Below are 54,950 nucleotides of genomic sequence, written 5' to 3'. Positions count from 1 at the left end.
GCGGCCAGCGCGGCATAGCCGGTGATGCCTTTGCCCAGCCCGTGCGCGCCGCCGTTGTTGGCGGGCCGGTCCCCCGTGCCCAGCCAGACCAGCAGCACCACGAATGCGACAAACCCGGCGGCGATCAGCACAAACGTGCCGCGCGCGCCAAACGCGTCGGGATTGCGGCGCCCGTTCACGCTGTTGCCCAGTTCATGCCAGTGCCCCCGCCACACCACGCGCCGGCACCGCAAACGCGGCATAGGCCGCGCGCGCGCGCTGCCAGTCGTCGTGGCGCAAGGGGTGGAGCGCATAGCGGCTGCGCTCCACCTCACCCGCGATCACGCCGAACGCGCTGCGCGCGGGCGCGGGCAGGGTGGGTCCTTGCGCGATTTCGCGCGCGGTGCTGGCCGGGGTCAGCAAATCGGGGCGGTTGGCGGCAATATCGTCGAACGACCGCCGCAACAGCAGGTGCACCGCTTCGTCAAACCGGCCCTCGGCGGCCAGCCTGTCCGCATCGGCCAGCAGGATCGCCGCCATCGCCGCATCGGGCGCCCATGCCGGGGCATCGTCGTTCGCACGGGGCGTTCGCTGCCGCCCCTGCCACATGGTCCAGCCGAACCATGCCAGCGCGACCACCAGCAATATTGCCCCGCCGATCTCGAACGCGCGCCAGTGCTGTGCCAGCCAGGTCCCCAGCGGTGCAATTCGCGCTGCCAGCCAGTCCAGCACCGCGCGCAACCATGCCGGCGGCTGGCTGCGCGGGACGACCACCGGCTGCAGCGGGGCAAACTGGATGTCGCCCATCGCGTGCACCCGTTCCCACGCATCCGCACCGGGGGCGTGGGCGGCAGGCAGTAATGCGGGATGAAGCGTGGGCGATGTCACCGTCTTATGCTGGCACGACGCCGCACGTCGGACAAGCGATTGCCCTTTTTATATGAGGTCGCGCGACGCGCGACACAAACCTCCCGCCCCGCCTCCCGTGACGAAGAGCACGAAAACGTCCGGGGGACGTTTTTGCCGAGGAGCCGACCACCACAGCATGACGGTATCATTGGTGGTCGGGCCCCGACGAAAACATCGTTTTCGTCGCACAAGGAACGCGAGGCGGGGCGGGAGGTTTGTCTGCACGGCAGTGCAGCGCAAAAACTACCCCCTTGGGCGTTCCAGAGGGTACGTGCCGAGAATGCGCAAGTTGTTGGCAAAGAACGCCAGCTCTTCCAACGCGAGATCGAGCGCGCGGTCACCCGGTTTGCCGACCACATCGCAAAAGAACGTGGTCGCGGCAAAGCTGGCACCCTTTTGATAGCTTTCCAGCTTGGTCATGTTGATGCCGTTGGTGGCGAACCCGCCCAGCGCCTTGTACAGCGCGGCGGGGATGTTGCGGACCTCGAAAATAAAGGTGGTGATCGCCGGACCGGTGATCACCGCCGGATCAAGCGGTTTGCGCGCCAGCCGCACGAAGCGCGTGGTGTTGTCATGCGCATCTTCGACATTTTCTTCTACGATATCAAGACCATAGAGTTCGGCGGCGATTTTCGGTGCCAGCGCGGCCACGGTCGGATCGCCCAGTTCGGCGACAAAGGCGGCGGCGCCGGCGGTATCGGCATAACTCATCGGCACGATCCCGCGCGCGCGCAAATAGTGGCGCGACTGGCCCAGCGCCTGCGGATGGCTATAGGCGCTGGTGAACGGCCCGTGGCCCAGCCCCATCAGGCAGGCATGAATATCGACAAAATGTTCCCCGACGATCGACAGCCCGGATTCGGGCAACAGGAAATGGATATCGGCAACGCGGCCATGTTGCGAATTTTCGATGGGGATGATCGCACAGCCGGCCTGGCCATCGCGCACGGCATCCAGCGCATCTTCAAAACTGAAACAGGGCAGGGGCAGGCCACCGGGCACCGCCTCGGTCGCGGCGCGGTGCGAATTGGCGCCGGGCGCGCCCTGAAACGCGACCGCGCGGGCCGGATCTGCCGCAGCAGCGGCAGTCATCGATGCGACAAGCGCAAGCGCGGGGGCGGGAAAACTGGCCATAGGCCATGCCGCTTAAAGTGCCATGACCGCGATCACAAGCCCGTGGGTGCAACGGCGCCAAAAGCCGTTGCAGATCAGCAATGGTCATTGCAGGGCAATCCGGCGCCGCAGCGCAAACGGACTTGCGCCACAGCAGGGTGATGACTAGAGCGACCGGCAAACAGCGATTGCTGACACAGGCTTGCGGTTGTTGCGTCGCAACATGACTCGCGCTTGCGTCGGGATTGTTGACAAGCGATTTCGACCAACGACTTTTGCAATCTGGGCATTTCGGGAAACAAGGCATGGACGACCGTTTCAATACCATCGCGGGTTGGGCTCTGTTCAGCGGCATCGTGGCGCTGGGCATGTCGAGCCTTTCCAGCCATTTTTTCCTGGCCGACAAACACGAACGGCCCGAAACCATGGGCTATGCGATCACCGGTGTTGAAGCGGCCGGTGGCGGCGCGGCCGCAGTGGTCGAACCGATTGCCAACCGGCTGGCCAAGGCCGATGCGGCCAAAGGCGAAGCGGTGTTTGCCAAGTGCAAGGCCTGCCATTCGATCGACCAGGGCGGGGCCAATGGCATTGGCCCCAATCTGTGGGCGGTTAACGGCGATGGTATCGGTCTGGGCCGTGGCGGCTATGCCTTTTCCGACGCGTTGAAGGGCAAAGGCGGGAAGTGGGACTTTGCCGCGCTTGATCAGTGGCTGACCTCGCCCGCCGCCTATGCCACCGGCACCAAGATGTCGTTTGCCGGGCTGGCCAGCCCCGAAGACCGCGCAAACGTGATTTTGTATCTCAATTCAAAGGGTTCGAACCTGCCTTTGCCGGCGCCAGTTGCGGCTGCAGCCGCTGGCGCTGCTGCGCCTGCCGGTGGTGCGGCGCTGACCCCGGCGGTCGCCATGGTCGGTGATGCGGCTGCGGGCGAAAAAGTGTTTGCCAAGTGCAAGGCCTGCCATTCGATCGACCAGGGCGGCGCCAATGGCATTGGCCCGAACCTGTATGCCATTGCCGGCGACGCCATTGGCGAAGGCCGCGGCGGATATGCCTTTTCCGATGGGCTGAAGGCGCACAAGGGCAACTGGGACGCCGCCACGCTTGACCAGTGGCTGGCCGGTCCGGCCAAGTTTGCGGCCGGCACCAAGATGACCTTTGCCGGGCTCGAAGATGCCAAGCAGCGCGCCGACGTGATCGCCTATCTCAATTCCAAGGGTGGTAAGCTGGCGCTGGGCGCTGCTCCGGCCCCGGCGGGTGCGGCCAAGTAAGCCTGCCGACCGTCACAAGGACGACACAACGAAAAAGGGGGCGCCTGGGCGCCCCCTTTTTTGTGAGTCCCGTTCCGCTTTGCATCAGGCGCTTTTTGCAGTGCCGATTCGGACCGCCACCACATTCCGTCACCACCACAGACAGCTGCCTGCGGGCATCGGCCAGCATTGATTGCCGGTGCAGCGTGCGGGAGTTTATTCGCCGTCAGCGTTCAGGCGGAAACGCATTTCCTTGCCCGGCTTGAAATAGGGCACGCGCTTGCCGGGTACATCCACGGTTTCGCCGGTGCGCGGGTTGCGGCCCTTGCGCGGATCGCGCGAACGTGTTGAAAACGCGCCAAAACCACGCAGTTCCACACGGCCGCCCTCGGCCAGACGCCGCCCAATTTCATCGAAGAACACTTCGACCACGCGTTCGATTTCTTCGCCGCGCATGTCCGGGCTTTCCTTCGCCAGCGCCTGCAGCAATTCGGATCTGATCATCCGCCAATCCCCTCCACCGGATGTCTGTGACATCCCCCAAAACCACCCGGCGCCCGATTAACCCTGCCAGGTTGGTCGGATCCCGATTCACGGCGCCCCATTTCGCCATGAACCAGCATACTTGCCAGACCGGCAGGTTGGAAACAATCTTATCCTAAGATATCAAAGGCGTCTTTTTTCGCCGGATTGCCGCTTGTCTGGTCCGTAATGCAACAGATCTGCGCGCATCCGCCGTAGCGGTGCGGCGGACGGCCATCCCGGTGGCAGCGCCGCGCACCAATCGGCACTTGCCTTGCCCGGCTTACCCGGTCAGGAATCGACGTTAACCGATCACACCGCACCAGTTTTTGTGATCGGGCAGGAGAGCGCCGTTTTGACCACGTCCAATGCCGGTTCGCAGGTACCAGGTCCGTTCGCGTCAGACACCGACTGGTTCGGCCATCCGCGACAACTGGCGCGGCTGTTCACCACCGAAATGTGGGAACGCTTCGGCTTTTACGGCATGCGCGCGCTGCTGACGCTGTATCTGACCAAACATTTCCTGTTCAGCGATCGCACCGCCAACGGTCTTTATGGCGGGACGGCGGCGATGGTCTATCTGACCCCGCTGATCGGCGGGCTGATCGCGGATCGCTATCTCGGATCGAAACGATCGGTCAAATTTGGCGCGCTGGTGATGGCGGCGGGCTATTTCACGATGTGCTTTGGCGGTGAACCGGCAAAACCGTGGGTGGCCATCGATGGTGTGCGCCACGACGTGGTGCAGGAAAACGTCGCCGATCATCCCAGCCCCGGCGCGCACGAAAAACGCTATGTGATGATCGACCGGCAACCGCTGGTCATCCATGGTGAGGCCGACGGGACGGTGTCGCTGATCGCCGCTGATGGCCAGGTCGCGCGCCATGTCGCGGGCGACCATTTTCAATCGGGCGGTGACCGGTCAGCGGTGACCACCGCGCTAATCCTGCTGGGGCTGTCGCTGATCGTCATCGGCAACGGATTTTTCAAACCCAATATCGCGACCATGGTCGGGGAACTGTACCGGCCGGGCGACACGCGCAAGGATGGCGGGTTCACGATCTTTTACATGGGTATCAATCTGGGCGCGCTGCTGTCGCAGACGCTGTGCCCGCTGCTGGCCGATGTGATCGGATGGTGGGCCGGGTTTTTGCTGGCGGCGGTGGGCATGCTGGTGTCGTGGGCGCTGATCCAGTTCGATGGCGGCCGGCTGCACGCATTTGGCAATCCGCCAGCCGACCTGGCGAAGGACCGGGGCACGCTGATTTTTCTGGGCGCGGTGGTCGCGGTGCCGCTGGTCATGCTGTTGTTCGTCAATCTGATGAATGCCACGCCGGCCGCAGCGGGCGGCGGGATTGCCGGTTATATCCTGGCGCTGCCGCTGATGGGCAAATTGCTGTTCGGCACTTTCATCATCAGCGTGCCGGCAATTCTGGCCTATGCGTTCGTCACCGGCAACCGCGCCGAATTTCACATGATGTGTGCGGCGATGGTGATGATTACGTTCAACACGGTGTTCTGGACGCTGTTTGAACAGGCGGGCAGTTCGCTGACGCTGTTTGCCGATCGCAACACCGATCTGCACCTGATCGGCTCGTTCCAGATCTCGGCGGCGCAGACGCAAGTGTTCAACGCGCTGTTCATCGTGCTGCTGGCGCCGTTCCTGTCGATGCTGTGGGTCGCGCTGGGCCGGCGCGGGTGGGAACCGTCGACCCCGGTCAAATTCGGCCTGGCGCTGGCGGGTGTGGGCGCGGGGTTCCTGTTTCTGGTATGGGGCACGGGCTTTGCCAGCGGTGCTTTCAAGGTTTCGGTGTGGTGGCTGGCCGGGCTGTACCTGATCCACACCGTGGCCGAGCTGTGCATTTCGCCCGTCGGCCTCAGCATGATCACCAAACTGTCGCTGGCGCGGATTGTCGGGCTGATGATGGGGGTATGGTACCTGTCGATCGCGGTCGCGCAATATGTGGGCGGGATCGTCGCCCAGGTCGCCAGTGTCGATACCGTGGGGGGGGAGGTCACCAACCCGCGGCTAAGCCTGGAAACCTATGTCCATGTCTTTACGACGATCGGCTGGACTTCGGTGGTAATTGGCGGGTTGCTGCTGCTGCTGGCGGTTCCGCTGCGCCGGCTGATGCACGGGGTGAATTAGCAACCGACGGGCGCGCGCGCCCGCCCGGCGGCTATCCGCTCAGGCGCGCGCTTCCTGCACACCTGCGCTGTTGTGACGCAGCGCCTTCAGCACGGTTTCGACGATGTGCGGCGCGTTCAGGCCGGCGGTATCGTATTGTTTTTCGGGGCCATCGTGTTCCTGAAACACATCGGGCAGTCGCATCGTGCGGATTTTCAGGCCGGCATCGGTCAGCCCTTCGTCGCTGGCCATGGTCAGCACATGCGCGCCCAGCCCGCCGATCGCGCCTTCCTCGATGGTCACCACCACGTCGTGAGTGACCATCAGCCGGCGGATCAGATCCTGATCGAGCGGTTTGACAAAGCGCAGGTCGGCCACCGTGGTCGGCAGCCCGCGCGCATCCAGCTGGTCGGCGGCCTTGATCGCCTCTGCCAGGCGGGTGCCAAGCGACAGGATGGCAATCTTGCCGCCTTCGCGCACAATGCGCCCTTTGCCGATTTCCAGCCGTTCGGGCACCGCCGGCAGCGGCACGCCGGTGCCATTGCCGCGCGGGTAACGAAACGCGATCGGCCCGCTGTCGTGCATCGCCGCAGTATGCGTCATGTGCACCAGTTCCGCCTCATCAGCGGCGGCCATGACCACCATGTTGGGCAGGCTGGCCAGATAGGTCACATCGAATGACCCGGCGTGAGTCGCACCATCGGCACCGACCAGCCCGGCGCGATCGATGGCAAACCGGACCGGCAGGTTTTGGATCGCGACATCGTGCACCACCTGGTCATAGGCGCGCTGCAGAAAGGTGGAATAGATTGCGCAGAACGGCCGCATACCCTGCGCCGCCAGCCCGGCGGCAAAGGTCACCCCGTGCTGTTCGGCAATGCCGACATCGAACATGCGATCGGGATACGCGCGGGTAAAGCGGTCCAGCCCGGTGCCCGATGGCATTGCCGCGGTGATCGCACAGATCCTGGGATCGCGGTTCGCCTCCGCAATCAGGGCATCGGCAAACACCGTGGTATAGCTGGGCGCGCCAGGGCTGCTTTTGACCTGTTCGCCGGTGACGACGTTGAATTTCTGCACGCCGTGGTATTTGTCGGCGGCGGCCTCGGCCGGGGCATAGCCCTTGCCCTTTTGCGTGACGACATGGATCAGGCACGGGCCTTCGGCAGCGTCGCGCACGTTTTCCAGCACCGGGATCAGCTGATCCAGGTTGTGACCATCGATCGGCCCGACGTAATAAAACCCCAGCTCTTCAAACAGGGTGCCGCCCATCGCCATGCCGCGCGCAAATTCATCGGTCTTTTTGGCGGCCTGCGCCAGCGGGCGGGGCAACCGCCGCGACAGCCGCCGCGCCAGATCGCGCAGTTCCAGAAACGGGCGCGACGATACCAGCCGCGCCAGATAGGCTGACAGACCGCCCACCGGCGGCGCAATTGACATGTCGTTGTCGTTCAGAATGACGATCAGGCGGTTGCCCGCCGCGCCGGCGTTGTTCATCGCCTCATAGGCCATGCCCGCGCTCATCGCGCCATCGCCGATCACCGCGATCGATTTGCCCGGCCGGTCGGTCAGTTTGTTGGCGATGGCAAACCCCAGCGCGGCCGAAATCGAGGTGGATGAATGCGCCGCCCCGAATGGGTCATAGCGGCTTTCGCTGCGGCGGGTAAAACCCGACAGCCCGCCACCCTGGCGCAAAGTGCGCATGCGCGCACGCCGCCCGGTCAGGATCTTGTGCGGATAGGCCTGGTGGCCAACATCCCAGATCAGCTGATCATCGGGGGTGTTGAAAACGTAATGCGCGGCCACGGTCAATTCGACCACGCCCAGCCCTGACCCGAGATGGCCACCGGTCGCGCCGACCGAGGCGATCATTTCTTCACGCAATTCATCGGCCAGCTGGCGCAATTGCGTGGGGGCGAGCTTGCGCAGGTCAGACGGTGTATCGACCGTATCAAGGAGCGGCGTGGCCGGGTTTGCGGGCATCAACTTTCCTTACACAGTCTTTTTTCATCTGTCGAACAGGACGTCAGGGTAATCGACCTTGCCGCTGCGGGTGGCTGCGGTCAAGCAGATCGCATGCGGCACGCGCTATGCCGTTGCGCAGCGATGGCACAATCCGCGTATTTCAACCACCGGGCGGACATCGGCAAAGCCGGCGTGCTGTGCCGCATCGCGCAGCGCGCCAGTCATGCGGTCATCATCCAGATGGATGGCGGTGCCGCACGAATCGCAGATCAGGAAAATGCAATCGTGGCGGCAGCCGGGGTGCGGATTGGCAACATAGGCGTTGGCGCTTTCCACCCGCCGCGCCAGATTGGTGCGCACAAACAGGTCCAGGATGCGATAGACGGTGTTGGCGGCCACCCGCTTGCCACGTTGGAGCCCGACGCCTTCGGCAATGTCATAGGCGGACGCCGGGGTGGCGCGGGCGACCAGCGCGGTAAACACATCGCCGCGCATATCGGTCCACTGTTCGCCCGCATCGACCAGCGCATCACGCGCAGCGTCAATCAGATGTTCGCCGTCAAGATCGTGATGCTGATGCCTGGCCATGGGGGGATGATAGGCCCGCGCAACCCGGTTGCAAACCCCCGCAACGGCGGGGCGGCTTGCGGGGTGTCAGCGCGTCTATCGCGCTGCCGGACCAGCCGCGACATGCCCGGGCACCACTGCCGCCACCGATTGGGCGACGATGCCGGTGGTGCTGATGGCCATGGCGGCACATCCCAGCAGAAAACCGACCGCCAGTGCGCGGTAAAACTGTTTGTCAAAGGGGGCCATTGCGGGTCGTTTCAACTTTCTGCCGGTTTTTGCCGGGTGCGCGTTTGTGGACAGGCGACGCGCGATATTACGCCGTGCACAAGTGGCCGGATGCATCCCCGGTCGTTGTGCAGGTGCGAAATGGTGTGTGCCATGCGCAATTGCAATGCTGTTCTAAATCCAGACGCGCAGGTCTGTCCATCCGCCGCCACGGCGGCTGGTCGCGTGGCCAGCGCGGATCATCGTGCGGATCAGGCGGAGACGCGCACCCACACCGGGGCGTGGTCGCTGGCACGCTCGCGCCCGCGAAAGGTCTTGTCGACTCCGGCGGCCTGCAACCGGTCGGCCAGTTCGGGCGACAGCAGCGCATGATCGATGCGAAAACCATGGTCGCGCGGCCAGGCACCGGCCTGATAATCCCAATAGGTCCAAACCCCGCCGCGCGGATTGTGCAGCCCCAGCGCATCGGTCCACCCGGCATTGACCAGGCGGCGCCAGGCATCGCGCGATTCGGGCTGCATCAGCGCATCACCGGCCATCGCGCGCGGGTCCCAGATGTCGTGGTCGGCGGGGATGACGTTGTAATCGCCGATGACCACTGCCGGCACTTCTTCGGCCGCGATAACGGCCATGCGCTGCGCCAGCCGGTCCATCCAGCGCAGCTTGTAATCAAATTTCGGCCCCGGCTGCGGGTTGCCATTGGGCAGATAGATGCCGGCAATGCGCAGGCCGAACAACTCCGCCTCAAGATAGCGGGCCTGTTCGTCTTCGGCATCGCCGGGCAGGCCGCGCTGTATTTCGACGGGCTGGGTGCCGCGCGCCAGAATGGCCACGCCGTTGAAACCCTTTTGCCCGTGCCAGATCGCCTGATAGCCGGCCTTGGCGAGCTCGGCGGCGGGAAACCCGTCATCCTGGGTCTTGATTTCCTGCAGACAGGCGACGTCCGGCCGGGTTTCGTCCAGCCATTCGATCAGGCGGGGCAGTCGCGCCTTGATACCGTTGACGTTGAACGAGGCGACCGTGATCGGCTGTCCCGAACGCGCATCGCCCGCCGCACTGGCGCTCATACGCTGAAGCTGGCGCCACACCCGCAGCCGGAAGCGGCATTGGGGTTTTCGACGCGGAACGCCGCCCCACCCAGCGATTCGACATAATCGACCAGCGCGCCGCCCACCAGGTCCAGACTGACCGGGTCAACCACCAGCTGCACCCCGTCGGTCTGCGCCACCACATCGTCGGCTTCGGCCGCATCGGCCAGGCCAAAGCGGTACTGGAACCCCGAACATCCGCCGCCTTCAACCGACAGGCGCAGGATCGCCGGCTTTGCCTGGCGCACGGCAATGGCGGCAACGCGCGCTGCGGCGCTGGGGGACAGTGCAATGGATGGTGTGGTCATCTGTGCAAGATAGGGCGCGCGGGCCCCATGCTCAAGGGTATTCGCGAAAGGGCGTGTCGGGGCGGTGGGTGGCACTTTCAACAGAGACTCTAGGCCGATTGGATATAACTGCGCAGTGCCTCCGCCTCCGCCTCGATGCGTTCGACCCGGTATTTGACCAGGTCGCCGATCGAAATGAACGCCACCATCGCGCCATTGTCCATCACCGGCAGATGGCGGATGCGCCGCCGGGTCATCAGTGTCAGCGCCTCGATCGCGGATTGGTCGGGGCTGACCGAGATCACCGGCGCGGTCATCACTTCACGCACCGTGCGGGTCAGCATCGCGGCGCCCAGCCGGCGCAGCGAATAGAGCACGTCGCGTTCGGAAAAGATTCCCGCCACGGCCGCGTCCTGATCGGCGACCGGCAGTGCGCCGATGCGGCGTTCGGCCAGCAGTTCGACCGCTTCGGCAACGCTGGCATCGGCCTGGATGGTCCAGACCGGTCCTGACCGCCCGGCAATCAGCCTTGCTATCGTCATCGCATCCTCCCTCTAACTCAAAATATAGCGTTCCCGAAAAGACAGCTGGTCTGCGCCAACATGATAACAGCATGACACAGTTGCATGTCGGCGCAAGGCGATTGCCGCGCCAATTTTGCTGGCGCATGGAAGGTACCCATGCCGAACGGATTCAATCTTCGCCCATCCCCGCTGGATGATCCCGCCCACGCCGCGCGCTCTTGGGCACACTACCGCCGCATGTTGCGCTTTACGGCGGATCTGGCGCTGGCGGTGGTCGGAGTGGTGTGGGTGTGGCTGTACCACGAATTCGGGCTGGTCTCGATCCACCTGTACATCGCCACCGCGCTGGGGTTCGGGCTGACGGTCATGCTGGTGGGCGCGCTGATGGGGCTGGTGTTCCTGTCGCACACATCAGGGCACGATGATGTGATCGAAGACCCGCTGGACGACGAAACCTGGCGGTGAGATGTTTTGTTTGCAACGCGCCTTTGGCGCGTTGAAGTGCCACCCACCACCCCGCACCCCCGGCCCATCCGCCCACAGGATACCTTAATGGGTGGATGGGCCGGAGGTACGGGGTGGTGGGTGGCACTTCCGAACCAGGCGAAACATCGTCAATTGATCGGTACGAACTGCGCCAGATCGGCGATGTGCAGCCAGCGCACGCGCGAATTGGGGACCGAATTGGTCAGCGCATAGAACGCCGCCGCGGTGCCGGGGGCCATGCCCATCGCCTGGTAATAGGTGACATAGGCGCGGTTAACGGGGGCGTTGGCGTCATAATCGTCGGGGCCGCGCCCGGTGTCATCCACCCAGGCATGCACGCCAAAATCGGCATCCGGCGCAGCGTGGCGCGTGGTACCGGCCAGGAACAGTTCCACCGCGCCCGACCGCACCGATCCGCCGGGCGGTACGCTGGTGGCGATGGCATGCGCGCGGATCATCCGCCCCAGCCGCAGATTGGCGGTATCGTCCAGCGTGCCCGGGCAATCGACCAGTTCCAGCACGTTGATCGCCGGATATGCGCGCAGCATCGCGGCAAACCGCGCCGGGCTGGCGCTGTCGGTGGCATCGACCAGCGCGGCATGATTGCGATCGATCACCACAAACGGGCCGAACCGGGCCACCCCGCGCTGCGCAGTTTCGGCCGCGACGCCAACCAGCCGGTCAGCGCCTTCACTGCGTGGTTGGCGGTCGTCGACGATTTCGGTTTCGACCGTGGTGGTTTCGGTCCACTGCACCCCGGCGGCATCGGTCCAGCTGCGCGTGGTCGCCTCTGCCCGCGCCAGTGCGGGCAGGAACAGCGCAGCCAACGCGCAGGCCAGGGTCAGGATCGGGCGGAACACCATGACGGTGAGAGTGCCGGGCGCCGCCTTGCCAAGGCGCCAACGCTTGCGGTGAATCCGCAGTTTACGATGATTTCACCGCGGTTATCACCACATTGGGGGAATTGAGGGCCTTGGCGGGCAGGGTTTGCGCGCTAAGGTCGCGCCCACACAGGGGTTTGGGGGGCGAATACCAATGGTCGCAGTCGTGGCGACGGTCGCCTATCTCGGGCTGGAGGCGCGCAGCGTCGAAGTGCAGTGCCAGGTGTCATCCGGCCTGCCCAGTTTCCGCGTGGTCGGCCTGCCCGACAAGGCGGTGGGGGAAAGCCGCGAACGCGTGCATTCGGCGCTGGCCGCCATGGGCCTGTCGCTGCCGCCCAAACGTATCACGGTCAATCTGTCGCCGGCCGATCTGCCCAAGGAAGGGTCGCATTACGACCTGCCGATCGCGCTGGCGCTGCTCGCCGCGATGGGCGTGGTCGATCGCGAAGGATTGGCCGATCAGGTTGCGGTGGGCGAACTGGCGCTCGATGGCCGGATCATCGCCAGCCCGGGCGTGCTGCTGGCCGCGCTGCATGCCGGTGGCAGCGAACGCGGGCTGATCTGCCCGGCGGCGCAGGGGACCGAGGCGAGCTGGGCGGGGACCGCGGTGATCGCCGCGCCCGATCTGATATCGCTGCTCAACCATCTGAAGGGCACGCAGGCGCTGCCACCGCCAAAACTGGCGGAGCCGGAACCGCCGCCGCGCGGCCCCGATCTGAAACAGGTGAAGGGGCAAGAGGTTGCCCGCCGCGCGCTGGAAATCGCCGCCGCCGGGGGTCACAACCTGCTGATGATCGGGCCGCCAGGCGCGGGAAAATCGCTGATGGCCGCCTGTCTGCCGGGCATTCTGCCGCCGCTGACGCCGAGCGAAGCGCTGGAGGTGTCGATGGTTGCATCGGTGGCGGGCACACTGGTCGAAGGGCGGATCAGCCGCGCGCGCCCGTTTCGCAGCCCGCACCATTCGGCATCGATCGCCGCGCTGACCGGCGGCGGGATGAAGGCGCGCCCGGGTGAGGTCAGCCTGGCGCATCTGGGCGTGCTGTTCCTGGACGAATTGCCCGAATTTCAGCGCGCTGCGCTCGATTCGCTGCGCCAGCCGCTGGAAACCGGCGAAGTGACCGTGGCACGCGCCAATGCCCATGTGACCTTTCCGGCGCGGGTGCAGCTGATCGCGGCGATGAACCCGTGCCGCTGTGGCCATCTGGCCGATCCCGCGCTGGCGTGCAGCCGTGCGCCGCGCTGCGCCGCCGATTACCAGACCAGGATTTCGGGGCCGATGCTGGATCGCATCGACCTGCATGTGGAGGTTGATCCGGTCGCCGCCAGCGACATGGCGCTGCCCCCGCCGACCGAAGGATCGGCCGAGGTTGCCCGCCGCGTGGCCGTGGCGCGCGACCGGCAGACCGCGCGGCTGGCCGGCACCGGGCGGCGCAGCAATGCCGAACTGGATGGCGACCTGCTGGACATGCATGCGCAGCCGGATGCCGCGGGGGCAGACCTGCTGACCCGCGCGGCCACCGCGATGCGGCTGTCGGCGCGCGGCTATACCCGCATCCTGCGCGTGGCGCGCACGATTGCCGATCTGGCCGGGGCAGACCAGGTGACCCGCGTGCATGTGGCCGAGGCGCTGAGTTACCGCCGTATGCCCCCACGCGCCTGACCGGATCATCTACCCCCAGATGACAGCATACGCCGCCGCCATTTCGCGCTAATACGATGCGGCACTGGCGTGCAGTCATACCTCCCGCCCCGCCTCCCCACCCGACCACCAATGATACCATCATACTGTGGTGGTCGGGTGGGGAGGCGGGGCGGGAGGTATGAGTCGCGCTTGGCGCGACTTGGTACAAGATTCAATATTCTGACCCGACAGGAGAAGCCCGACATGGATACCAGCAATCGTCGCGACGTGCTGCGCGCTGCCGCCACCGCCGTTTCTGCGGTTTCCTTTGTGACGACGGCGCCCGCCCGTGCCGCCGCCCCGGCCATGCCGGCATCGCCGCAAAGCCAGCCGCCGCTGGCCTATGCGCCCGATGCGCTGGCACCGGCGATTTCGGCGCGGACGGTCGATTTCCATTACAACAAGCATCACAAGGGCTATTTCACCAACCTGGCCAAACTGGTGGCGGGCACGCCGCTGGCGACCGCATCGCTGGAATCGGTCATCATGGCGACCGCGGGCAAGGCCGATATGCGCGGGATGTTCAACAACGCGGCGCAGGCGCTCAACCACAACCTGTACTGGCAAAGCCTGACGCCTGGTGGCAGCATGCCATCCGATACGCTGATGGCGGCGCTGGCCAGCGATTTTGGCGGCCGTGCGGCGGTTGAGGCCGAATTGACCAAGGCGGCGCTGGGCCAGTTCGGCAGCGGCTGGGCCTGGCTGGTGCGCGACGGGGCCAAGTTGAAAGTGCTGGCGACATCCAACGCCGATACGCCGCTGACCATGGGCATGACCCCGCTGCTGGTGATCGACGTGTGGGAACACGCCTATTACCTGGATGAACAGAACCGCCGCGCCGATTATGTCAGCGCGGTGCTGCCACTGCTGGATTGGGCGGGGGCGTCAAAGCGATTCTCCGCTTAACAGGCTTGCACCGCACGGACGGTTGACGCGCGAGCATCACCCCGGCAAAACCCGTAAGTGTTGCTTACAAATTGGCCGACGTTCAAGCCGGCCACAGGGGGAGAAGGCCGATGCGGCAATGGATTGTGACCCAAGGTTCCACCACGCTGGGCGGGATGCACATGCGCGATGTGCCCGAACCGGTGCCCGGTGCGGGTGAAGTGCTGGTGCGGGTGCGCGCCTGTTCGCTCAACTATCGCGACCAGATCATTCCGCTGGGGCTATACATGGGCGGCCCGGTCACCAGTGACACGGTGCCGCTGTCCGACGGCGCGGGAGAGATCGTGGCGCTGGGCGAAGGAGTGACCGATTGGGCCGTGGGCGACCGCGTGGCCGGGCTGTTTTTCCAAAGCTGGCAGGATGGCCCGCCATCGCCCGGTGTTGGCCCGGCGCTGGGCGCAGCGGGCGCGCCGGGGATGTTGCAGGATCTGGTGGTGCTGCCGGCCACCGGGATTGTGCGGATTGCCGATACCTTGACCTTTGAACAGGCGGCCTGCCTGCCCTGTGCCGGGGTAACCGCGTGGAACGCGCTGATGGCGGGGCCGCGGGCGCTGCAGGCGGGGGAAAGCGTGCTGGTGCTGGGCACTGGCGGGGTGTCGCTGCTGGCGCTGCAGATTGCCAAGGCGGCGGGCGCGATCGTGGTGGCGACGTCGTCCAGCGATGCCAAGCTGGAACGCGTCAGGGCGCTGGGCGCCGACCATGTGATCAATTACCGCACCACCCCCGATTGGGGGGCAGAGGCCAGCCGGCTGACCGGCGGGATCGACCATGTGGTCGAGGTTGGCGGCGCGGGCACGCTGGCGCAGTCTATCGCGGCAGTGGGCTTTTGCGGGGAAATCGCGCTGATTGGCGTGTTGACTCGCGAAGGCAACACCAACCCGCACGGGCTGATGTTCAAGGGCGCATCGATTCGCGGCATTTTCGTGGGATCGCGCGCGATGGCCAGCGGGCTGAACGCGATGGTCGATGCGCACCACATCCAGCCTGTCATCGACCGCCGCTTTGGCATGGCCGATGCGCTGGACGCCTGGCAGTATGTGTCATCGCCCGACCTGTTCGGCAAAGTCGTGATCACGCTGTGACCGGGGTGGGCAGGGTCGGCCCCTGCCCGCCACCCGTCAGATCAATGCCAGCAGCGCCTGCAAATGGTCGATCACCGCGTGCGGTTGCTCTTCGCGTTTCAGCGCGGCCACGGCATCGGGCCGCATGATCCCGGTGGTCATGCCGATCCCGGTGGCGCCGGCATTGTGCGCCATGCGCATTTCCAGCGCGGGATCATCGCCAACGATCACGATCGCGGCGCGGTCGGTGCGGGCAATGCCCATCGCGTCGGCGGCGGCATCGAACGCGATCTTTGATGGTTTGCCCAGCACTTTGGCGCGTTTGCCGGTCATCGCGGTGATCATCGCGTTGATGGCATAGCTGGCGCCGATGCCGCGGCCATTGGCCGTGGCAAAGAACGGCACATGGCTGGCGGTGGTCAGCCGCGCGCCAGCCCACACCGACTGGCATGCCGCCTCAAGATCGGGAAAGGTGAATTCGCGGAACCAGCCGGTATAGACTGCCTCCACGCCCTCGGCCGGTTCGGCCGCGCCGATGCAGGTGATGCCGGCATCGATCAGCGGCGCGGCCACCCCGGCATTGCCCAGCACGCGCACACGGGTGATCCGCTGTTTCACGAACCACGCCGCCGCCGATGTCGATGGCGTCATCATTTCGTGATCGTGCAGATCAAACCCGGCGTCGCGCAGCGATGCGGCGTATGTCGCGGGCGGCTTGGCGGTGCCGTTGGTAAACACCCGCAGCGGCACGCCCTTGGCACGGATCGCGGCAAGCAATTCGATCGCACCGGGCAGCGCGCGGTGCCCGCCGCTGGCCGCATCGCCCAGCGCGATGGTGCCATCCATGTCGAAAATAAACCCGCTGGCATGGCGCACGCGGGTGGCGATATCTGGTGTCACAGCGATGCTCCGGCATGCAGCGCCAGGCGCAAACCCGGCCGTTCGATCACGATGTCACGCGCCGCCGGGCGCGCGGCAAGCTCGCGCAGCAGTTTCAACAGCGGTGCCGCCTCTGGCGTATAGGTCGCGCGCGACCGGCCGGCCGACAGCATGGCGTCAACCTGGTCGCCAGGCATCACCGCGCGCAGCAGGAACTCCTCATCCGGCATGGCTGCGCCAAACGTGCGGCGCAGATCGCCCAAGGCGGGAAAATCGCCCTCGGCAGCGAGTTCTGTCGCGCGCGGGCGGCTGAGGATCGCGGCCTCTACGTCTTTGTCCACCGCCCGTGTCGGCTTGCCGAACTTGCCCATCACATAGCGGATCACCTGGTCGCTGACCTGGGCATAGCGGCGATCGCCGATCACGTTGAACAGCGCCTGGCTCATCACCATTTGCGGGAACGGCGTGACCATGATCGGATAGCCCAGTTCGGCGCGCACTTGTTCGGTTTCCGCGATTACCGCGCCCAGCCGGTCACCCATCCCCAGCTCTTCCAGCTGGCGTTTGGTGGTGGTCATCACTCCGCCGGCGATCTGGTGGCGCAGAAAACTGGCATCGAATGCCTGCGGCTGGCCCGGTGGCAGCCCCTCTGCACGCGCCACCCGCGCCCAGTAATCCGACAATTGGCGCAAGCTGGCGCGGTCGATGTCGACATCGTGCCCGGCCTCAATCAGGTTGGCGACCATCCGCTCCGCTTCTGGCAGCGATGATCCGTCACCGCCCGGGCCGATGCCGACATGGATCGCCGAAATCCCCAGCTTTGCCGCTTCCAGCGAGGACAATTCGCCCAGGCCCAGCGTGTTGTGCGCGTGGATTTCCAGCGGGCGATCACCGATCACCGCCTTGATCGCCGGGGCCAGCGTGCGCACGCGATCGACCGACAGCAGTCCGCTGGGGTCCTTGATATAGAACAGGTCGATATCCGGGCTGGCCATCAGCGCTTTGGCAAACGTGGCATAAAACGCATCGTCGTGCACATCGGACAGCGTAAAGGTCAGCGCCGCCATGACTTCGGCCGGGCCTTCCTGCTTGATAATCCGCGCCGCCGCGATCACCGCGGGCACTTCGTGCATCGGATCAAGCACGACAATCCGGCGGATGCCGCAATCCTGCAGGCACCGGTACACCAGCCGCATGAAATCCGGGTCGGCCTGCTGCCAGGCGATAAAGCGCAGGCCGGTGGTGATCAGCTGCATCGGCGTGGTCGGCATCGCCGCGCGCATGCGGCGGATGCGTTCCCACGGGTTGTTGCGGAAATAGCGGACCGCCACCGCCATATGGCTGGATGACGTAAAATCGATGGCGCGAAAACCGGCGCGCTCGGTCAGCGCGGCCGCCTGCAACATATGCGCGGTGTTCAGCCCGGTGGCCCCCCACAGCGACTGGTTGCCATCGCGCATGGTCACATCGACCAGCCGGATGCTCATGCCTCAAGTCCTTCAAAAAAGCGGGTATCGACGCCGCCGGCGGCAAACCGCGCATCGGCCACGATCGCCCGGTGCAGATCGCGCGTGGTATCCACGCCATCGATGTGCAGCCGGTCCAGGCTGGTGCGCAGCAGTGCCACCGCCTCTGCGCGCGACGGGGCATGCACGATCAGCTTGCCGATCAGCGAATCGTAATAGGGCGGCACTTCGCTGCCGCTGGCGATATGGGTATCGACGCGGATGCCAGGGCCGGCCGGCCACTGCGCCTGCGCCACGGTGCCGGGCGAGGGGCGGAAATCGGCACGCCAGTCTTCGGCATTGATGCGCACTTCGATCGCATGGCCCAGCGGTTGCACATCGGCCTGGCGCAGCGCCATGCGCGCCCCGCCGGCGATCAGCAATTGTTGTTCGATCAGATCGACGCCGGTGATCGCCTCGGTCACCGGGTGTTCAACCTGGATGCGCGCGTTCATTTCCAGGAAATAGAAATCGAACGTTTCGGCATCGACCAGAAATTCTACCGTGCCTGCGCCGCGATAGTGCAGGTGCCGCGCCAGATTGACCGCGGCGGTTTCGATCGCGGCGCGTTTGTCGGCGGGCATATTGGGGGCGGGTGCCTCCTCCACCAGTTTCTGAAACCGGCGCTGGATCGAACAGTCGCGCGTGCCCAGGTGGATGGCGTCGTGGCCATCGCCCAGCACCTGCACCTCTACATGGCGGCCGCGCCCGATAAACCGTTCGACATAGACGCGGGCATCGCCAAATGCGGCCTGTGCCTCGGCCATCGCCATGTCGATCTGCGCGTCCAGCTGCTCTGGCGCATCAACGCGCTTCATCCCGCGCCCGCCGCCGCCCGATACGGCCTTCAGCAGCAGCGGGTATCCGGTGCGTTCTGCCTGCACGCGTGCGGCGGCCTTGTCCGCCGCCTCGCCGCCCGGCACCACTGGCAATCCGGCCTCGATCCCGACTTTGCGCGCCATCAGCTTGTCGCCCATCGCCTTCAGGCTGGACAGTTCCGGACCGACGAACACGATGCCCGCCGCCGCGACGGCGCCGGCAAAAGCGGCATTTTCCGACAGAAAACCGTAACCCGGATGCACCGCATCGGCGCGCGCGGCCTGTGCGCCGGCGACCACCGCGGCAATGTTGAGGTAGGATTGCGATGATGGCGCGGGGCCGATGATCACCACTTCGTCGGCCATGCGCGCGGGCAGGCTGTCGGCATCGGCCTGCGATGCGCCCAGGATGGTGACCATGCCCATCCTTTGCGCGGTGCGAATGATCCGCAGCGCGATTTCGCCGCGGTTGGCAATGAACAATCGTTTGATCATGCCGCCGGCTCGGCCAGCCGGATCAGCGCGGCGCCTTTGGCGATCATCGTCGCGTCGTTGGTCAGGATCGCTTCGACCACGCCGGCCACCCCGGCGTGGACCGGGTTCATCAGTTTCATGGTTTCGATAATACCGACCACGGTGTCGGGGGTCACATGGGCCCCGACCTCGACAAACGGCGGCGCGCCGGGGGCGGGTGCGCGGTAGAACGTGCCGGGCAGCGGCGCGCGAATGCAGATGCCGGGCTCGATTTCGGCAACAGCGGCGACCACTGTTGCGCCGGGCGCGGCAGTGTCGGTGTACGACCAGTCCTGCGTAAAGCCGTCACCGGCATCATCGCGCGCCACGCGCAGGCGGAACCGCGCGGTGGTGACATCCAGCCGGTCATAGGGCGTGCCGGCCAGGATGGCGGCGATTTCGGCGACGTCCTCGGGCGTCAGCGGCAGATCGGTCTTGCTCATGATGCCATCATTTCGCGGGCGGCGGCGATGATCGCATTGGAAAATTCCTCATCGTTGAAATGCGCATCCACCACCGTGACCGGCACGTTCGCGGGCATTGCCGCCTGCAGCATGGCGGCAAACGGGCCGGGCAACGTGGTATCCTGAATGTGGCCCTGCGGGCTGTCGTGGTTGGAAAACCCGTGCAGCGGGGTGAACACCCGCACCGGGCCCTTGGCGTCCTTGATGATCGCGCCCAGATGATCGGCCAGCCCCTGCAATTCGGGCAGACGCGTGCGCACCGCGGTCAATTGCGGGTTGTGTTCATGATAGCGCGTGTCAGGGAACTGCGCGCGCGCCACGTCGATCGGCCCGGCGATGATGAAATCGGCATTGCCCGGCGCCCAGATCGTCGGCACGCCGCGTGCCATGCCGGCTTTGCCTCGGTTCGGCCCGGAATCCGCCAGCCCGCCGTTCAGATGGTCCAGAATTTCGGTCACCGACAGATCCAGCACCAGCGCGACATCGCGTTCGGCGGCAATGCTGTCCAGCGTCGGTCCGCCGGCGCCCGATGAATGAAACACCATGACTTCGGCGCCATCGGCCTCCAGCGCTTCACGAATGCGGCGGGTGCCGGTTTCGGTGGTGCCCAGCGTGGTCATCAGCACCAGCGGTTTTTCGCTGGCATGTTTGGGGTCATAGCCTTTGGCCATGCCCGCCACCGCCAGCGCGCCGTTGCGGAACACGTCGCGGCTGATGCTGTTGATGCCGGCGATGTCGGTCACCGCGTTCAGCATCGCGATGTCCTTCACCCCCATGTAGGGCGCGGTAAAGCCCGATGCCATCGTCGAAACGATCAGTTTCGGCATGCCATAGGGCATCGATTGCATCAGCGCCCCGGCCAGCGCCGATCCCATCGATCCGCCCACCGCCAGAATGCCCGACAGGGGATGCGCGGCGTGCCAGGCATGCGCGGCCTTGATCGATCCTTCGATCATCACCGCCTGGCATTTGCCTTCGTGGCCCAATGCGCGCACCGCTTCGATGGTGTGGCCGGCGGCCCCGGCCACCGCTTCGGGCGAGATTTCGGCGCCGCCGACGCTGCGCCGCACGCTGGGATCAAGATGCACCACCGTGACGCCCGCGGATTCCAGCGTCTGGCGCACAAACTGCGCCTCTTCCTGTTTGGTGTCCTGGGTGATCACCAGCAGCACGCTGGGTTTTTCAGTCATCATCGCTCTCCAGCATATTCTATGATTGTATTTGTTGCATACAAAATGCAGACCATCGCTGGCGAGCGCAAGCAAAATAACCGGGCCAACCGAAATGCCTGCGCACGTCACGACGCGCGACGTTGCGCGCAACAATTCGTGTACCTAGGGGGAGAGATGCCTGATGACCGCAATCCATACAAGCACCACGCTCGGTTTCGGGCAGAAGCTGGGCCAGATCATGCAGATGGCCTATGTGGTCGAAGATATCCGCGCCAGCATGGCCTGGTGGATGGCCGATGCGCGCACCGGTCCGTGGTTTCTGCTCGATCATTTCCTGGGCCCTGATCAAACCTATCGCGGCGCGCCGTCGCGGGCCGATGTCACCATCGCGATGGCCTTTGCCGGGCATATGCAGATCGAACTGATCCAGCCGCTTGATGATCACCCGTCGGTCTATCGCGATGTGATCGCCCAGCGCGGCTATGGGTTTCACCACGTCGGCATCGCCTGCGCCGATGTCGATGCGGAAATCCCCGGATACCAGGCGCGTGGCTACACCGTGGCCTATCGCGCGGCGGTGCCCACCGGCGGCGCGGTGGCCTATCTCGACAACGGGCGCAACCAGCCCGGCATGGTCGAACTGATCCCGGTCACGCCGGGGATGGATGAAACCTTCACGCGGTTCTGGCGCGCTTCGGTCGATTGGGATGGCAGCGACCCGGTTCGCCCGTTTGCCTGATGGTGCTTGCGCGCTGCGCAAAAATCTGTTTGTCTAGCATACAAATATAACCAAGCGGGGGAGAGCGCTATGGAAACGACCGGTCGGTCCGGCGGGTACCGCATCGCGCTGGTACTGCTGCTCAGCCTGAATTTCGGCATCCTGTTTTTTGATCGCAACGCGCTCAATTTCCTGATGCCGTACGTGCGCCCCGATCTGGGGTTGAACGATACGCAGGTTGGCATGCTGTCGTCGGGGCTGTCGCTGACCTGGGCGATCGCCGGTTTTTCGGTCGGGCGCTTTTCGGATTGGCTGGGGTCGCGCAAACCGATCATCATTATCGCCACGCTGGCCTTTTGCGTGTGTTCGGTGGTGTCGGGGCTGGCGCAATCGTTTCTGATGCTGATGGGCGCGCGCATTCTGATGGGCGCGGCCGAAGGTGGGGTGATGCCGGTCAGCCATTCGCTGATCGCCGCGCAAGTGCCCGAAAACGAACGTGGACTGGCGATGGGCGTGGCGCAGAACCTGGGGTCCAACGTGCTGGGGTCATCGGTCGCGCCGCTGGTGCTGGTGCCGGTGGCAATCGCGTTCGGCTGGCGCCACGCGTTTTTCATCGCCGCCGTGCCCGGGCTGATCAGCGCCGCGCTGCTGTGGTTTTTTCTGCAGGAACCGGCGGCCACCGCGCATCATGCCGATGCGGCGCCGCGCACCACGCTGCGAGAGGCTTTCGCCGATCGCAATGTGCAATTGTGTGCGCTGATATCGATCCTGCTGGTGTCGTATCTGGTGTGCACCTGGGCGTTCATGCCGCTGTACCTGACCGCAACCCGCCATGTGTCGGCCGATGCGACCAAATGGCTGATGGCGACGCTGGGGATTTCGGCGGGCATCGGCAGCTTTGCGGTGACGGCGCTGTCGGACCGCATCGGGCGGCGGCCGGCGATCATCGGCTTTTCGTTTCTGGGCGCGATCCTGCCGCTGGGTGCGCTGTACCTGACCGGCAATGCCTGGTTGCTGGCGGGGATATTTTTCATCGGCTGGGGGCTGAACGGGGTGTTCCCGCTGTTCATGGCGACCATCCCGTCCGAATCGGTCGATCCGCGGTTGACCGCGTCGCTGACCGGGGTGGTGATGGGCATTGGCGAAGTGATCGGCGGGGTGTTGAGCCCTGCCCTTGCGGGCAATCTGTCCGACCATTTTGGCCGCGATGCGGTGATGTGGCTGATGCTGGGGCTGTGCATTACGGCCGGTTTGGTCGGTCTGGGCTTGCGCGAAACTGCACCACGGGTGCTGGCGCGCCACACTGCGCGGAGAACTGTACCGGTTTAACATTTCGCGGGTTGACTTCGTTTGCATCACCTACAATTATGTGTGTGTTGCATACAAACAGCATGAAAGCGCTGACCGGTTCCTGAAAACCGGCGGCCACGAACAGGGGAGAGTCTGGATATGAAACGGCCAATCGGTATTCTTGCGGGCGTCGCGCTCAGCGTCATGGTCACCTCCGCCGTGCATGCGCAGGCCAAGCCGGCCGACGCCGCGCCGGCCACCGGCGGCATCCAGGAAATCGTCGTCACCGCGCAAAAGCGTTCGGAAAACGTGCAGAACGTGCCGATCGCGATTTCGGCATTCACCGCATCGGCGCTGAAGGAGCGCGGGGTCGGTGATGTTTCCGCGCTGACGTCGGTTTCACCCAACGTCACGTTTGACGCCTCGACGCCGTTTTCGGGATCGAGCGCTGTGCTCGGGGCGTCAATCCGCGGCGTCGGGTCGGCCGACTTTGCCTTCAACATCGATCAGACCGTCGGGGTCTATGTCGACGGTGTCTATCTCGGTCGCTCGGTCGGGGCCAACCAGGACCTGCTCGACGTCGAACGCATCGAAGTGCTGAAGGGTCCGCAGGGAACCTTGTTCGGGCGCAACACCATCGGTGGCGCGGTGTCGATCGTCACGCACGATCCGGGCAACCAGTTCCGCTTCATCGGCGATGTGACCGGCGGCAGCTATCGCCGCTTTCAGGTGCGCGGGTCGGTCGACGTGCCGATCGCTGAAAACCTCAGCTCGTCGCTGACGTTTGGCGTGATGCGCCGCGATGGCTATCAATATCGCCTGCCCTATCCCGGCACGGGCTATTCGGTTGACAACTTTACCCAGTTCAACGCGGCCGGCTATAACAGCGGCGGCAACCGCCAGGGCGGCGACAACAGCTACAGCCTGCGCGGCAAGCTGAAATACACCAGCGGTTCGTTCAAGGCGACTTTGGCGCTCGATTATACCAACGTCGATCAGGAATCGACTGCCAACACCCTGCTGGGCACGACCGAACACGTTCCAGGTCCGTTCGGCGGGCTGACTGCCAACAATCTTGGGCCAAACGAAGGGTTTCCGGTGCAGACCGGGCTTGACGTAGTCACCGGCTCGTCGGGCTTCCTGTTTGCCGGGCTGTACAATTTCTGCATCGGCGCTGATTCTGCGGCGATTGCCGCGCACAGTGCGCAGGGTGTTTGCGGACCGCGCACCGGCGTGCAGGGGTACAATACATTGCCCGCGCTGGCCGGCGCCGGGATCGCCGGGCCGAACAACCCGAACCCGCTGTTGCCGTTTGACAGCCGCTTCATCACCGGCAACCCCGACACCAGCTATGCCACCGGCAACAACTATTCCAAGGTTCGCCAGTACGGCATCACGCTGACACTGGAAGACCAGCTGACCGACAACCTGCAGATCAAATCAATCTCGGCCTTCCGCAATGTCGATTTCAACGCGGGCGTCGATCTCGATGGATCGCCGCTGAACTTCCTGCAGACCAGCTTCACCGTGAAGCAGCACCAGTGGAGCCAGGAATTCCAGATCAACGGGTCAAGCGCAGACAAGAAGCTGAAGTACACCGTCGGGGCCTATGTCTTCAACGAAGCCGGTGATCTGCACGACTATGTGACCTTTGCCGATGGCCTGCTGCAGGTTGACGGCCCGGGCCGCATCAACACCACCGCGCTCGCCACGTTCGGTCAGTTCGATTACAAGTTCAGCGATCTGATCAGCATTACCGTTGGCGGCCGTTATACCCACGAACACAAGAACTATTACGGTGGCCAGGCTGATGACAACGGCTTCAGCTACAAACTGTTCAACTGCGCGCCCAGCCCGCTGTGCGCGGCTCTGACCGGGTTCCCGACCAGCAACAACAACTTCGCTTATTTCAACGGTGGCAGCAATGGCTACGGTTCGAACCTGGGCCAGCTGGCGAACTATTTCGACTATTATGCGCAAGGTCCGAATTCGCGGATCTTCAACAACTTCTCGCCCAAGGCCGGGATCCAGCTGCATCCGAAAAAGGACGTGATGGCCTATCTGTCGTGGTCGCGCGGCTATCGTTCGGGCGGCTGGACCACGCGTTTGTCAAACCCGCTGCCCTATGCGCCGCAATTCGGGCCGGAAAAGGCAGAAACGTTTGAAATCGGCCTGAAGTCGCAGCTGTTTGACCGCCACCTGCAGCTGAACCTGTCGGCGTTCAACACCAGCTACAACGGGATCCAGCTGAATCAGCAGATCGGCGTGTCGCCCACCGTTGCCAACCTGGGCAAGGCGCGCGTGCGCGGGTTTGAAGCCGAAGCGGTCCTTGCGCCGGCCGATGGCCTGACGATTACGGGTTCGGTCGGCTACCTCGATGCCCACTTCACCTATATCTGCGGTGAAAATGGCAACGCGGCGGCGTTCTGCGGTGGCAATTCGGCCTATGTTGCGCCGAACCCGCTGCAGGCCGGAATCTACGCCGGTGCGCCGCTGCCAAAGGCGCCGCATTGGAAGATGAACATTTCGCCGCGTTACGAAGTGCAGCTTGGCGAAAAGGGCAGCATGATCTTTCTGGCTGACTTTACCCACACGACGAGCATGCGCAACGACACCGAAGGCACGTTCCTGCTGGAACGTGTTGCCACCAACCAGCTCAACGCCAGCGTGACTTACAAGGCGCCGGGCAAGCAGTGGGATATCACCGCGGGTGGCACCAACCTGACCAACCAGCGCTATCTGATCACCGGTCAGGCGCAGGTGGCCGGTGGTGAAATCTATGGCACCTACAACCGCCCGGCCGAATGGTACGCCAGACTCAGCGTCAAATTCTGATACGATCAGGGGGTGCCCAGGCCGGCACCCCCTTTTTTTGCGTGATTCGGGAGAGAGTCCATGCGTGAAGCGCCACATGCGGAATTCTGGAAAGACATCAAGCCGATCGACAAGGTGTTCAAGGAAGGCAGCCTGCCAGAGGTCTATGCCTCGAAAATTGCCGAGGGCGATCCGCGTTACTGGGTTCCCATCTCTGAAACCGTCTCGTCCAAACCGGTGTGGATCAGCCCGGCCAAGAACATGTGGGCCGATGTGCTGATGTCGAGCGGGCCGGGGCTGGTCAGCCGTCATTACCACCCGCACCCGATCTGGGCCTATACCATCAGCGGCAAATGGGCCTATCTGGAACACGAATGGACCGCGACTGCGGGCGATTTCGTTTACGAAACCCCGGGCGAATCGCACACGCTGGTCTGTTATGACAGCCCGGAACCGATGAAGGTGTTCTTCGTCGTGTCGGGTCCGCTGATGTGGCTGGATGATCAGGGCAACACCGTCGGGCACTATGATGTGTTTGACTACATCGCCGCCGCGCGCGCGCACTATGCCAGCAATGGCATCGGCGCCGACTATGTCGATACTTTGATCCGATAAGGACCTCTGCCATGACCGTGATGACCGCGCCGCCGTCCAGCAAGGCGGCGATTGTCGATGTGCCGTTTGCCCACCGTGAACTCGTCGCCCGGCTCAGCCCTGGCGGCCGCTATATCGATGCGCAGTCGGATGTTGACAGCCCGTGGGTGCCGTTTGGCGACAACGCCGCGATCAAGCATCTGGCGTTCGACGTGCGGCAGGGGATCTTTTCCAACATCCTGTGGATCAAGCAACCGGGCGTGATCGGCACGCACCTGCATCGCGGCACGATCATGATGGTCTGCCTGGAAGGCAGCGTGAAATACCTGGAATACGACTGGGTCGCCTCACCAGGCGGGCTGATCCTTGAGGTCCCGGGGGAGGCCCACACGCTGGTCACCGATCATCCCGATGGCGTAAAGCTGTTCGGATGGATGCAGGGCCCGATCGAATTTTATGACGAAAACGCCAATTTCGTCGAAACCACCGACGTGTGGTGGTTCATCAACCACTATGAAACGCACTGCAAGGCGCACGGCATCCCGCTGAACCCCAAGCTGTATATCTGAAGGACGCCCATCGATGTCGATGACCGCACCCCCATCCGGCGCCTACAAGATTGTCGCTGTTCCCGAATTGTATGATGCGACCATCAAACGCCTGGGCATTGAGGGCACGTATGTCGGCGGCAGCGAAGCCGAAAGCCCGTGGGTGCCGTTTGGCGACAACGCCGCGATCCGCCACCTGGCGTTTGACGTGCGCGAAAACGTCTATGTCAACATCCTGTGGATCAAGGGCCCCGGAGTGATCGGCACGCATAAGCATCGCGGCAAAGTGTGGGCGATCGGCCTGGAAGGCAGCTTTCGCTATCTGGAATACGACTGGGTGTGCAAAGCGGGCGAATTCATCACCGAAACCCCGGGCACCGCGCATACGCTGGTCACCGATGATCCGGGCGGGATGAAGGCGCTGTTCCACATGCAGGGCGCCAACGAGTTCTTTGACGAACACGGCAACCATGTCGAAACGCTGGATGTGTGGTGGTTCATCAACCACTATGAAACCTATTGCCACGCCAACAATCTGCCGATCAACCCGGCGCTGTACCTTTAAGGTGGCGGAGCGATGACTACGCCGCGTCTGGACGGACAGCCCGGCGCCTATTTGCGCAACGCGTGGTATGCTGCCGGCTGGGCCGATGGGCTGACGGATAAGCCGCAAGCCAGGGTGTTTCTGGAACAGCCGGTGGCGCTCTATCGCGATGCCGATGGCGTCGCGCACGCGATCGGCGGCCGCTGTCCGCATCGCTTTGCCCCGCTGGGTGATGGCGTGGTGGTCGATGGTGCGCTGCAATGCCCCTATCACGGGTTGCGTTTTGGCAGCGATGGCAAATGCGCGTTCAACCCGCACCCGGGCGGCGCAGTGCCAAATGTGGCGGTGCCGGTTTATCCACTGGTCGAACGCCATGCGCTGCTGTGGATATGGATGGGCGATGCGGCGCGCGCCAATACCGATCTGATCCCCGATTTCGCCTGGCTGGCCGACCCGCGCTGGGATGTGGTGCGGGGCAGCACCTGTGCAGAGGGGCATTACGAGCTCTATACCGACAACATCCTCGATCTCAGCCACGCCAATTTCGTGCATCCCGCGCTGGTCGCCAGCGCCTTTACCGAAGGCGCGCGGCGGTTCTGGCAGGAGGGTGAAACCGTCCACGCCCACTATGCGCAGCCCGATGATTACCTGTCCGAAGGGATTTCGGCGATCCTGGGGACAACGGGGCGCAAACAGGCGTTTGACGGCCATGTGGTGTGGCATGCACCGGCCACGCTGTCGTTCGATTTTCGCACCGGCGAACCGGGCACGCCGTTCGACCAGTTGGGCAACATGCCCTCGCTCCACGCGTTTACCCCCGAAACCGCCGGCACCACGCATTACCTGTGGGCGACCGGCCGCGATTTTGCGGTGGGTGATGCGGAATTTTCGGCGGCCATGCGCGGCGCGCTGGAATACGCGTTTGAACACGAAGACATGCCGCTGATCCGCGATGCGCACCGGCTGATGGCGGGCCAGGATTTCTGGGATCTGCGCCCGCTGGTGATCGATGGTGATGGCGGCGGCATCCGCGCCCGGCGCCAGTTGCGCAAGATGATTGCCGCCGAACGCGCCGGTCCAAATCAGGAAACCGACCATGACCACGCTTGACCAATTTGCCATTGCCGGGCGTTCCGCGCTGGTTACCGGGGCCGCATCGGGTATCGGCCTGGCCTATGCCGAGGCAATGGCCGAGGCCGGCGCGACGGTGACGCTGACCGATGTCGATGCCGCTGGCGTGGAACGCGAAGCGGCGCGGATCAACGCCGATGGCGGCAAGGCGCGCGCGGCAGTGCTGGATGTGCGCGACCGCGCGCAAATGCGGCGCGTGTTCGATGACCATGTCATCGCTTGTGGCGGGCTGGACATCTGTTTTGCCAATGCCGGGCTGGACCCGGGGCCAGGGTTCTGGAACCCGGGCGGGTTTCGCAACGAAAATGGCCAGATTGACACGCTGGATGCCGAACACGATTGGGACGGGTCGATGGCAATCAACCTGACCGGCATTTTCAACACCCTGCGCGAAGCCGCACGGGTGATGAAGGCAGGGGGCAAGCCCGGATCGATCATCGCCACCGCATCCAACGCCGGCATCATCAACGAACCGATCGTGGGCATGGCCTATATGCCGGCAAAGGCGGGCGTGCTGCACATGGTGCGCCATGTCGCGCTGGAACTGGCCGAATACCGCATCCGCGTCAACGCGATCGCGCCGGGGCCGTTCGTCACCAATATCGGCGACGGCTGGGTGAAGAAAAACCCGCTGGCCAAGGCGGCGTTTGACAAGACCATCCCGCTGGGCGCGATGGCGCAGACCGGCCAGATCAAGCCGCTGGCGCTGCTGCTGGCATCCGATGCGTCCAGTTTCATGACGGGTGCGCATGTGGTCATCGACGGCGGTGTGCAGCTCGGCAATTTCCGGTGAAGGCGGCGGTGATGCAGGGGCTCCACCAGCCCCTGGCGGTCGAAACCGTGCCCGATCCCGTGCCTATGCCCGGCGAACTGGTGGTGCGGGTCGGCCGTTGCGGCATCTGCGGGTCGGACCTGCACATGACCGAAGACGCGGCCTATGGCAAACGTGCGGGCGACGTGCTCGGCCATGAATTTGCCGGCGAAGTGGTCGCGCTGGGCCAGGGCACAACGGGCGCGGCGCTGGGTGATCTGGTGTCGGTCATCCCGCTGAAATCCTGTGGCACATGCGCATCGTGTCTGGCGGGTGAGGTCGCGTGGTGTGACCAGTTCGGGCTGCAGGGCGGGGGATACGCCGAATACGCCGTCACCCGCCCGAACCAGTGCATCCGCCTGCCCTCATCAATCAGCCTGGCCGATGGCGCGATCATCGAACCGCTGGCGGTGGCGCTGCACGGGGTCAATCTGTCCGGATTGCGCGCGGGTGATACGGTGCTGGTGCTGGGTGCCGGGCCGATCGGGCTGGCCGTGGCATTCTGGGCGCAGCGGATGGGCGCGGCCACAGTGGTGATTCAGGATGTGGCCGCCCATCAGGAAGAGCGTGCGCTGGCGATGGGCGCCACCGGGTTTGTGGTCGATCCGGCCGATCCGGTCGGGGCTGCCTTGCGCGGGCTGGGCCGGCCGGCCGACATCGTGTTCGAATGCGTCGGGCGCCCCGGGCTGATTGCGCAGGCGGTGCAACAGGTGCGCAATCGCGGTACGATTCTGCTGCTGGGGCTGTGCACGCAGCCCGATACCTTCAACAGCTTTGCCATGCTGTCGAAAGAAGTGCGGCTGATCACCTCGGCCTTTTTCACGATTGGCGAATACCAGGCCGCGCTCGATGTGCTGGATGCCGGGGTGGTTGAACCGCGCCTGCTGGTGACCGGCACGATCACGCTGGACGACACGCCCGCGCGTTTTGAAGCGTTGCGTGCGCGCACCACCGACTGCAAGGTGCTGATCGCGCCCTGATGCGCCCGACTGCCTTATCCAAAAGGGATTTCCCGTGACGACCGCGCGCTCCATTATCGAACACGGCCGCATGCATCCGCTGCAATGGGTGGCGGTGGTGATCACCATCGGGCTGAATGCGCTTGATGGCTTTGACGTGCTGGCCAGCGCGTTTGCGGCGCCGGGCATTGCCAAGGAATGGCATGTCAGCCGCGAAGCGCTGGGCATCGTGCTGTCGATGGAATTGTGGGGCATGGTCGGCGGATCGCTGCTGTTGGGCGGGCTGGCCGATATCGCCGGGCGGCGGCGCACGACATTGCTGTGCCTGTGCATCATGACGCTGGGCATGGCCATGGCCACCACCGCCACCAGCCCGCAAAACCTGTCGCTGTGGCGGCTGGTGACCGGGTTTGGCATTGGTGGCATGCTGGCCGCGCTCAACGCGCTGGCGGCCGAACTGTCCAACCTGAAACACCGCAGCCTGGCCATGGCGATCATGGTGATCGGCTATCCAGTGGGCGGGACGGTCGGCGGGCTGATCGTGCAGCAATTGCTCCACGGCCAAAGCTGGCGCGCGGTGTTCAATCTGGGGGCAGTGGTATCAGCCGCATTTATCCCGCTGGTGGTGCTGTTCATACCCGAAACCCCGGCGTTTCTGGATCAGAAGCGGCCGGCCGGCGCGCTGGCAGCAATCAACCGCATCCTGACGCGGTTTCGCCTGCCGCAACTGGATGCGCTGGCGCCGCACGCGCCCGAACAGGCCAGGGCCAGCGTGCTCGACATCCTGAAACCGGGGCTGATCGGCACGACCACGATGCTGACGCTCGGGTATTTCTTTCACGCCATCAGCTTTTATTTCATTCTGAAATGGGCGCCCAAGATCATTGCCGACCTGGGCCATTCGCCCAGTGAGGCGGCGGGCGTGCTGACCGCGGCCAATATCGGCGGTGCGATCGGCGGCGCGCTGTTTGGTGTGTTCATGCACCGCTTTGGCATCAAACGCCCGATGCTGGCGGCGCTGGTGGGTTCGGTGGCCGGAATCACGCTGTTCGGGCTGCATGATCAGACCACCACGCTGTTGGTGTGGTCGATCGCCGCATCGCTGGGCATGGTGTTCGCCAATGCCGCCATCGTCGGGTTTTACGCCAGCTTTGCCGCCGGGTTCCCCACCCATGTCCGCGCCACCGGCACCGGATTTGCGCTCAGCCTGGGGAGGTTCGGCGGCGCGCTGTCACCCATCCTGGCCGGCTATCTGTTCAAGGCGCAGCTGGGTCTGCCGATGGTTGCGCTGGTGATGAGCGGCGGATCGGCGGTTGCGTTTGTGCTGCTCGCCCGGTTCCGGCTGCAGCTGCGTTAACGCCCGGCCATCGCCTTTGCGCCGGGCAGGTAGGTGCGGCCGATGCGCAGGCTGGTGCCATTGGCCAGTTCCACCGACCATACCCCCAGCCCGTCGTGGCGTAGCCCGGTGATCCGGTCGCGGCGGATGATGGTTGACCTGTGCAGGCGGATGAAGCGATCGGGATCAAGCCGGTCCTCCAGGCCCTGGATGGTGTGCAGCAGCAGATAGGACCGCTGCCCGACATGCAACCGCACATAATCGCGTTCGGCATCGATGCGGTCGATATCGCCCGCCGCCAGCCGGATCAGCTCGCTGCGGTGCGGCACCCAGAATTCTTCGATCCAGTTGCTCGGCGCGGCGCTGGCGGGCCGGGTGGTGTCGCGCTCTGCGGCGGCGCTGGCGCGGCGGGCGATCGCGCGTTCGACCGCGCGCGCCAGCCGGTCTTCAGCCACGGGTTTCAACACGTAATCGACCGCATCGCAATCGAACGCTTCGACCGCGAACTGGTCGTGCGCGGTCACGAAAATCACTGCCGGGCGCGTGGGCTGCATCATCAGCTGGCGCGCCACGGTCAGGCCATCCGCCTCTGGCATGGTCATGTCCAGCAGCAACAGATCGGGCGCGAGTGCGCTGGCCAGCCGCAAGGCCTGCGCGCCGTCGCTGGCGGTGCCAACCACCTGCAGCGACGCGATGCGTGCCGCCAGAATCTGCAGGCGTTCGATCGCCAGCGGTTCATCATCGACGATCAGCGTGCGCAACGCTCGGGCAGGGGCGTGATCGGGGTCGGTGGTCGCTGGTTGCATGGTCGGGTCCGGTCGCAAATGGCTTATGGCTGGGATAGCGGCAGGGGCAGGGTCAGTGTGGTGGCATAGCCGCCCTGGGGCAGCGGGCCACTGATCACCGCGGCATGGTGGCCAAACCGCGCGGCCAGCCGGCTGCGCACATTGGCCAGGCCAATGCCGGTGCCGGTCTCGGTGCCGGTCTTGCCCGGGCCGTCATCAGCGACGGTCAGCACCAGCGTGTCATCCTGGCTATGCGCGGTGATGGTAATGGTCACCGCACGGGTGGTGGCGGCCACCGCATATTTGATCGAATTTTCGACCAGCGGCTGCAGGATCATGCCCGGCACGGGCGCCTGTGCCAGATCATCGGGCACCAGCAGCACGGTTTTCAACCGGTCGGGAAAGCGCACCGCCTCAATATCCAGATAATGGCGTTGCAGCGCGATTTCATCGGCCAGCGGCACATCGGCGCTGGGGTCGGCGGCCAGGCTGTGGCGGTAAAAGCTCGACATCGTCTGGATCATGCGTTCGGCGGCCTGTTCGCGCCCGGTCATCACCAGCGCCGACAGCGAATTGAGCGTGTTGAACAGGAAATGCGGATTGACCTGATAGCGCAGCGATCGCAGCTCGGCCGCCTTTGCCGCGCGGCGGTATTCGCCTTCACGCCGTTCGGCGGCGCGCACCATTTCGGCATTGCCCAGCGCCAGATAGAGCGCGGCCCAGGCAATCAGCAGAAAATAGCGCCCCAGCGCGACATCGGTCAGCTGGCGCCACAGCCCTTCGTGTTCGACCGGGTTCTGGATCAGCGTGATGGCATTGGCCGTCAGCGTTGGCAGGCTTTGGGCACTGCCCTGGCCGCCGGCCCCACTGGCCGACGCATCCGGCTCGTCAATGTCGATCAGCATGTTGCCCGACAGATCGTGGCGCACGCGCACCGATGGGCGTGGCGGCGTGGGCGGCGCAGGCGCTGTGGGCGACGATGCGGTGGTGGCCTGGTTGGTCAGGCGCGCAATCATCTGCGCCTCTACCGGGGCAAACGCGGCCTGGTTGACCGCTGCCAGCGCCAGCGCAGCGGGCAGCATGATCACCAGCGCCGCCGTCAGCCGCACCACCGTCGGCCGCCCGTCAAACCGCCGCAACAGCGGCCAGGCCAGCATCGTCACGACAATCCCGGCCAGCGTGACCAGCGCGCGGCGCCACAACAGATCGCTGAATTCGCCCAGCTCCACCACCAGCGCGCGCATCGTGATCAGCACGAAATAGCACAGCCACAACGCCACCGCCGACCCCAGCACTTGCCGCGCGGGCACGTGCGGGACCGCGGTTTCGGGTGTATCGTAGAACGTATCTGCCATCACCGCCGGTCTATGCTGAAAACCACGCCTTGCGCCAGTGCGGCAGTCGGTTCGCATGCGTCGTTGGTCGAACCCGGTTCCATTGCGCAGCCATCACGACGCGGGCGCAAATCCATTGCACGATGGCACCCGTTGCGATATCTTACCTGTTCTTACCACGGGAGCGCGCGATGGCCGGACGGGTTACCACAACCGTGTCAACCAAGGGCCAGGTCATCCTGCCCAAGGCGATCCGCGATCAACTGCACTGGGCGCCGGGGACAAAGCTGATCGTTGAACAAACGCCGGCAGGCGTGCTGTTGAAATCCGCGCCGGTGTTTGCCGCCACAGGCATGGCGGCGGTGTTCGGTTCGCTGCGGCCAACCGGCCCGGCGCTGACGATTGACGCGATGAACGCCGTGATTGCCGATGAGGGCCGCCGGCGTGCGCGCGATTGATACCAATGTGGTCGTGCGGTTGCTGACCGCAGACCATGCCGAACAGGCGCTGGCCGCCCGCCAGGTGTTTGAAACCGGGGATATTTACATCGGGGTCACGGTTCTGCTCGAAGCGGAATGGGTGCTGCGTGCGGGATACGGTTTTCAGCCGGACCAGATCGTTGCCGCACTGCGCGCGCTGGCCGGGCTGCCCGGTGTGACGGTTGAAGACCCGGCTCTGGTGGCGATTGCACTCGACTGGTTGAGCCAGGGTCTCGATTTCGCCGACGCGCTGCATCTGGCGCGATCGCGCCAGTGCAGCGACTTTGTCACGTTCGATCAAAAATTCGCCCGGCGCGCGAAAACGCTGCCGACAATCCCGGTGGTGGTTCCGTAAAGCGGCGCGTCAAACCGGCAACAGCCCCTCGTCCGCAATCTTTTTGCGCCACACCAGCGGGGCCAGCTGGTGCACATTCTGCCCGGCGCTGTCGACGGCCACGGTCACCGGCATGTCTTCGACCGTGAATTCATAGATCGCCTCCATGCCCAGGTCTGCAAACCCGACCACGCGCGATTGCTTGATCGCGCGCGCAACCAGATAGGCCGCGCCGCCGACCGCCATCAGATAGGCCGATTTGTGTTCGGCAATCGCCTGCGTCGCCGCCGCGCCGCGTTCCGCCTTGCCCACGCAGGCCAGCAGGCCCTGGCCCAGCATCATGTCCATGAACTTGTCCATGCGGGTCGCCGTGGTCGGCCCGGCCGGGCCGACGACTTCGTCGCGCACCGGATCGACCGGGCCGACATAATAGATCACCCGGCCCTTGAAATCGACCGGCAGCGGCTCACCCCGGGCCAGCATGTCCTGGATGCGTTTGTGCGCCGCGTCGCGCCCGGTCAGCATGCGGCCATTCAGCAGCAGGCGGTCGCCCTGTTTCCACCCCTGCACATCGGCGGCGGTCAGCGTGTCCAGATCGACGCGCTTGGCCGCGGCATCGGGCGTCCAGTGGACATCCGGCCATTCATCCAGCTTTGGCGCTTCCAGAAAGCTGGGCCCCGTTCCGTCGAGCACGAAATGCGCGTGGCGCGTGGCGGCGCAATTGGGGATCATCGCCACCGGCTTGCCCGCGGCATGGCAAGGCGCATCCATGATCTTGACATCCAGGATGGTGGAAAGCCCGCCCAGCCCTTGCGCGCCAATGCCCAGCGCGTTGACCCGATCATAGATTTCGATGCGCAGGGCCTCGATATCGGTCTGCGCCCCGCGCTGTTTCAGCTGCGCCATGTCGATCGGTTCCATCAGCGCTTTTTTGGCCAGCAGCATGCAATGTTCGGCGGTGCCGCCAATGCCGATGCCCAGCATGCCGGGCGGGCACCAGCCCGCGCCCATCTGCGGCAGCATTTCCACCACCCAGTCGACGATCGAATCGCTGGGGTTCATCATCTTGAATTTGGATTTGTTTTCGCTGCCGCCGCCCTTGGCCGCGACATCGACGCTGATGGTACTGCCCGGCACCATATCGACATGCAGCACGCACGGGGTGTTGTCGCGGGTGTTGCGGCGGGTGAACGCGGGGTCGGCCAGGATCGATCCGCGCAGCTTGTTGTCGGGGTTGAGATAGGCGCGGCGCACGCCTTCATCGACCACGTCCTGCAGGCTGAGATCGCTGTCCAGCCGGCAATTCTGGCCCCAGGCGATGAACACGTTGACGATGCCGGTGTCCTGGCAGATCGGGCGATGGCCCTCTGCGCACATCCGGCTGTTGGTCAGGATCTGGGCGATTGCGTCCTTGGCTGCGGGGCCCTGTTCGGCGTCATAGGCCACGCTCAGCGCGCGGATGTAATCCATCGGGTGGAAAAAGCTGATGTACTGCAACGCGTCGGCCACGCTGTCGATCAGATCAGCTTCGCGGATTGTCACCATTTCTGCCATGGAATCTGCACCTTTCACCGGGGGGAGCGGGCCGGTGTCGACCGCGAAACGCGCCCGTTCGAACGCTTCGAGTCAGACCCTTCGACCAACGCCCTTACCCCTCGACGGACGACATGCAAATAACTTGGCGCAGGCATGGCGATAATCTAGAGGTTCGGCGACACTGCCTGGGGGCAGCCCCGCGCCACGGGCGCCGGTGGACAGTATGGCAACGAGGGACGTGATGACCTTGGTGAAAGAACGCGTCGGGCATGCAACCGCGCGCCGGGCAATGATCGACAGCCAGTTGCGCGTCAGCGGGGTTAATGACCCGGCGATACTGGCGGCCTTTGCCAGCGTCGCGCGCGAAGATTTCGTGCCCGCAGGCGCGCGCGCGATTGCCTATATGGACCGTGCCGTGCCGTTGGGCGATGGCACCGTGCTGGCGCCCGCGCTGACGCATGGCCAGATGCTGACCGTGGCAGAGGTTTCGCCTGCCGATCACGTGCTGGTGATCGGGCAGCCCGGTACTTATCTGGCGGCGCTGGTGGCGCAGCTGGGGGCCAAGGTTTCCGTGGCCGCGCCCGATGCGGACTGGGGCTTTGCATCGCCCTATTCGCTGGTGCTGATCGACGGTGCGATTGCGGTGGCACCGCCGGCGCTGGTGGCCGTGCTGGCCGACCATGGCCGCGTGGTGACCGGACTGGTTGAACGCGGCGTGATGCGGCTGGCCACCGGGCGCCGCGTGCTGGGTGATCTGGTGCTGACCATGCTGGCAGAGGCGGATTTTGCCGCGCTGCCGGCCTTTGCCGCCAAGAAAAGCTGGAGCTTCTGATTTCGATGCCTGATGTGGGACGGTGCGCGCGCCACCGCCGGTTGCCGGCAGTTGCGGCGCTGATAATGGCGGCGCCGCTGGCGCTTGCGGCCCTGCCAGCGCGGGCGGAAACCCTGCGCGAAGCACTGGTTGCCGCCTATCGCAACAATCCCGATCTGGCCTCTGCCCGGGCAACCCAGCGCGCGACCGACGAAAATGTGCCGATCGCGCGGGCGCGGGCGCTGCCCAGCCTGCAGGGATCGGTCAATTACGCGCACACGCTGGAAAAGCAGGCCTATGGCGCGTTCGATTTCTATCCCACCGATACGTTTCAGGCGACCACCTCGTTCAACGCGCCGCTCTATGCCGGTGGCGGCACCCGCAGCGCGATCAGCGCGGCGCGCACCCGCGTGGCCGAAGGCGCGGCCACCTTGCGCAGCACCGAAACATCGGTGTTTTCCAGTGTGGTGACCGCCTATCTCGATGTCACGCTGGATGCCGCGATCGTCGCGCTCAACCGCAAGAATGTCGCGGTGCTGGAAATCAACCTGAAGGCGACCAGCGACCGCTTTGAAATCGGTGATGTCACGCGCACCGATGTGGCGCAGTCGAATTCGCGGCTGGCGCAGGGTCGCGCCACCTTGCGCACCTCTGAATCCAACCTGATCGGTGCGCGCGAACGTTATATACAGGTGGTCGGCCACGCGCCCGACCAGCTTGATCCGCCGCCGCCGCTGGCCGGATTGCCGCATGCGCCCGACGATGCGGTGCAGATCGCGCTCGATGCCAATCCCGATCTGATCGCGGCACGGCTGTCGACCAAGGCTGCCGGCTATGACATCAAGACCGCCGATGCCACCCGCCTGCCGACCGTGTCGGTGGTCGGGTCGACCGCCTATACCAACTATCTGGGCACCCTGCCGCAAAGCTCTGGGCTGACCGGCAGCCTGCCGCACACCGGATCGGCGCAGATCGGGCTGCAGGCCACCATCCCGTTTTATCAGGGCGGTTTGCCCAGCGCGCAGATCCGCGCAGCGCAGGCACGCGAAGGCGCCGCCGACGAACACGAAATTTCGGTAGAACGCGAAGTGATCGCCACCGTGCGCGCCGATTTTGCCGCATACCGCTCGGCCAATGACGCAATCGGGCTGAACCAGACCGCAGTCGCGGCCGCCGCGCTCAGCCTGGAGGGCGTGCGCGCGGAAAACACCGTGGGCAACCGCACCATCCTGAACATCCTGGATGCGGAACAGGAACTGGTCAACGCGCAGGTCAATCTGGAAACCGCGCGCCGCAACGCCTATGTCGCCGGGTTCAACCTGCTGGCCGCCATGGGCAAGGCACAGTCGCGCGATCTGGCGCTGGATGACGAACTGGGCGCCGCGCTTTACGATCCGCAAGTGCACTATGACCATGTCGCGCGCGACATGTCGGACTGGCACCGCGATCCCGAACCGGTACGCACCTCCACCTCCACCCGCACCACGCCGGCACAGGATGCCACGGTTCCGTCATTACCGCTGCCGTGATAAGCCGTCGGGCGGCGACTGATTCGCGCAATGCGGCGGGGGCAATGGAACGGAACATGCGGCAGGCTGGCGAACCTTCGGTCGAAGAGATTCTGGCGTCGATCAAAAAGGTGATCGCGCGCGACAACCGCGTCGATGCGGCGCGGCGCGATGACGCCCGCCCGAACAGCGTCCGCAGCGATGCCACCGCGCGTGCCCGCGCCGGCGATGTGCTCGATCTGGGTGACAGCGCGGCCGAAATGCTGGGCGATGATCGCACACCGCCTGCGCAGTCAACGCGTGGCCAGCGCCATGCCGAACCCGACGATGATGACGGCGAAGGCGCTTTGCTGAACGAGGCGACTGCCACCGCGATGCGCGATTCGCTGGCAGCGCTGGCGATGCTGTCGCAGCCGGGCGCGCGACCACAAATCGTGCGGTCGGGGGAAACCTCGCTCGAAGGGTTGGCGCGCGATCTGTTGCGGCCGATGCTGGCGGAATGGCTGGATCAGCATCTGCCGGGCATGGTGGAGCGGATGGTCGCCGCCGAAATCGCCCGGATCCTCCACAAAAAAGCCTGATTGGCACTTAGCAACGTGGCCCGACCAACACCGGAACTGCTCGATCCCGCGCGCTATCGCCACCGGATCGAAATTACCTCGCGCTTTGCCGATCTCGATCCCAACGATCATATCAACAACGTGGCGATGGCCGCGATGATCGAAGATGCGCGGGTGCGCTTTGCCATGGGCGCCGGGCTGAAACCCGACCGCAGCCCTGGCGGGCGGCGCTTTGTGGTTGCTGCGATCGAAATCAACTATCTGGCGCAGGCGCATTTTCCCGATCCGCTGGTCTGTCTGGCGGCGCCGGTTGCCACCGGCCGCACCAGCTGGACACTGCACCAATTGTTGATGCAGAACGACCGCGCCGTGGCCACCGCCCGGTCGGTAATGGTGGTCACCGTCGATGATCAACCGGTGCCGCTGGGCGCCGACATGCTGGCAGCGCTGGCGCCCTGGATGCTGCAATGACCCACACCCCGAAAGACATCGCAGAGGCGGTGCAAGTCGTCGAAAAGCTGGGCGGATTCGCGCCGCGTCGGCACATTTTCCTGTGCGTCGATCCCGACAAGGACAAGTGCGCCCCGCGCAAGCAGGGCCAGGAAAGCTGGTCGTTCCTCAAAAAGCGGCTGGGCGAACTGGGGCTTGGCGGATCGGCAGGCGTGCTGCGGACCAAGGCGGGGTGTTTGCGCGTGTGTGTCGCGGGGCCGGTCGCAGTCGTCTATCCCGAGGGCGTGTGGTACCATTCGTGCAGCCCCGCGGTGCTGGAACGGATCGCGGTCGAACACTTGCGCGATGGCCACCCGGTCGAAGAATATCGGATCATGCCGCCAGCCATTACCCCAGCAACCAGCGCCCCAACAGCCGCCCGAACGGAAACGTAAAAAATCCGGCGATCAGCAGCGCGCCGGTCACCAGTGCCCGAATCGTGCGGCGATGTTTTGCCACGGCATGCCGTCGCGCATTGAACACCGCCAGCGGCACCGCAAACAGCACCAGCAGCGACAACAGATGGATCGGGCTGAACTGTCCGGATCGCAAGGTGCGCACCAGCAGGCTGTCGGCCGCGCTGGTCACCATGCCCATGGCCCAGATCCAACCCAGCACGCGATGCCTGCGCGTGCCGCGCCGTTGCCACAACAGCACCGGGGTTAGCGCCAGCACCACGATCATCGCGGTCAGATGGACCCACACCACCACAGGCACCAGCGCCCAATGTGCGTGACCGCGCAGCACCGCGACGGCGACGAGCGCCAGCAGGAGGGTGGCCGCCAAGCCCAGCGCGCGTTCATAGCAATCAGGCGCGTTACTGCCCATCGATCATCGCGGCAAAATCGCGGATGCCGCGATCGGGGTGGCGCGGGGTGACGTGGCGGTACAGTTCGGCCACTTGCATCATATCGGCGCGGTAATCGCCGGTCGGCATGATTGCCGGGCCCAGCCCGCCGGTACGCCGGCCATAATCCATGAATCCCACCACCATCGGCACCTGCGCCGCCAGTGCGATGTGGTAAAACCCGGTGCGCCAGGATTGCACCCGGCTGCGCGTGCCTTCGGGTGCGATGGTCAGTGCAAACCGGTCGCGGCGCGCAAATTCATCGACCATCGCGCGCACCATGTCGTGGCGGCCCGACCGGTTGACCGAAATTCCGCCCATATCGCGCATGAACCCGCCCATCGGCCAGCGAAACAGGCTGTCTTTGGCCATGAAATGCGCATCGATGCCCAATTCCTGCGTCAGCCCCAGGAAATAGACAAAATCCCAGTTCGACGTGTGCGGCGCGGCGATGATGACATAGCGCCCATCGGGCGGCGCGGTGCCCTCTGCCCGCCAGCCCTGGCGCCGGTAAAATGCCAGCAGCGCGGCGCGCGTCCAGCGCGATATGGGCCCGATGGGCATGGTCGTATCGGTCATGAAGCTCCCCCGCCCAGTGTTTACACGGCAAACCCGCCCAAGTCGAACGCCTGTTCGGATGGCTTGCCGCGCAGGCGCAGCGGTGCTTTAGCGGGGCGGTGCGGTTGACCGGGATGGATGCGTCATGGGTTTGTTCGATAATGCCAAGCTGCGGCGCATTGTCCACGCCGGCTGGCACGGGCTGTGCCCCGAATGCGGCAAGGCATCGATGTTCAACGGCTGGCTGAAACTGGTCGCGCGCTGCCCGGCCTGCGGTCTGGATTACAAATTTGCCCATGCCGACGATGGCCCGGCGTTCTTTGCGCTGTGCCTGACCGCATTTCCGCTGATCTTTGTCGTGGTGTGGGTGCAGGTCGCGTTCGATCCGCCGTGGTGGGTCCACGCGCTGGTATCGGCGCCGATCCTGGCGGTGGGCTGCCTGGGATCGCTGCGCCCGTTCAAAGGCTGGCTGGTTGCATCACAATACCTGAACAACGCGGCGTGATGCTTGGCTGCACTGACGTGCAGTCAGACCGCCCGCCCCGCCGCCCCACCCGACCACCAATGATACCATCATGCTGTGGTGGTCGGGTGGGGCGGCGGGGCGGGCGGTCTGGGTTGCGCAAAAGCGCGACCAATTACAAACTGCGATAATCGGCGATTACCGCGCCGCAACGCGCCAGATCTTCCTCATGCCCGGCTTCGCGCCACGTTTCGGCCAGCGCGGCGGTTTCCCATTCGCGCATCGCCGGGTGCGCCAGCATCGTTTCCACCCATTGCTGCCCGCGCGGGCCCACATCGAGACCATACGTGCGGATGCGGAACGCCACCGGCGCATAGAACGCGTCTGCCGCGGTAAAGTCCGGCCCCGCCAGCCAGGGTCCACCAAACCGGCCAAGGCCCTGTTCGAAAATTTCCCCGATCCGGGCAATGTCGCGCGCCAGATCGGCACCGATGTCTGGCAGCCGTGCGCGCACGCCGACATTCATCGTGCATTGGTTGCGCAGGGCCGAAAACCCGCCATGCATTTCCGCCACCACGCATTGTGCATAGGCGCGGGCGGCCGGGTCCTGCGGCCATACCCCGGGGTGACGGTCGGCCAGATACATCGTGATGCCGAGCGAATCCCACAGTTGCACATCGCCATCGATCAGCGCAGGCACCTGGCCGGTTGGCGAAAAGGCGCGGAATTCCTGCCAGTTGGACGGCTTTGTAAACGGTTCGATGCGGTCTTCAAACGCGATGCCCAGCCCGCGCAGCAGCACCCACGGGCGCAGTGACCAGCTGGAATAGTTGCGGTTGGCGGTGATCAGCGTGATCACCTGGGTCACACCACGTAATGCGCCGTGGTCTTTGCCGCCACTTCGTCGGCACTGACCCCGGGCGCGCATTCGACCAGGCGGAACGGGCTGGCATGGTCAGGCCGGCTGAACACCGCCAGGTCGGTCACGATCATGTCCACCACATTGCGGCCGGTCAGCGGCAAAGTGCAGGCGGGGATGAACTTGGCGCTGCCATCCTTGGCGCAATGTTCCATCACCACGATGATCTTTTTGACCCCGGCGACCAGGTCCATCGCCCCGCCCATGCCCTTGATCATCTTGCCGGGCACCATCCAGTTGGCGATGTCGCCGTTTTCGGCCACTTCCATCGCGCCCAGCACGGTCAGGTCGATGTGCCCGCCGCGGATCATGGCAAAGCTGGCGGCGCTGTCGAAATAGGACGATTGCGGCAGTTCGCTGATGGTCTGTTTGCCGGCATTGATCAGATCGGCATCAACCTCGTCATCATAAGGGAACGGCCCGATCCCCAGCATGCCGTTTTCCGATTGCAGCGTTACCTCGATCCCGGCGGGGATATGATTGGCCACCAGCGTCGGGATGCCGATGCCCAGATTGACATAGAACCCATCCTGCAATTCGCGCGCCGCGCGTGCGGCCATTTCGTCGCGGGTCCAGCCTTTGGTTTCCTGGCCCATCATGCAATCTCCCGGCTGCGCGTCGTGCGAAATTCGATCTGCTTGTCATAGGGCGCGCCCACGATCAGGCGCTGCACATAGACGCCGGGCAGGTGGATGGCATCGGGATCAAGGCTGCCGGTGGGCACGATCTCTTCAACCTCGACCACGCAGACCTTGCCGCATTGCGCCGCCGGCACGTTGAAATTGCGCGCAGTCTTGCGGAACACCACATTGCCACTCGCGTCGGCTTTCCACGCCTTGACCAGCGCCAGATCGGCAAAGATGCCGCGTTCGAGGATGTATTCCTGCCCGTCGAAGGTTTTCACTTCCTTGCCCTCGGCCACCAGCGTGCCGACGCCCGTCTTGGTGTAAAACCCCGGAATGCCAGCGCCGCCAGCGCGCATCCGTTCGGCCAGGGTGCCCTGCGGGCAGAATTCCAGTTCCAGCTCACCCGACAGATACTGCCGTTCGAATTCCTTGTTCCCGCCGACATAGGACGCCATCATTTTTTTGACCTGATGCGTGCGCAACAGCTTGCCGATACCTTCGTTGTCGATCCCGGCGTTGTTGGATGCAAAGGTCAGGTCCTTCACCCCGGATTCGCACACGGCATCCAGCAGGCGTTCGGGCACACCGCACAGGCCGAACCCGCCGCAGGCAATCAGCAGCCCGTCACGCAGCAATCCGTCAAGCGCGGCCGCGGCGTCGGGATAAAGCTTGTTGGCCATCGTTCACTCCGTTGTGCGGCGGGCCGGTGCCAGGCGTCGCAGCAACCCGATTGCAAGCTTGTGCCGATTGATCAATCCCCAAAACGCAAGGCTGTGTGGTGATGGCGTGCGATTGATCATTCACCCGGCATGGCCGGCCGCGAATCACGTGCCCCCAATCAGGCGGGCAGGGCCAGGCCCAGCGCCGCCGACAGATCGGCCAACGCCTGTGCGCCGCTGGTGACCTTGATCGCGTGCATGCCCAGCGCCGCCGCCGGTTTGCAATTGATGCCCAGGTCATCCAGATAGATACAGGCCGCGGGTGCGACCCCCAGCCGGTCACACATCATGGTGTAGATGCGCGGATCGGGCTTGCGCAGCGCGACTTTCGAACTTTCGATCACGTGTTCGAATCGCGCAAAGATCGCTTCGATTGCGTCGGCATGGTCGCTGCTGCGGGCCATCCCCGCGCCATGGCCGGTGGGCACGTTGTTGGTGATGCAGCCCAGCCGATAGCCGGCGGTGTGCAAGGCATCGAGCGCGGCGACCATCGCCGGCCGCACTGCGCCCGCCAGCACGGCCAGCACCGCCGCGCCATCCAGCGCATGGCCCAGCGCCTGTGCCTCGGCCGCGAACAGGCGGTCAAACTGCGCAGCATCGATCTCGGCGCGTTCAAACCGCGCCCAGGCATTGCTGTCAGGGTTGATCGTGTTGACCCGCCGCACAAAGTCGCGCGGCAGGCCACGGTCGGACTCCAGCCGGTTGAACGCTTCGAACGGCGACGAGGTGATCACTCCGCCAAAATCGAAAATCACCGCTTCGAACCGGCGTTGCGCAGTCATCAGTGCACCCCTGTCTATTTCGCGCCCCAGCCCTTAAACGCTCGCTTAATCGGGGCAAGTGGTGAATGGTTGCGAAATTGATCTGGATCATGGTTGATTCAAGGCTCGGGGGGCACACCGATGCACACTTGAACAAGGACGATCCCCATGCGCTCCATTCTATGCCCTGTCGACAATTCCGGATCACTTGATGACCGCGTTGAAACCGCGCTGGCGCTGGCCCGCGTGGTGGAAGGCCATGTGACCTTTCAGATCGCGACGCCGTTTGCCGAAATGGCGTTGTGGGAACCGTTTGGCGGTGCCGCGCTGTCTGCCGAAGTGATGAACCAGGTGCGCGTTGCCGATGAAAAGCTGGCCAGCGACCTGGATGCCCGGCTGGCCCCGCAGGATGTCGCGTTCGATGTCGTGGTGGTGGACGAAGGCCGCATCGAAGGCGTCGCCAGCGCATCGCGCTATACCGATCTGATCGTCACCAGCCTGGATGATCCCGCGCTGGAGGAAATCGGCCTGGGTGTGCGGGTGCCGGTGCTGGCGGTGCCAATGGGTGCGCCGTTGCTGGCGTTTGACCGCCCGGTGGTGGTGGCGTGGGATGGCGGACACGAAGGTGCGACCGCCCTGCGCGCCGCGCTGCCGCTGTTGCGGATGGCCAGTTCGGTGCATCTGTTGACGGTGCGCGAAAAGGGCGACGATTACCCCGCCGCTGCCGCCGCCAGCTATCTGTCGCGCCACGACATCCACGCCGAATGTCACGAGGCCGAACGCCATGGCACGATTGCCGCGACGATCGCCGATTTTGCGCGCGACCACGGCGCCGGGCTGATCGTGATGGGGCTGTTCGGCAAAAGCCGCTTGCGCGAATTGCTGCTGGGCGGGGTGTCGCGCGCGCTGCTCGACCGGTCGGAAGTGCCACTGTTTCTGATGCATTGATGCGGGGGCTGGCGATTCGCGGTTGACGCCGGTCGCGTGGCGCGGCGATGTTGGCATGTCGCGCGAACGGGTCGCGCCAGTCATCGGGAACATGCCATGCCATCCAGACATCGTGTTGCGCTTTTTGCGGCGTCATCCATCGCCCTCGCCGCGCTGATCGCGCTTGCCCCGGTTACAGCTGTTGCGCATGGCCATCATGGCTCTGCGGCGCATGACGATCACGCCCCGGTCTCGGCCGCGCAGATCGCCGGCGCGATTGCGGATGCGGGGCGCAGCGCCGACAATCGCGCGCTTGATGCCGGGCGCAAGCCCGATGCGATGCTGGCCTTCAGCCATTTGCGGCGCGGTGATGCCGTGGCCGATTGGGGCGCGGGCGCCGGGTATTACAGCGAATTGCTGGCCGATGCCGTCGGCCCGCATGGGGTGGTCTATGCTGTGGGCATCGCCGCCAATTACGAGACAGCCAAATGGCAACCGCTGCTGAAGCGCCACCAGAACGTGCGCCCGTTTTTCGTAAGCGGTGGGGCAGAGGCGCTGGCTCCGGCCTGCCTCGATGAAATTTTCACCCACCTGGATTATCACGATCTCTATTGGTCGTCGGACAAATACCATTATCCGGTGCGCGATGTGGATGCCGTCCTGCGCAACTGGTTTGCCGCGCTGCGCCCGGGCGGGCGGGTGATCGTGATCGACCATGCCGCCAATCCCGGTGATCCACGCGAAACCGCTGACAAATTTCACCGCATCGATCCGGCCCGGGTGCGCAGCGATTTTGCCCGCGCAGGTTTCGTGCTGGACGAAGAAAGCAGCGTGCTGCACCGCGAAGACGACCCCCACACGGCAGAGGTGTTTGACCCCGCCATACGCGGCCATACCGACCGGTTTGCGATGCGTTTCATCAAACCGGGAAAATGACGGATAAGCTGCTTTGCAAACGTGTGCCGACATCGGTGTCAGGGATCGGTATGGATGCAAAAAACGCAATCGGAATGGCCGATTTCGCATTTGCACAATTTTGGTGTGCGGCGCATACCGATCCTGCCTTTCAGGCATCCTCTCCCAAAACTTTCCGCCCGGCCGGCAACGGCCGGGCTTTTTTTGGGTTGGTTTCGGGGGGTGGCCGCAATCGCAGGGTTTATGCCCCTGACTCTGCGACCTTGACGCAACCGCCCGGTTTGCGTATCGGCCACGGCCTGATTCCCGAGCGTGTGCGTGCTGGCCAGACAGATTCTCTGTCGCGCCTGTTCCTATCGTGTCCCGGCCCATTCGAACAATAAGAGCATTTTGACATGAAGCGCACCTTTCAGCCCAGCAACCTTGTCCGCGCCCGCCGTCACGGCTTTCGCGCCCGCATGGCGACTGTCGGTGGTCGAAACATCCTGCGCGCACGCCGTGCACGCGGCCGCAAGAAACTGTCGGCCTGAACGCCGTACCCGGCAACGCGGGCACGCTGATGTCGGCCGGGGCTGAACCGGCCGAATCGGGCCCGGTGCCTGGATCACAGGTTGATCCGCCAGCGATTGCGCCTGCGCCGATAACCATGCGTGTGGCCATCATCCGCAACCGATCCGATTTTGTTGCTGCAAACCACGGAATCCGGGTCGCCAGGCCCGGATTTGTGCTGTTGGTGCGGCCCGATGTGCAGGGCGTCGATCGCGTGCGGTTTGGCGTTACGGTTACGCGCAAGATCGGCAATGCGGTGTGCCGCAACCGCATGAAGCGGCGGTTTCGCGCGCTGCTGCGCGATATTCTGCCCACCCGCGGCATGCCGGGCGCGGACCACGTGCTGATCGGGCGCGAAGGCGGGATCGAACGCGATTTTGCCGCGCTGCGTGGCGAACTCGAAGCGGCGCTGGCGCGGGTTGCCGCGGGCAAGGGCGATCCGCCGCGCCGCCCGCGTCCGCCTGGTGCGGGCAAACGGCGATGACCCGGCCCAAACTCCTGCAACGGGGCTTGGTCCTGCTGGTCCGGGCCTGGCAGATCGGCCCATCGGCGGTGACCCCGCCCACCTGTCGCTACCTGCCGACATGCTCGGCCTATGCGATCGAGGCGCTTGAACGCCACGGTGCGATAAGGGGTGGTTGGCTGACGATGAAGCGGCTATTGCGCTGCCATCCATGGGGGGGCAGCGGCTACGATCCGGTGCCGTGATGCCCCTGTTTGGAATGACACTTTTTTGTACCGGCCCCATGCGCCCGCGCCAGGTTCACCCCTGATCGGTGCGACGGAGCCGGCCCCTGACACCAATTGACGCGAGGCAGAGTGGAAAATCAGCGCAACATGATCCTGGCGGTGGTCCTGATGGGGATCATCCTGATCGGCTGGGACACGGGCCTGCGTTACGTCTATCCGCATATGGGGCAAAAACCGGCGGTGGCCGCTGCTGCCGGCGGTGGTGCCCGTCCCTTGGCGACACCGGCGGTTCCCGGTGGCACAACGGCCGGAACGCCCGCGCCTGCCGGTACCGACGCCACCCCTGCCAAGCCGACCCGCGAAGGCGGTCTGCAATCCGACGCCGACCAGAAAGTCGAAGCGCAGGATCTGAAAGCCGCGCTGGCCGCACCCACACGCGTGGCGATCGACGCGCCGGGCATCAAGGGCTCGATCAACCTTGTCGGCGCGCTGATCGATGATGTCACGCTCAACCGCCATCGCGAAACCGCCGATGCCAACAGCGCGCCGGTGCGGATGTTTTCCCCCGCCGGCACGCCTGCGCAGTATTTTGCGCAAGCGGGCTGGGTGGGCGAAAATGGCGTGCAGACGCCCGGCGGCAATACGCTGTGGCAGGCGGACGGGCGTCGGCTGACCCCGGCCACACCGGTCACCTTGCGCTGGACCAACCCCACCGGGCAGACTTTTGCCATCCGTTATGCCGTCGATGCCGATTATATGCTGACCGCAACCCAAAGCGTGACCAACGCCGGGACCGGCGCGGTCGTGGTGCGGCCGTTCGCGCTGATCAACCGCACCGAACGCACCGCCAGCCTCGATACCTGGCAGATCCATTCGGGCCCGATCGGTGCGTTTGACGGCACCGTCAATTTCGCCAGCCATTATAAGGACGTGACCACCGCAGGCCAGATCGTCCCGGCCGGCCGCGCCAACTGGATCGGGTTTACCGACATCTATTGGCTGTCGGCTATGGTGCCCGATGCGGGCACGCATCCCACCGGCAGCTATCGCGCACTGGGCAATGGCCTGTACCGCGCCGATCTGGTTTATGATCCGGTCACGGTCGCCGGCGGCGCGACCGCCACGCAATCGCTGCGACTGTTTGCCGGAGCGAAGGAAAACAGCCTGCTCGAAGCCTATGAAGCGCAAGGCATCCCCAATTTTTCGCTGGCGATCGACTGGGGCTGGTTCCGCTGGTTTGAAAAGCCGATTTTCTGGCTGCTCGACACGCTGTTCCACACCGTGAAGAATTTTGGCGTGGCGATCATCCTGCTGACGCTGATCGTGCGCGGGATGATGTTCCCGGTGGCACAGCGGCAGTTCGCGTCGATGGCCGCCATGCGCGCGATCCAGCCGAAGATGAAGGCGATCCAGGAACGCTACAAGGATGACAAGCCGCGCGCCCAACAGGAAGTGATGGCGCTGTACAAGGCCGAAGGGGTCAACCCGCTGGCCGGCTGCCTGCCGATGTTCCTGCAGATTCCGGTGTTTTTCGCGCTGTACAAGGTGCTGGTGCTGACCATCGAAATGCGTCACCAGCCATTTGTGTGGTGGATTCGCGATCTGTCTGCACCCGATCCCAGCCATGTGCTCAACCTGTTCGGGCTGCTGCCGTTCACCCCGCCCGGGTTCCTGGCGATCGGCGTGCTGGCGATCCTGCTGGGCACGACGATGTGGTTGCAGTTCAAACTGCAGCCCGCCGCGATGGACCCGTCGCAACAGCAGATCATGGCGATCATGCCGTGGATGATGATGTTCGTGATGTCGACGTTTGCATCGGGGCTGTTGCTGTACTGGACCACGTCAAACCTGCTGACGATCGCGCAGCAGCGGTTTTTGTACAGCCGCCACCCCACGCTGAAGGCACAGGCGACCAAGGACCAGACCGACATCGACCGGCAGGTGAAGCGGGAACGCAAGTCGTCCACCACCGGGATCTCCAAGACGGAAGACCTGACTTGAGCGCCACCGGCCCCGACGCCGAAGGCCTGCGGCTGATGGCGCTGGAGGAACGCGCGCGCGCGCTGTTTTCCGGCCGTGTCGAATTTCTGAAATCGGCGCCTTCGCTCAAATTCCTGCCCGATCCGGAACAGCCGGAAATCGCCTTTTCCGGCCGGTCGAACGTCGGCAAATCGTCGCTGCTGAACGCGGTGACCGGGCGCAAATCGATCGCCCGTGCCTCGGTCACGCCGGGCCGCACGCAGGAATTGAACTGGTTTGAAGTGGGTGATCCGACGCTGCTGCGGCTGGTCGACATGCCCGGCTATGGCTTTGCCAAGGCGCCACCCAAAGTGACCGAGGCCTGGCGCAAGCTGGTGCGCGATTTCCTGCGCGGGCGGGTGGTGCTGAAACGCACGCTGGTGCTGATCGATTCGCGTCACGGGGTCAAACCCGTCGATGTGGAAATGATGGCGATGCTGGATGAGGCCGCCGTCGGCTATCGCCTGGTGCTGACCAAATCCGACAAAGTGCGGAGCGACGAACTGGCTGCGGTGCATGCCGCGACCGAGGTGGAGGCGCGCAAGCACATCGCGGCCTATCCCGGCGTGCTGGTGACTTCGGCCGAAAAGCACACCGGCATTGCCGCGCTGCGCGCCGCAATTCTGGACGACGCGGCGATCTGAACCGGCAGGAGCATTTTCCGCGTGATGAAACTGGTGATCGGCAACCGCAGGTATTCCAGCTGGTCGTTGCGCGGCTGGCTCGCCTGTCGCCAGTCGGGGCTGCCGTTCACCACCGAGGTCGTGCCGTTGTACGGGCCGGATTGGCCCGACGTGCGGCGGGCCATGCCCGAAATCGCGCCATCGGCGGGCAAAGTCCCGATCCTGTGGCATGATGACGCCGTGGTGTGGGACAGCCTGGCGATCATGGACTATCTGGCCGACCGCGTCGGGCGTGACCGGTTCTGGCCGCGCGATCCTGCTGCCGCCGGGCTGGCGCGGGCGATGGTGGCGGAAATGCACGCCGGCTTTGCGGCTTTGCGCAGCGCACTGCCGATGAACCTGGGGCGTGATCCGGCGCCGATTGCGCTGAACGATGCGGTCACCGCCGATATCAACCGTGTGCTGACGCTGTGGGCAGAGGCGCGCGCGCGCCATGGCCAGGGTGGTCCGTTCCTGTTTGGCGCGTTCGGTGCCGCTGACATTGCCTTTGCCCCGGTGGCATTGCGGCTGATCATTTATGCCGTGGCCTTGCCCGGCTTTGCGCAAAGCTATGTGGCGGCGTTGTCTGAACACGCGTGGATCGGCGAATGGCACAATGCGGCACAGGCCGAACCCTGGCGTATCACCGCCTTTGAACGTGCGGGGGGCGCGGCATGACGGTCGATTGTGATCCGGTGGTGCTGACCGAACGGTTGATCGGTTGTGACAGCGTGACGCCCGCCACCGGGGCGGTGTTTGCGGAACTCGCGGCGATGCTCGCCCCGCTGGGGTTTGCGGTGCAGCGCTTTGTTGCGGGTGAAGCGCCCGATGGCCCGGTGGAAAACCTGATCGCGGTGCGCCAGGGCCCGCCCGCCACGCGGCACTTTGCCTTTGCCGGTCATCTCGATGTCGTGCCGCCGGGCGCCGGCTGGGCCAGTGCGCCGTTCGTGGCGGCGCGGCGGGGTGATCTGCTGTATGGCCGCGGCGCGGTGGACATGAAGGGCGCGATCGCCGCGATGGTGGCCGCCGTGGCGCAGATCCCGGCCAATGCCGGCACGATCAGTTTCCTGATCACCGGTGATGAAGAAGGTCCGGCGCGGTTCGGCACGGTGGAAATTATCGCCCGCCTGCGCGATGCCGGGCTGGTGCCCGATCTGTGCCTGGTGGGCGAACCGACATCGGTCCACCGGCTGGGCGACATGGTCAAGATCGGCCGGCGCGGTTCGGTCAACATGTGGCTGACCGCCGATGGCGCGCAGGGGCATGTCGCCTATCCGCACCTGGCCGACAACCCCATCCCGCGGCTGGTGGCGCTGCTGGGGGCGCTTGATGCCATGCCGCTGGATGAGGGCAGCGCGTGGTTTCAGCCGTCCAACCTGGAAGTGACCGACATTACCGTCGGCAACCCGGCCACCAACCTGATTCCGGCGCAAGCCACAGCGCGGCTGTCGATCCGCTTTAACGATCTGCAGCGCGGTGATGATCTGGTTGCGCGCGTCACCGCGCTGGCGGCGGCCCACCGGGTGGCGGTGCGCGCGGTGATTTCGGGGGAGGCGTTCATCACGCTGCCCGGCGCCTTTTCGACATTGGTCGCTGACGCGGTCACGGCCGAAACCGGGCTGACCCCCGAACTGTCCACGACCGGGGGCACATCCGACGCCCGTTTTTTGCGCGCGGTCTGCCCGGTGATCGAATTCGGCCTGACCAACGCGACGATGCACAAGACCGATGAGGCTGTGGCCCTGGCCGACCTGGCGGTGTTGACCCGCATCTACCGGCGCATCGCGCTGGCCGCGCTGGCTTGACGCGCCTGAAAGCCCCTCCCCTCAGGGGAGGGGTTGGGGAGGGGTGTGCGACGCCCGAAATGTCGCACGCCATCGCGGCCTCGGACACCCCCACCCAACCCTCCCCCTGAGGGGGAGGGCCTTCTCTTCAGTGTCTTGCGCTGCTGTTCGTGATTGCCAGACCGCATCAGCGCGCCTTTCGCAACACGATATAGACCGCGCCTTCACCGCCGTGGCGCGGGCTGGCGCCGCGTACTGCCGCGATCGACCCGGCGTGCGCGCTGTGCGCCAGCCAGTCGAGCAGCTTTGCGCGGATCGCGCCGCGTCGTTCGCCGCGCGCGTCATGATCGCCATGCGGGCGCGATTTGCCGGCGATCAGCAGGATTACCCGTGCGCCCATGGCCTGCGCCTGCGCGATGCCGCCGATCAGCCGGGCGTGCGCGGTGTCCAGGTTCATGCCGTGCAGGTCGATCGTCACATCGGGCACGATCGCCCCGCGCGCCAGCTTGCGATCCCAACTGCCATCCAGCCCGTCGCTGGTCAGCGCCCGCTTGGCAGGTAGGGGTGCGGCGGGCGGTACCGGTGCCGGGGGCACGCGCCCGCGCGCGCGTTTGGCCGGGGGTGCGGGGGATGGGTCGGGCACTGCGGCAGCGGGTGGCGCCGCGACTGATGGCGGCGGCGCTGCAACCGGATGCAGCGGGGTGACTGTCGCGGCGACCCGTCGCCACAGCGCCGTTTCATCGGCGCTCAATCCGCGCGGGGCCGGCCTCATCGGTGTGGCAGGCGGGCGAATGTACCCTTTGGCACCAGCACCAGCGCGGTGCCGCGCGCGCTCATCCCGCCGGCAATCCGCCGCGCGTCGGCCCCGGCGCCCCAGAAACTGTCGAACCGGTTGGCGCCTTTGATCGCGCCGCCGGTATCCTGCGTCACCCACAGCCCCGCGACCTCGGCCCGGTCGGTGGTCAGCAACACCGGTGCGCCCAACGGCACAAACGCCGGGTCTGCCGCCAGCGTCACGCGCGGGGTGACCGGCACCGACAGCGCGCCGACCGGGCCGGTATTGGGATCGCCGGCAATCGCGGTGGTGTCGCGGAAAAAGATGAAGCTGCGGTTCTGGCGCATCAGCGCACGGCCTTGCGCCGGGTTTTCGCGGATATAGCGCAGGATGCCCTGCATCGATCCGGCATATTGCCCGGGCCCCGTGCCGATCAGCGCCGATGCGCTCATCAGGCTGCCGATGCCGGTATAGGCCCAGCCATTTTCGCCGGCATAGCCGATGCGCATGATCGTGCCATCGGGCGCGCGCAACCGGCCCGAACCCTGCACCTGCAAAAAGAACAGCTCGGCCGGGTCTGCCGCCCATGCGATTTCCAGGCCCTGGCCGGCCAGCGCACCATCCTCGATCTGCGCGCGATCCCAATACGGCACGAAGATACCGTTGGCATCATAACGGCCCAGCGGTTCGCGGCCATCCGCGTTGGGCACTGCGTCGCCCGGGCGGGCGCGCACCAGATCGGGCGGCAGGCGATAGACCGGGATGTCAAACCCTGGCAGGTGGCTGCGCGCGCCGGCGATTTCGGGCTCGTAATAGCCGGTGACATAGGTCGTGCCGGCGCCAACCATGACGGTTTCGAACCAAGTTGCGAAAAAGCGCGCGGCATCGTCCTGTGGCCAGGCTGCGGCGGCCTGGCACGGTGCGGCCCAATCCTGCGGCAGGGTCAACCCGCTGGCATCGCCGCGCAGCGCCATCCGTGCACAACTGGCGGCAAAGGCCCTTAATGCGGCCCGGCTGCCTGGCGCCGATGCCACGAGCGATGAGACGGGTGGACCACGCCGCACCCCGGCCTGAAGCGCATTGGCGGTAACCGGCGGGCGGGTGTGAACCGGCGCGCCATGGTCGGGCGGCGGAATGATTCGTCCGCAGGCGGACAGCAGCGCCAGCGCTGCCAGCCATGCGCCCGCACGCCTGATCATCGTGACCTCAGCCCTGGTCGGTTTCGTCGAGCTGCCAATCGGGGTCGCGTGAGGTCAGATCGCGGGTAAAGGTCCACAAATCGTGGCTTTCGATCGCATCGTTCAGCGATCCGGCGACCAGCGTGCCTTCACCATTGCGCGTGACCGAGGCAATATCGGCGACAAACCGCACCGCGATGGTGGCCACCGGCGCGGCATAGCTGGCGGTAACGATGCGGGCATCGTTGATGCGGATCAGCCGGGCATCGATGGTTTCCGCCGCCACATTGCGTTCATCGATCGCGGCCGCAAAACTTTCATAGACCGCGCGCTCGCAAAGTTGCGCCAGCGCATCCTTGTCCCCGCGCCAGAACGTTTCCAGCACCATGCCATAGGCCGATTTGGCTCCGGTCAGAAACAGGCTGACATCAAACCGGCGATCGGCGGCAATGATCGCGCGGATTCCAGCCTCTGCCCCAGCATCGAACCCGGCCGGTTCGACCGGTGCGCCTGCGGTGCGCGACGGCATCGGTGCCTTTTCGGTCAGCTTTGCCGGCAGCCCGCGCGGGCTGGCCTGTGGATCGGGTTGTTCGATCCGGCGACGCAACGGCTCGTCGCTGTCTTCAGGACGGCGCCCCAGCACGGCATAAAGCCGCAGGCCAAGGAACACGGCGATCATCGCCAGGATGATAATTTCTACAATCACTCGCCCAATTCCCGCATGCCAAATTCCTGCATCGGCGTCTGACTGACAACAGGTTCACGCAATGGATTCGCGTGGCATGCTGCTTCGATCAAACCATAGTGTGCCAAAGATAGATACCTTTTACAAATGAACAACCGATGGACGACAGATTGTTGCATATCCGTGGCAAAAAAGAAGGTTCCTTGGGTGCATCGCACCAAGGGACACGGTGCCATACGCACTAACTTAGCCCCCAAGCGTCGCCCCGGGCTTAACTGTACAGACCGGAGTCAAGGCGAACACATGTACGGGGACATGGTGGACGGGTTT

The 54,950-nt window shown here is 64.9% G+C and carries 61 protein-coding genes (1 of these 61 running past the window's edge); 33 read left to right on the top strand and 28 right to left on the bottom strand.

All coding sequences use genetic code 11. The features are described from left to right. The 3 genes from ABWP89_RS07310 to ABWP89_RS07300 all read right to left on the bottom strand — a co-directional run. Positions 1-179, bottom strand: partial view of a hypothetical protein gene (locus tag ABWP89_RS07310; protein WP_353228265.1) — the 5' portion only. It extends 1,210 nt beyond the left edge of the window; only the first 179 of its 1,389 coding nucleotides appear in the window; its start codon is at positions 177-179; its stop codon lies beyond the left edge, outside the window. Between the two features lie 13 nt (positions 180-192). Continuing rightward, positions 193-786, bottom strand: coding sequence for a hypothetical protein (locus ABWP89_RS07305; RefSeq protein ID WP_353228264.1), 594 nt, complete (start codon positions 784-786; stop codon positions 193-195). Positions 787-1,131: 345 nt separating this feature from the next. Beyond that, positions 1,132-2,022, bottom strand: coding sequence for a prephenate dehydratase (locus ABWP89_RS07300; RefSeq protein ID WP_353228262.1), 891 nt, complete (start codon positions 2,020-2,022; stop codon positions 1,132-1,134). A 284-nt stretch (positions 2,023-2,306) separates the two neighbouring features. Between ABWP89_RS07300 and ABWP89_RS07295 the strand changes: the two genes are divergently transcribed. Further along, positions 2,307-3,269: a c-type cytochrome gene (locus ABWP89_RS07295; RefSeq protein ID WP_353228261.1), complete on the top strand. Its 963-nt coding sequence runs from the start codon at positions 2,307-2,309 to the stop codon at positions 3,267-3,269. Positions 3,270-3,464: 195 nt separating this feature from the next. On the opposite strand, the gene ABWP89_RS07290 is transcribed toward ABWP89_RS07295, so the two are convergent. Next, complete coding sequence (locus ABWP89_RS07290) at positions 3,465-3,752, bottom strand: integration host factor subunit beta (protein WP_353228259.1); 288 nt, start codon at positions 3,750-3,752, stop codon at positions 3,465-3,467. 373 nt (positions 3,753-4,125) lie between these two features. Between ABWP89_RS07290 and ABWP89_RS07285 the strand changes: the two genes are divergently transcribed. Further along, complete coding sequence (locus tag ABWP89_RS07285; protein WP_353228257.1) at positions 4,126-5,919, top strand: peptide MFS transporter; 1,794 nt, start codon at positions 4,126-4,128, stop codon at positions 5,917-5,919. A gap of 39 nt (positions 5,920-5,958) precedes the next feature. On the opposite strand, the gene dxs is transcribed toward ABWP89_RS07285, so the two are convergent. The 6 genes from dxs to ABWP89_RS07255 all read right to left on the bottom strand — a co-directional run bounded on the left by dxs (position 5,959) and on the right by ABWP89_RS07255 (position 10,575). Further along, on the bottom strand, positions 5,959-7,881 hold the full coding sequence (dxs, locus tag ABWP89_RS07280) for a 1-deoxy-D-xylulose-5-phosphate synthase (protein WP_353228255.1): 1,923 nt from the start codon (positions 7,879-7,881) through the stop codon (positions 5,959-5,961). A gap of 105 nt (positions 7,882-7,986) precedes the next feature. Further along, the gene (locus tag ABWP89_RS07275) at positions 7,987-8,451 is read right to left on the bottom strand and encodes a Fur family transcriptional regulator (RefSeq protein ID WP_353228254.1); all 465 of its coding nucleotides are present in this window, start codon (positions 8,449-8,451) and stop codon (positions 7,987-7,989) included. A gap of 75 nt (positions 8,452-8,526) precedes the next feature. Then, a complete protein-coding gene (locus ABWP89_RS07270; RefSeq protein WP_353228253.1) occupies positions 8,527-8,679 on the bottom strand; it encodes a hypothetical protein in 153 nt (50 codons plus the stop codon). 230 nt (positions 8,680-8,909) lie between these two features. Continuing rightward, positions 8,910-9,725 (bottom strand): exodeoxyribonuclease III, encoded by an 816-nt coding sequence (xth, locus tag ABWP89_RS07265; protein WP_353228251.1) that lies wholly within the window; start codon positions 9,723-9,725, stop codon positions 8,910-8,912. Beyond that, positions 9,722-10,054 carry an iron-sulfur cluster insertion protein ErpA gene (gene erpA, locus ABWP89_RS07260; protein WP_353228249.1) on the bottom strand — a complete coding sequence of 111 codons (333 nt, stop codon included), beginning with the start codon at positions 10,052-10,054 and terminating at the stop codon, positions 9,722-9,724. The genes xth and erpA overlap by 4 nt, the downstream gene beginning before the upstream one ends. A gap of 89 nt (positions 10,055-10,143) precedes the next feature. Beyond that, a complete protein-coding gene (locus ABWP89_RS07255; RefSeq protein WP_353228248.1) occupies positions 10,144-10,575 on the bottom strand; it encodes a CBS domain-containing protein in 432 nt (143 codons plus the stop codon). 138 nt (positions 10,576-10,713) lie between these two features. Here ABWP89_RS07255 and ABWP89_RS07250 point away from each other — a divergent pair, with 138 nt between their 5' ends. After that, positions 10,714-11,022 (top strand): hypothetical protein, encoded by a 309-nt coding sequence (locus tag ABWP89_RS07250; protein ID WP_353228247.1) that lies wholly within the window; start codon positions 10,714-10,716, stop codon positions 11,020-11,022. A 149-nt stretch (positions 11,023-11,171) separates the two neighbouring features. On the opposite strand, the gene ABWP89_RS07245 is transcribed toward ABWP89_RS07250, so the two are convergent. Then, positions 11,172-11,906, bottom strand: coding sequence for a hypothetical protein (locus ABWP89_RS07245; protein ID WP_353228246.1), 735 nt, complete (start codon positions 11,904-11,906; stop codon positions 11,172-11,174). A 172-nt stretch (positions 11,907-12,078) separates the two neighbouring features. Between ABWP89_RS07245 and ABWP89_RS07240 the strand changes: the two genes are divergently transcribed. The 3 genes from ABWP89_RS07240 to ABWP89_RS07230 all read left to right on the top strand — a co-directional run bounded on the left by ABWP89_RS07240 (position 12,079) and on the right by ABWP89_RS07230 (position 15,632). Then, positions 12,079-13,584, top strand: a complete 1,506-nt coding sequence (locus ABWP89_RS07240) for a YifB family Mg chelatase-like AAA ATPase (protein ID WP_353228245.1) — start codon at positions 12,079-12,081, stop codon at positions 13,582-13,584. Between the two features lie 225 nt (positions 13,585-13,809). Further along, positions 13,810-14,511, top strand: coding sequence for a superoxide dismutase (locus ABWP89_RS07235; protein ID WP_353228244.1), 702 nt, complete (start codon positions 13,810-13,812; stop codon positions 14,509-14,511). 125 nt (positions 14,512-14,636) lie between these two features. Beyond that, positions 14,637-15,632, top strand: a complete 996-nt coding sequence (locus tag ABWP89_RS07230) for a zinc-dependent alcohol dehydrogenase family protein (RefSeq protein ID WP_353228243.1) — start codon at positions 14,637-14,639, stop codon at positions 15,630-15,632. 36 nt (positions 15,633-15,668) lie between these two features. Here ABWP89_RS07230 and ABWP89_RS07225 read toward each other — a convergent pair whose 3' ends face one another. From ABWP89_RS07225 to ABWP89_RS07205, 5 genes are read right to left on the bottom strand one after another with little or no spacing between them, the layout of a single operon-like run. Then, positions 15,669-16,511 (bottom strand): HAD-IIA family hydrolase, encoded by an 843-nt coding sequence (locus ABWP89_RS07225; protein ID WP_353228242.1) that lies wholly within the window; start codon positions 16,509-16,511, stop codon positions 15,669-15,671. Next, positions 16,508-17,977 (bottom strand): hydroxymethylglutaryl-CoA lyase-like TIM-barrel protein, encoded by a 1,470-nt coding sequence (locus tag ABWP89_RS07220; protein ID WP_353228241.1) that lies wholly within the window; start codon positions 17,975-17,977, stop codon positions 16,508-16,510. The genes ABWP89_RS07225 and ABWP89_RS07220 overlap by 4 nt, the downstream gene beginning before the upstream one ends. Then, complete coding sequence (locus ABWP89_RS07215; protein ID WP_353228240.1) at positions 17,974-19,308, bottom strand: acetyl-CoA carboxylase biotin carboxylase subunit; 1,335 nt, start codon at positions 19,306-19,308, stop codon at positions 17,974-17,976. Before ABWP89_RS07215 ends, ABWP89_RS07220 begins: the two co-directional genes overlap by 4 nt. After that, positions 19,305-19,769: an acetyl-CoA carboxylase biotin carboxyl carrier protein gene (locus ABWP89_RS07210; protein ID WP_353228238.1), complete on the bottom strand. Its 465-nt coding sequence runs from the start codon at positions 19,767-19,769 to the stop codon at positions 19,305-19,307. Before ABWP89_RS07210 ends, ABWP89_RS07215 begins: the two co-directional genes overlap by 4 nt. Next, positions 19,766-20,980, bottom strand: a complete 1,215-nt coding sequence (locus ABWP89_RS07205) for a Tm-1-like ATP-binding domain-containing protein (RefSeq protein WP_353228237.1) — start codon at positions 20,978-20,980, stop codon at positions 19,766-19,768. The genes ABWP89_RS07210 and ABWP89_RS07205 overlap by 4 nt, the downstream gene beginning before the upstream one ends. Positions 20,981-21,143: 163 nt before the next feature. Between ABWP89_RS07205 and ABWP89_RS07200 the strand changes: the two genes are divergently transcribed. From ABWP89_RS07200 to ABWP89_RS07155, 10 genes are all read left to right on the top strand, one after another. Continuing rightward, positions 21,144-21,701 carry a VOC family protein gene (locus ABWP89_RS07200; protein WP_353228236.1) on the top strand — a complete coding sequence of 186 codons (558 nt, stop codon included), beginning with the start codon at positions 21,144-21,146 and terminating at the stop codon, positions 21,699-21,701. Positions 21,702-21,770: 69 nt separating this feature from the next. Further along, positions 21,771-23,009 carry an MFS transporter gene (locus tag ABWP89_RS07195; protein ID WP_353228235.1) on the top strand — a complete coding sequence of 413 codons (1,239 nt, stop codon included), beginning with the start codon at positions 21,771-21,773 and terminating at the stop codon, positions 23,007-23,009. A 120-nt stretch (positions 23,010-23,129) separates the two neighbouring features. Beyond that, complete coding sequence (locus tag ABWP89_RS07190; protein WP_353228233.1) at positions 23,130-25,805, top strand: TonB-dependent receptor; 2,676 nt, start codon at positions 23,130-23,132, stop codon at positions 25,803-25,805. Positions 25,806-25,865: 60 nt separating this feature from the next. Continuing rightward, positions 25,866-26,399, top strand: a complete 534-nt coding sequence (locus ABWP89_RS07185; RefSeq protein ID WP_353228232.1) for a 2,4'-dihydroxyacetophenone dioxygenase family protein — start codon at positions 25,866-25,868, stop codon at positions 26,397-26,399. Between the two features lie 11 nt (positions 26,400-26,410). Next, complete coding sequence (locus ABWP89_RS07180; protein ID WP_353228231.1) at positions 26,411-26,947, top strand: 2,4'-dihydroxyacetophenone dioxygenase family protein; 537 nt, start codon at positions 26,411-26,413, stop codon at positions 26,945-26,947. 13 nt (positions 26,948-26,960) lie between these two features. Then, positions 26,961-27,491: a 2,4'-dihydroxyacetophenone dioxygenase family protein gene (locus tag ABWP89_RS07175; protein ID WP_353228230.1), complete on the top strand. Its 531-nt coding sequence runs from the start codon at positions 26,961-26,963 to the stop codon at positions 27,489-27,491. A gap of 12 nt (positions 27,492-27,503) precedes the next feature. Further along, positions 27,504-28,580, top strand: coding sequence for a Rieske 2Fe-2S domain-containing protein (locus ABWP89_RS07170; RefSeq protein ID WP_353228228.1), 1,077 nt, complete (start codon positions 27,504-27,506; stop codon positions 28,578-28,580). Further along, positions 28,567-29,394 carry an SDR family NAD(P)-dependent oxidoreductase gene (locus ABWP89_RS07165; protein WP_353228227.1) on the top strand — a complete coding sequence of 276 codons (828 nt, stop codon included), beginning with the start codon at positions 28,567-28,569 and terminating at the stop codon, positions 29,392-29,394. The genes ABWP89_RS07170 and ABWP89_RS07165 overlap by 14 nt, the downstream gene beginning before the upstream one ends. A gap of 11 nt (positions 29,395-29,405) precedes the next feature. Next, positions 29,406-30,392: an alcohol dehydrogenase catalytic domain-containing protein gene (locus ABWP89_RS07160; protein WP_353228226.1), complete on the top strand. Its 987-nt coding sequence runs from the start codon at positions 29,406-29,408 to the stop codon at positions 30,390-30,392. Positions 30,393-30,426: 34 nt separating this feature from the next. After that, a complete protein-coding gene (locus ABWP89_RS07155) occupies positions 30,427-31,728 on the top strand; it encodes an MFS transporter (RefSeq protein WP_353228225.1) in 1,302 nt (433 codons plus the stop codon). Here the strand turns inward: ABWP89_RS07155 and ABWP89_RS07150 are convergent. Next, positions 31,725-32,513, bottom strand: coding sequence for a LytR/AlgR family response regulator transcription factor (locus tag ABWP89_RS07150; protein WP_353228223.1), 789 nt, complete (start codon positions 32,511-32,513; stop codon positions 31,725-31,727). The two genes, ABWP89_RS07155 and ABWP89_RS07150, sit on opposite strands and share 4 nt — an antisense overlap. 23 nt (positions 32,514-32,536) lie before the next feature. Next, complete coding sequence (locus ABWP89_RS07145; RefSeq protein WP_353228221.1) at positions 32,537-33,847, bottom strand: histidine kinase; 1,311 nt, start codon at positions 33,845-33,847, stop codon at positions 32,537-32,539. 170 nt (positions 33,848-34,017) lie between these two features. Here ABWP89_RS07145 and ABWP89_RS07140 point away from each other — a divergent pair, with 170 nt between their 5' ends. Both ABWP89_RS07140 and ABWP89_RS07135 read left to right on the top strand, forming a co-directional pair. Then, the gene (locus tag ABWP89_RS07140; protein WP_353228219.1) at positions 34,018-34,284 is read left to right on the top strand and encodes an AbrB/MazE/SpoVT family DNA-binding domain-containing protein; all 267 of its coding nucleotides are present in this window, start codon (positions 34,018-34,020) and stop codon (positions 34,282-34,284) included. Further along, positions 34,271-34,660, top strand: a complete 390-nt coding sequence (locus tag ABWP89_RS07135; RefSeq protein WP_353228218.1) for a type II toxin-antitoxin system VapC family toxin — start codon at positions 34,271-34,273, stop codon at positions 34,658-34,660. The genes ABWP89_RS07140 and ABWP89_RS07135 overlap by 14 nt, the downstream gene beginning before the upstream one ends. Before the next feature lie 9 nt (positions 34,661-34,669). Here the strand turns inward: ABWP89_RS07135 and ABWP89_RS07130 are convergent, their stop codons facing one another. Next, positions 34,670-36,193, bottom strand: a complete 1,524-nt coding sequence (locus ABWP89_RS07130; protein WP_502915256.1) for a fumarate hydratase — start codon at positions 36,191-36,193, stop codon at positions 34,670-34,672. 223 nt (positions 36,194-36,416) lie between these two features. Here ABWP89_RS07130 and ABWP89_RS07125 point away from each other — a divergent pair, with 223 nt between their 5' ends. From ABWP89_RS07125 to ABWP89_RS07105, 5 genes are all read left to right on the top strand, one after another. After that, positions 36,417-37,007, top strand: a complete 591-nt coding sequence (locus ABWP89_RS07125; protein WP_353228216.1) for a protein-L-isoaspartate O-methyltransferase family protein — start codon at positions 36,417-36,419, stop codon at positions 37,005-37,007. A 65-nt stretch (positions 37,008-37,072) separates the two neighbouring features. Next, positions 37,073-38,515, top strand: a complete 1,443-nt coding sequence (locus tag ABWP89_RS07120) for a TolC family outer membrane protein (RefSeq protein WP_353228215.1) — start codon at positions 37,073-37,075, stop codon at positions 38,513-38,515. Positions 38,516-38,571: 56 nt separating this feature from the next. Further along, positions 38,572-39,075, top strand: a complete 504-nt coding sequence (locus ABWP89_RS07115) for a DUF2497 domain-containing protein (RefSeq protein ID WP_353228213.1) — start codon at positions 38,572-38,574, stop codon at positions 39,073-39,075. Positions 39,076-39,090: 15 nt separating this feature from the next. Next, positions 39,091-39,525 carry an acyl-CoA thioesterase gene (locus ABWP89_RS07110; RefSeq protein WP_353228212.1) on the top strand — a complete coding sequence of 145 codons (435 nt, stop codon included), beginning with the start codon at positions 39,091-39,093 and terminating at the stop codon, positions 39,523-39,525. Further along, complete coding sequence (locus tag ABWP89_RS07105; protein WP_353228211.1) at positions 39,522-39,938, top strand: (2Fe-2S) ferredoxin domain-containing protein; 417 nt, start codon at positions 39,522-39,524, stop codon at positions 39,936-39,938. The genes ABWP89_RS07110 and ABWP89_RS07105 overlap by 4 nt, the downstream gene beginning before the upstream one ends. On the opposite strand, the gene ABWP89_RS07100 is transcribed toward ABWP89_RS07105, so the two are convergent. Both ABWP89_RS07100 and ABWP89_RS07095 read right to left on the bottom strand, forming a co-directional pair. Then, a complete protein-coding gene (locus ABWP89_RS07100; RefSeq protein ID WP_353228210.1) occupies positions 39,892-40,329 on the bottom strand; it encodes a DUF2306 domain-containing protein in 438 nt (145 codons plus the stop codon). The genes ABWP89_RS07105 and ABWP89_RS07100 overlap by 47 nt on opposite strands. A 31-nt stretch (positions 40,330-40,360) precedes the next feature. Beyond that, positions 40,361-40,969: a lysophospholipid acyltransferase family protein gene (locus tag ABWP89_RS07095; protein WP_353228208.1), complete on the bottom strand. Its 609-nt coding sequence runs from the start codon at positions 40,967-40,969 to the stop codon at positions 40,361-40,363. Between the two features lie 124 nt (positions 40,970-41,093). Here ABWP89_RS07095 and ABWP89_RS07090 point away from each other — a divergent pair, with 124 nt between their 5' ends. Continuing rightward, positions 41,094-41,453: a DUF983 domain-containing protein gene (locus ABWP89_RS07090; protein ID WP_353228207.1), complete on the top strand. Its 360-nt coding sequence runs from the start codon at positions 41,094-41,096 to the stop codon at positions 41,451-41,453. Between the two features lie 133 nt (positions 41,454-41,586). Here the strand turns inward: ABWP89_RS07090 and ABWP89_RS07085 are convergent, their stop codons facing one another. The 4 genes from ABWP89_RS07085 to ABWP89_RS07070 form a co-directional block, all read right to left on the bottom strand. Further along, positions 41,587-42,270, bottom strand: coding sequence for a glutathione S-transferase family protein (locus tag ABWP89_RS07085; RefSeq protein ID WP_353228320.1), 684 nt, complete (start codon positions 42,268-42,270; stop codon positions 41,587-41,589). Between the two features lie 5 nt (positions 42,271-42,275). Beyond that, positions 42,276-42,926, bottom strand: a complete 651-nt coding sequence (locus ABWP89_RS07080; protein ID WP_502915258.1) for a CoA transferase subunit B — start codon at positions 42,924-42,926, stop codon at positions 42,276-42,278. After that, the gene (locus ABWP89_RS07075; protein WP_353228204.1) at positions 42,926-43,636 is read right to left on the bottom strand and encodes a CoA transferase subunit A; all 711 of its coding nucleotides are present in this window, start codon (positions 43,634-43,636) and stop codon (positions 42,926-42,928) included. Before ABWP89_RS07075 ends, ABWP89_RS07080 begins: the two co-directional genes overlap by 1 nt. Positions 43,637-43,794: 158 nt before the next feature. Next, on the bottom strand, positions 43,795-44,457 hold the full coding sequence (locus ABWP89_RS07070) for an HAD-IA family hydrolase (RefSeq protein WP_353228202.1): 663 nt from the start codon (positions 44,455-44,457) through the stop codon (positions 43,795-43,797). Between the two features lie 147 nt (positions 44,458-44,604). On the opposite strand from ABWP89_RS07070, the gene ABWP89_RS07065 reads away from it, so the two are divergent. The 9 genes from ABWP89_RS07065 to dapE all read left to right on the top strand — a co-directional run bounded on the left by ABWP89_RS07065 (position 44,605) and on the right by dapE (position 52,003). Next, on the top strand, positions 44,605-45,384 hold the full coding sequence (locus tag ABWP89_RS07065; RefSeq protein WP_353228201.1) for a universal stress protein: 780 nt from the start codon (positions 44,605-44,607) through the stop codon (positions 45,382-45,384). 96 nt (positions 45,385-45,480) lie between these two features. Then, a complete protein-coding gene (locus ABWP89_RS07060) occupies positions 45,481-46,299 on the top strand; it encodes a class I SAM-dependent methyltransferase (RefSeq protein WP_353228200.1) in 819 nt (272 codons plus the stop codon). A gap of 374 nt (positions 46,300-46,673) precedes the next feature. Beyond that, positions 46,674-46,808, top strand: coding sequence for a 50S ribosomal protein L34 (gene rpmH, locus ABWP89_RS07055; protein ID WP_353228198.1), 135 nt, complete (start codon positions 46,674-46,676; stop codon positions 46,806-46,808). Positions 46,809-46,924: 116 nt separating this feature from the next. Then, positions 46,925-47,311, top strand: a complete 387-nt coding sequence (gene rnpA / locus ABWP89_RS07050; RefSeq protein WP_353228319.1) for a ribonuclease P protein component — start codon at positions 46,925-46,927, stop codon at positions 47,309-47,311. Beyond that, entirely contained in the window at positions 47,308-47,535 is a 228-nt protein-coding gene (yidD, locus tag ABWP89_RS07045; RefSeq protein WP_353228197.1) for a membrane protein insertion efficiency factor YidD, read from the top strand. Before rnpA ends, yidD begins: the two co-directional genes overlap by 4 nt. 111 nt (positions 47,536-47,646) lie before the next feature. Then, positions 47,647-49,518 (top strand): membrane protein insertase YidC, encoded by a 1,872-nt coding sequence (gene yidC / locus ABWP89_RS07040; RefSeq protein ID WP_353228196.1) that lies wholly within the window; start codon positions 47,647-47,649, stop codon positions 49,516-49,518. Positions 49,519-49,553: 35 nt separating this feature from the next. Continuing rightward, complete coding sequence (gene yihA, locus ABWP89_RS07035) at positions 49,554-50,180, top strand: ribosome biogenesis GTP-binding protein YihA/YsxC (protein WP_353228317.1); 627 nt, start codon at positions 49,554-49,556, stop codon at positions 50,178-50,180. Positions 50,181-50,204: 24 nt separating this feature from the next. After that, entirely contained in the window at positions 50,205-50,876 is a 672-nt protein-coding gene (locus ABWP89_RS07030) for a glutathione S-transferase family protein (RefSeq protein WP_353228195.1), read from the top strand. Next, the gene (gene dapE / locus ABWP89_RS07025) at positions 50,873-52,003 is read left to right on the top strand and encodes a succinyl-diaminopimelate desuccinylase (RefSeq protein WP_353228194.1); all 1,131 of its coding nucleotides are present in this window, start codon (positions 50,873-50,875) and stop codon (positions 52,001-52,003) included. The genes ABWP89_RS07030 and dapE overlap by 4 nt, the downstream gene beginning before the upstream one ends. A 166-nt stretch (positions 52,004-52,169) precedes the next feature. On the opposite strand, the gene ABWP89_RS07020 is transcribed toward dapE, so the two are convergent. Genes ABWP89_RS07020 through ABWP89_RS07010 form a run of 3 tightly spaced genes read right to left on the bottom strand, consistent with a single transcriptional unit; the run spans position 52,170 to position 54,641 of the window. Continuing rightward, positions 52,170-52,754, bottom strand: a complete 585-nt coding sequence (locus ABWP89_RS07020) for a Smr/MutS family protein (protein WP_353228193.1) — start codon at positions 52,752-52,754, stop codon at positions 52,170-52,172. After that, on the bottom strand, positions 52,751-53,956 hold the full coding sequence (gene mltA, locus ABWP89_RS07015) for a murein transglycosylase A (RefSeq protein WP_353228192.1): 1,206 nt from the start codon (positions 53,954-53,956) through the stop codon (positions 52,751-52,753). Before mltA ends, ABWP89_RS07020 begins: the two co-directional genes overlap by 4 nt. 7 nt (positions 53,957-53,963) lie before the next feature. Further along, positions 53,964-54,641, bottom strand: coding sequence for a Tim44/TimA family putative adaptor protein (locus ABWP89_RS07010; protein WP_353228191.1), 678 nt, complete (start codon positions 54,639-54,641; stop codon positions 53,964-53,966). Positions 54,642-54,950: the final 309 nt, after the last annotated feature.

Origin of the sequence: Novosphingobium sp. (genome assembly GCF_040398825.1) — a bacterium.
Taxonomy (GTDB): domain Bacteria; phylum Pseudomonadota; class Alphaproteobacteria; order Sphingomonadales; family Sphingomonadaceae; genus Novosphingobium.
This window is presented reverse-complemented; position numbering and strand designations above follow the sequence as displayed.

Bases quoted from the DNA above. Each gene is read 5' to 3' on its own strand.
- rnpA (WP_353228319.1), top strand. From the start codon at position 46,925: ATGCGTGTGGCCATCATCCGCAACCGATCCGATTTTGTTGCTGCAAAC.
- ABWP89_RS07185 (WP_353228232.1), top strand. From the start codon at position 25,866: ATGCGTGAAGCGCCACATGCGGAATTCTGGAAAGACATCAAGCCGATC.
- ABWP89_RS07270 (WP_353228253.1), bottom strand. From the start codon at position 8,679: ATGGCCCCCTTTGACAAACAGTTTTACCGCGCACTGGCGGTCGGTTTT.
- ABWP89_RS07030 (WP_353228195.1), top strand. From the start codon at position 50,205: ATGAAACTGGTGATCGGCAACCGCAGGTATTCCAGCTGGTCGTTGCGC.
- ABWP89_RS07070 (WP_353228202.1), bottom strand. From the start codon at position 44,457: ATGACTGCGCAACGCCGGTTCGAAGCGGTGATTTTCGATTTTGGCGGA.
- ABWP89_RS07145 (WP_353228221.1), bottom strand. From the start codon at position 33,847: ATGGCAGATACGTTCTACGATACACCCGAAACCGCGGTCCCGCACGTG.
- ABWP89_RS07255 (WP_353228248.1), bottom strand. From the start codon at position 10,575: ATGACGATAGCAAGGCTGATTGCCGGGCGGTCAGGACCGGTCTGGACC.
- ABWP89_RS07020 (WP_353228193.1), bottom strand. From the start codon at position 52,754: ATGAGGCCGGCCCCGCGCGGATTGAGCGCCGATGAAACGGCGCTGTGG.
- ABWP89_RS07275 (WP_353228254.1), bottom strand. From the start codon at position 8,451: ATGGCCAGGCATCAGCATCACGATCTTGACGGCGAACATCTGATTGAC.
- ABWP89_RS07095 (WP_353228208.1), bottom strand. From the start codon at position 40,969: ATGACCGATACGACCATGCCCATCGGGCCCATATCGCGCTGGACGCGC.
- ABWP89_RS07075 (WP_353228204.1), bottom strand. From the start codon at position 43,636: ATGGCCAACAAGCTTTATCCCGACGCCGCGGCCGCGCTTGACGGATTG.
- ABWP89_RS07245 (WP_353228246.1), bottom strand. From the start codon at position 11,906: ATGGTGTTCCGCCCGATCCTGACCCTGGCCTGCGCGTTGGCTGCGCTG.
- ABWP89_RS07205 (WP_353228237.1), bottom strand. From the start codon at position 20,980: ATGACTGAAAAACCCAGCGTGCTGCTGGTGATCACCCAGGACACCAAA.
- ABWP89_RS07105 (WP_353228211.1), top strand. From the start codon at position 39,522: ATGACCCACACCCCGAAAGACATCGCAGAGGCGGTGCAAGTCGTCGAA.
- ABWP89_RS07290 (WP_353228259.1), bottom strand. From the start codon at position 3,752: ATGATCAGATCCGAATTGCTGCAGGCGCTGGCGAAGGAAAGCCCGGAC.
- ABWP89_RS07080 (WP_502915258.1), bottom strand. From the start codon at position 42,926: ATGGGCCAGGAAACCAAAGGCTGGACCCGCGACGAAATGGCCGCACGC.
- rpmH (WP_353228198.1), top strand. From the start codon at position 46,674: ATGAAGCGCACCTTTCAGCCCAGCAACCTTGTCCGCGCCCGCCGTCAC.
- ABWP89_RS07240 (WP_353228245.1), top strand. From the start codon at position 12,079: ATGGTCGCAGTCGTGGCGACGGTCGCCTATCTCGGGCTGGAGGCGCGC.
- xth (WP_353228251.1), bottom strand. From the start codon at position 9,725: ATGAGCGCCAGTGCGGCGGGCGATGCGCGTTCGGGACAGCCGATCACG.
- mltA (WP_353228192.1), bottom strand. From the start codon at position 53,956: ATGATCAGGCGTGCGGGCGCATGGCTGGCAGCGCTGGCGCTGCTGTCC.
- ABWP89_RS07170 (WP_353228228.1), top strand. From the start codon at position 27,504: ATGACTACGCCGCGTCTGGACGGACAGCCCGGCGCCTATTTGCGCAAC.
- ABWP89_RS07235 (WP_353228244.1), top strand. From the start codon at position 13,810: ATGGATACCAGCAATCGTCGCGACGTGCTGCGCGCTGCCGCCACCGCC.
- dxs (WP_353228255.1), bottom strand. From the start codon at position 7,881: ATGCCCGCAAACCCGGCCACGCCGCTCCTTGATACGGTCGATACACCG.
- ABWP89_RS07060 (WP_353228200.1), top strand. From the start codon at position 45,481: ATGCCATCCAGACATCGTGTTGCGCTTTTTGCGGCGTCATCCATCGCC.
- erpA (WP_353228249.1), bottom strand. From the start codon at position 10,054: ATGACCACACCATCCATTGCACTGTCCCCCAGCGCCGCAGCGCGCGTT.
- ABWP89_RS07190 (WP_353228233.1), top strand. From the start codon at position 23,130: ATGAAACGGCCAATCGGTATTCTTGCGGGCGTCGCGCTCAGCGTCATG.
- ABWP89_RS07175 (WP_353228230.1), top strand. From the start codon at position 26,961: ATGTCGATGACCGCACCCCCATCCGGCGCCTACAAGATTGTCGCTGTT.
- ABWP89_RS07180 (WP_353228231.1), top strand. From the start codon at position 26,411: ATGACCGTGATGACCGCGCCGCCGTCCAGCAAGGCGGCGATTGTCGAT.
- ABWP89_RS07300 (WP_353228262.1), bottom strand. From the start codon at position 2,022: ATGGCCAGTTTTCCCGCCCCCGCGCTTGCGCTTGTCGCATCGATGACT.
- yihA (WP_353228317.1), top strand. From the start codon at position 49,554: ATGGCGCTGGAGGAACGCGCGCGCGCGCTGTTTTCCGGCCGTGTCGAA.
- ABWP89_RS07250 (WP_353228247.1), top strand. From the start codon at position 10,714: ATGCCGAACGGATTCAATCTTCGCCCATCCCCGCTGGATGATCCCGCC.
- ABWP89_RS07130 (WP_502915256.1), bottom strand. From the start codon at position 36,193: ATGGCAGAAATGGTGACAATCCGCGAAGCTGATCTGATCGACAGCGTG.
- ABWP89_RS07125 (WP_353228216.1), top strand. From the start codon at position 36,417: ATGACCTTGGTGAAAGAACGCGTCGGGCATGCAACCGCGCGCCGGGCA.
- ABWP89_RS07150 (WP_353228223.1), bottom strand. From the start codon at position 32,513: ATGCAACCAGCGACCACCGACCCCGATCACGCCCCTGCCCGAGCGTTG.
- ABWP89_RS07210 (WP_353228238.1), bottom strand. From the start codon at position 19,769: ATGAGCAAGACCGATCTGCCGCTGACGCCCGAGGACGTCGCCGAAATC.
- ABWP89_RS07160 (WP_353228226.1), top strand. From the start codon at position 29,406: ATGCAGGGGCTCCACCAGCCCCTGGCGGTCGAAACCGTGCCCGATCCC.
- ABWP89_RS07195 (WP_353228235.1), top strand. From the start codon at position 21,771: ATGGAAACGACCGGTCGGTCCGGCGGGTACCGCATCGCGCTGGTACTG.
- ABWP89_RS07115 (WP_353228213.1), top strand. From the start codon at position 38,572: ATGCGGCAGGCTGGCGAACCTTCGGTCGAAGAGATTCTGGCGTCGATC.
- ABWP89_RS07120 (WP_353228215.1), top strand. From the start codon at position 37,073: ATGGCGGCGCCGCTGGCGCTTGCGGCCCTGCCAGCGCGGGCGGAAACC.
- ABWP89_RS07220 (WP_353228241.1), bottom strand. From the start codon at position 17,977: ATGAGCATCCGGCTGGTCGATGTGACCATGCGCGATGGCAACCAGTCG.
- ABWP89_RS07200 (WP_353228236.1), top strand. From the start codon at position 21,144: ATGACCGCAATCCATACAAGCACCACGCTCGGTTTCGGGCAGAAGCTG.
- ABWP89_RS07140 (WP_353228219.1), top strand. From the start codon at position 34,018: ATGGCCGGACGGGTTACCACAACCGTGTCAACCAAGGGCCAGGTCATC.
- ABWP89_RS07215 (WP_353228240.1), bottom strand. From the start codon at position 19,308: ATGATCAAACGATTGTTCATTGCCAACCGCGGCGAAATCGCGCTGCGG.
- ABWP89_RS07305 (WP_353228264.1), bottom strand. From the start codon at position 786: ATGGGCGACATCCAGTTTGCCCCGCTGCAGCCGGTGGTCGTCCCGCGC.
- dapE (WP_353228194.1), top strand. From the start codon at position 50,873: ATGACGGTCGATTGTGATCCGGTGGTGCTGACCGAACGGTTGATCGGT.
- ABWP89_RS07165 (WP_353228227.1), top strand. From the start codon at position 28,567: ATGACCACGCTTGACCAATTTGCCATTGCCGGGCGTTCCGCGCTGGTT.
- ABWP89_RS07295 (WP_353228261.1), top strand. From the start codon at position 2,307: ATGGACGACCGTTTCAATACCATCGCGGGTTGGGCTCTGTTCAGCGGC.
- ABWP89_RS07065 (WP_353228201.1), top strand. From the start codon at position 44,605: ATGCGCTCCATTCTATGCCCTGTCGACAATTCCGGATCACTTGATGAC.
- ABWP89_RS07090 (WP_353228207.1), top strand. From the start codon at position 41,094: ATGGGTTTGTTCGATAATGCCAAGCTGCGGCGCATTGTCCACGCCGGC.
- yidD (WP_353228197.1), top strand. From the start codon at position 47,308: ATGACCCGGCCCAAACTCCTGCAACGGGGCTTGGTCCTGCTGGTCCGG.